Origin of the sequence: Nocardia jiangxiensis NBRC 101359 (genome assembly GCF_000308615.1) — a bacterium.
In the GTDB taxonomy this organism is placed as follows: domain Bacteria; phylum Actinomycetota; class Actinomycetes; order Mycobacteriales; family Mycobacteriaceae; genus Nocardia; species Nocardia jiangxiensis.
Window position 1 is genome coordinate 57,672 of the sequence record NZ_BAGB01000167.1, and the last position, 57,138, is coordinate 114,809.

At 65.4% G+C, this 57,138-nt stretch carries 53 protein-coding genes and 3 pseudogenes (1 of these 56 cut by a window edge); 30 read left to right on the forward strand and 26 right to left on the reverse strand.

What is annotated here, in order from left to right:
• The 6 genes from ON40_RS41160 to ON40_RS41185 all read right to left on the reverse strand — a co-directional run.
• On the reverse strand, window positions 1-330 hold the 5' end (the start) of the coding sequence (locus ON40_RS41160; RefSeq protein ID WP_040831131.1) for a CaiB/BaiF CoA transferase family protein. Its footprint begins 900 nt before the window's first position; 330 of the gene's 1,230 nt are visible here — the first part of the coding sequence; the start codon lies at window positions 328-330; its stop codon lies beyond the left edge, outside the window.
• Window positions 331-363: 33 nt separating this feature from the next.
• On the reverse strand, window positions 364-2,010 hold the full coding sequence (locus ON40_RS41165) for a thiolase C-terminal domain-containing protein (protein WP_040831042.1): 1,647 nt from the start codon (window positions 2,008-2,010) through the stop codon (window positions 364-366).
• 58 nt (window positions 2,011-2,068) lie between these two features.
• Window positions 2,069-2,305, reverse strand: a complete 237-nt coding sequence (locus ON40_RS41170) for a hypothetical protein (protein ID WP_040831045.1) — start codon at window positions 2,303-2,305, stop codon at window positions 2,069-2,071.
• A gap of 14 nt (window positions 2,306-2,319) precedes the next feature.
• Window positions 2,320-3,510 (reverse strand): amidohydrolase family protein, encoded by a 1,191-nt coding sequence (locus ON40_RS41175; RefSeq protein WP_040831047.1) that lies wholly within the window; start codon window positions 3,508-3,510, stop codon window positions 2,320-2,322.
• A 164-nt stretch (window positions 3,511-3,674) separates the two neighbouring features.
• A complete protein-coding gene (locus tag ON40_RS41180) occupies window positions 3,675-4,490 on the reverse strand; it encodes a FadR/GntR family transcriptional regulator (RefSeq protein ID WP_169541996.1) in 816 nt (271 codons plus the stop codon).
• A gap of 160 nt (window positions 4,491-4,650) precedes the next feature.
• Entirely contained in the window at window positions 4,651-5,547 is an 897-nt protein-coding gene (locus tag ON40_RS41185; RefSeq protein ID WP_040831048.1) for a LysR family transcriptional regulator, read from the reverse strand.
• A gap of 383 nt (window positions 5,548-5,930) precedes the next feature.
• Between ON40_RS41185 and ON40_RS41190 the strand changes: the two genes are divergently transcribed.
• The 14 genes from ON40_RS41190 (at window position 5,931) to ON40_RS48925 (ending at window position 21,191) form a co-directional block, all read left to right on the forward strand.
• On the forward strand, window positions 5,931-7,589 hold the full coding sequence (locus ON40_RS41190) for an alpha-keto acid decarboxylase family protein (protein ID WP_040831050.1): 1,659 nt from the start codon (window positions 5,931-5,933) through the stop codon (window positions 7,587-7,589).
• 91 nt (window positions 7,590-7,680) lie between these two features.
• The gene (locus ON40_RS41195; protein WP_245568217.1) at window positions 7,681-9,105 is read left to right on the forward strand and encodes an aldehyde dehydrogenase family protein; all 1,425 of its coding nucleotides are present in this window, start codon (window positions 7,681-7,683) and stop codon (window positions 9,103-9,105) included.
• 64 nt (window positions 9,106-9,169) lie between these two features.
• Window positions 9,170-9,946: an enoyl-CoA hydratase/isomerase family protein gene (locus ON40_RS41200; RefSeq protein WP_040831052.1), complete on the forward strand. Its 777-nt coding sequence runs from the start codon at window positions 9,170-9,172 to the stop codon at window positions 9,944-9,946.
• 35 nt (window positions 9,947-9,981) lie between these two features.
• The gene (locus tag ON40_RS41205) at window positions 9,982-12,099 is read left to right on the forward strand and encodes an acetate--CoA ligase family protein (RefSeq protein WP_169541997.1); all 2,118 of its coding nucleotides are present in this window, start codon (window positions 9,982-9,984) and stop codon (window positions 12,097-12,099) included.
• Window positions 12,099-13,220 carry a hydroxymethylglutaryl-CoA lyase-like TIM-barrel protein gene (locus ON40_RS41210; protein WP_040831055.1) on the forward strand — a complete coding sequence of 374 codons (1,122 nt, stop codon included), beginning with the start codon at window positions 12,099-12,101 and terminating at the stop codon, window positions 13,218-13,220. Before ON40_RS41205 ends, ON40_RS41210 begins: the two co-directional genes overlap by 1 nt.
• Before the next feature lie 5 nt (window positions 13,221-13,225).
• Entirely contained in the window at window positions 13,226-13,975 is a 750-nt protein-coding gene (locus tag ON40_RS41215; RefSeq protein ID WP_040831057.1) for a glucose 1-dehydrogenase, read from the forward strand.
• 102 nt (window positions 13,976-14,077) lie between these two features.
• Window positions 14,078-14,704, forward strand: coding sequence for a TetR/AcrR family transcriptional regulator (locus ON40_RS41220; RefSeq protein ID WP_040831059.1), 627 nt, complete (start codon window positions 14,078-14,080; stop codon window positions 14,702-14,704).
• A 221-nt stretch (window positions 14,705-14,925) separates the two neighbouring features.
• Entirely contained in the window at window positions 14,926-16,260 is a 1,335-nt protein-coding gene (locus tag ON40_RS41225) for an aromatic ring-hydroxylating oxygenase subunit alpha (protein WP_040831061.1), read from the forward strand.
• Window positions 16,261-16,275: 15 nt separating this feature from the next.
• Window positions 16,276-16,614 (forward strand): 2Fe-2S iron-sulfur cluster-binding protein, encoded by a 339-nt coding sequence (locus ON40_RS41230; RefSeq protein WP_218008961.1) that lies wholly within the window; start codon window positions 16,276-16,278, stop codon window positions 16,612-16,614.
• Entirely contained in the window at window positions 16,607-18,283 is a 1,677-nt protein-coding gene (locus ON40_RS41235; protein WP_083896325.1) for an FAD-binding protein, read from the forward strand. Before ON40_RS41230 ends, ON40_RS41235 begins: the two co-directional genes overlap by 8 nt.
• Complete coding sequence (locus ON40_RS41240) at window positions 18,280-19,269, forward strand: thiamine pyrophosphate-dependent dehydrogenase E1 component subunit alpha (RefSeq protein WP_040831063.1); 990 nt, start codon at window positions 18,280-18,282, stop codon at window positions 19,267-19,269. The genes ON40_RS41235 and ON40_RS41240 overlap by 4 nt, the downstream gene beginning before the upstream one ends.
• Entirely contained in the window at window positions 19,266-20,276 is a 1,011-nt protein-coding gene (locus ON40_RS41245; protein WP_051194395.1) for an alpha-ketoacid dehydrogenase subunit beta, read from the forward strand. Before ON40_RS41240 ends, ON40_RS41245 begins: the two co-directional genes overlap by 4 nt.
• A gap of 56 nt (window positions 20,277-20,332) precedes the next feature.
• Window positions 20,333-20,560: a biotin/lipoyl-containing protein gene (locus tag ON40_RS41250; RefSeq protein WP_040831138.1), complete on the forward strand. Its 228-nt coding sequence runs from the start codon at window positions 20,333-20,335 to the stop codon at window positions 20,558-20,560.
• Between the two features lie 37 nt (window positions 20,561-20,597).
• On the forward strand, window positions 20,598-21,191 hold the full coding sequence (locus ON40_RS48925; RefSeq protein WP_157186764.1) for a cupin domain-containing protein: 594 nt from the start codon (window positions 20,598-20,600) through the stop codon (window positions 21,189-21,191).
• Window positions 21,192-21,280: 89 nt separating this feature from the next.
• Here the strand turns inward: ON40_RS48925 and ON40_RS41260 are convergent, their stop codons facing one another.
• The 5 genes from ON40_RS41260 to ON40_RS41280 form a co-directional block, all read right to left on the reverse strand.
• The gene (locus ON40_RS41260; RefSeq protein ID WP_040831065.1) at window positions 21,281-22,096 is read right to left on the reverse strand and encodes an SDR family oxidoreductase; all 816 of its coding nucleotides are present in this window, start codon (window positions 22,094-22,096) and stop codon (window positions 21,281-21,283) included.
• An 80-nt stretch (window positions 22,097-22,176) separates the two neighbouring features.
• Entirely contained in the window at window positions 22,177-23,037 is an 861-nt protein-coding gene (locus ON40_RS41265) for an NAD-dependent epimerase/dehydratase family protein (protein ID WP_040831067.1), read from the reverse strand.
• A gap of 194 nt (window positions 23,038-23,231) precedes the next feature.
• The gene (locus ON40_RS41270) at window positions 23,232-24,152 is read right to left on the reverse strand and encodes an LLM class F420-dependent oxidoreductase (RefSeq protein ID WP_040831069.1); all 921 of its coding nucleotides are present in this window, start codon (window positions 24,150-24,152) and stop codon (window positions 23,232-23,234) included.
• 13 nt (window positions 24,153-24,165) lie between these two features.
• Window positions 24,166-26,433, reverse strand: coding sequence for a CaiB/BaiF CoA-transferase family protein (locus ON40_RS41275; protein ID WP_051194397.1), 2,268 nt, complete (start codon window positions 26,431-26,433; stop codon window positions 24,166-24,168).
• Between the two features lie 32 nt (window positions 26,434-26,465).
• Complete coding sequence (locus tag ON40_RS41280; protein ID WP_040831071.1) at window positions 26,466-27,839, reverse strand: phosphotransferase family protein; 1,374 nt, start codon at window positions 27,837-27,839, stop codon at window positions 26,466-26,468.
• A gap of 193 nt (window positions 27,840-28,032) precedes the next feature.
• Between ON40_RS41280 and ON40_RS41285 the strand changes: the two genes are divergently transcribed.
• From ON40_RS41285 to ON40_RS41295, 3 genes are all read left to right on the forward strand, one after another.
• Entirely contained in the window at window positions 28,033-29,106 is a 1,074-nt protein-coding gene (locus ON40_RS41285; RefSeq protein ID WP_051194398.1) for a DUF7064 domain-containing protein, read from the forward strand.
• Window positions 29,107-29,170: 64 nt separating this feature from the next.
• Complete coding sequence (locus ON40_RS41290) at window positions 29,171-29,554, forward strand: hypothetical protein (RefSeq protein WP_051194399.1); 384 nt, start codon at window positions 29,171-29,173, stop codon at window positions 29,552-29,554.
• A gap of 196 nt (window positions 29,555-29,750) precedes the next feature.
• Window positions 29,751-30,665: an NAD-dependent epimerase/dehydratase family protein gene (locus ON40_RS41295; RefSeq protein ID WP_245568218.1), complete on the forward strand. Its 915-nt coding sequence runs from the start codon at window positions 29,751-29,753 to the stop codon at window positions 30,663-30,665.
• 192 nt (window positions 30,666-30,857) lie between these two features.
• Here the strand turns inward: ON40_RS41295 and ON40_RS41300 are convergent, their stop codons facing one another.
• Window positions 30,858-31,871, reverse strand: a complete 1,014-nt coding sequence (locus ON40_RS41300) for an alpha/beta hydrolase (RefSeq protein ID WP_051194401.1) — start codon at window positions 31,869-31,871, stop codon at window positions 30,858-30,860.
• 120 nt (window positions 31,872-31,991) lie between these two features.
• A complete protein-coding gene (locus ON40_RS41305) occupies window positions 31,992-32,885 on the reverse strand; it encodes a TauD/TfdA family dioxygenase (RefSeq protein WP_157186766.1) in 894 nt (297 codons plus the stop codon).
• A 257-nt stretch (window positions 32,886-33,142) separates the two neighbouring features.
• Here ON40_RS41305 and ON40_RS41310 point away from each other — a divergent pair, with 257 nt between their 5' ends.
• Entirely contained in the window at window positions 33,143-34,864 is a 1,722-nt protein-coding gene (locus ON40_RS41310; protein WP_040831146.1) for an N-acyl-D-amino-acid deacylase family protein, read from the forward strand.
• Window positions 34,861-36,183, forward strand: a complete 1,323-nt coding sequence (locus ON40_RS41315) for an MmgE/PrpD family protein (RefSeq protein ID WP_083896328.1) — start codon at window positions 34,861-34,863, stop codon at window positions 36,181-36,183. The genes ON40_RS41310 and ON40_RS41315 overlap by 4 nt, the downstream gene beginning before the upstream one ends.
• Here ON40_RS41315 and ON40_RS41320 read toward each other — a convergent pair.
• A complete protein-coding gene (locus ON40_RS41320; RefSeq protein ID WP_051194403.1) occupies window positions 36,180-36,959 on the reverse strand; it encodes a GntR family transcriptional regulator in 780 nt (259 codons plus the stop codon). The two genes, ON40_RS41315 and ON40_RS41320, sit on opposite strands and share 4 nt — an antisense overlap.
• A gap of 360 nt (window positions 36,960-37,319) precedes the next feature.
• On the opposite strand from ON40_RS41320, the gene ON40_RS52825 reads away from it, so the two are divergent.
• Entirely contained in the window at window positions 37,320-37,775 is a 456-nt protein-coding gene (locus ON40_RS52825; RefSeq protein WP_040831073.1) for a lipocalin-like domain-containing protein, read from the forward strand.
• Window positions 37,776-37,911: 136 nt separating this feature from the next.
• Here the strand turns inward: ON40_RS52825 and ON40_RS41330 are convergent, their stop codons facing one another.
• Together ON40_RS41330 and ON40_RS41335 are read right to left on the reverse strand one after the other, a co-directional pair.
• Window positions 37,912-39,432: an aldehyde dehydrogenase gene (locus ON40_RS41330; RefSeq protein ID WP_051194404.1), complete on the reverse strand. Its 1,521-nt coding sequence runs from the start codon at window positions 39,430-39,432 to the stop codon at window positions 37,912-37,914.
• Between the two features lie 38 nt (window positions 39,433-39,470).
• Window positions 39,471-40,874 carry an FAD-binding protein gene (locus ON40_RS41335; protein ID WP_040831074.1) on the reverse strand — a complete coding sequence of 468 codons (1,404 nt, stop codon included), beginning with the start codon at window positions 40,872-40,874 and terminating at the stop codon, window positions 39,471-39,473.
• A 160-nt stretch (window positions 40,875-41,034) separates the two neighbouring features.
• On the opposite strand from ON40_RS41335, the gene ON40_RS41340 reads away from it, so the two are divergent.
• The 6 genes from ON40_RS41340 to ON40_RS41365 all read left to right on the forward strand — a co-directional run bounded on the left by ON40_RS41340 (window position 41,035) and on the right by ON40_RS41365 (window position 46,582).
• Entirely contained in the window at window positions 41,035-41,811 is a 777-nt protein-coding gene (locus tag ON40_RS41340; RefSeq protein WP_040831075.1) for an IclR family transcriptional regulator, read from the forward strand.
• Window positions 41,808-43,013, forward strand: coding sequence for a CaiB/BaiF CoA transferase family protein (locus tag ON40_RS41345; RefSeq protein WP_040831076.1), 1,206 nt, complete (start codon window positions 41,808-41,810; stop codon window positions 43,011-43,013). The genes ON40_RS41340 and ON40_RS41345 overlap by 4 nt, the downstream gene beginning before the upstream one ends.
• Window positions 43,010-43,879 carry a citryl-CoA lyase gene (locus ON40_RS41350; protein ID WP_051194405.1) on the forward strand — a complete coding sequence of 290 codons (870 nt, stop codon included), beginning with the start codon at window positions 43,010-43,012 and terminating at the stop codon, window positions 43,877-43,879. Before ON40_RS41345 ends, ON40_RS41350 begins: the two co-directional genes overlap by 4 nt.
• A gap of 30 nt (window positions 43,880-43,909) precedes the next feature.
• The gene (locus ON40_RS41355; protein WP_051194406.1) at window positions 43,910-44,407 is read left to right on the forward strand and encodes an acyl-CoA thioesterase; all 498 of its coding nucleotides are present in this window, start codon (window positions 43,910-43,912) and stop codon (window positions 44,405-44,407) included.
• A gap of 78 nt (window positions 44,408-44,485) precedes the next feature.
• Complete coding sequence (locus ON40_RS41360) at window positions 44,486-45,670, forward strand: thiolase family protein (protein ID WP_040831077.1); 1,185 nt, start codon at window positions 44,486-44,488, stop codon at window positions 45,668-45,670.
• 162 nt (window positions 45,671-45,832) lie between these two features.
• Complete coding sequence (locus ON40_RS41365; RefSeq protein WP_040831078.1) at window positions 45,833-46,582, forward strand: enoyl-CoA hydratase-related protein; 750 nt, start codon at window positions 45,833-45,835, stop codon at window positions 46,580-46,582.
• A gap of 57 nt (window positions 46,583-46,639) precedes the next feature.
• Here the strand turns inward: ON40_RS41365 and ON40_RS50845 are convergent.
• Window positions 46,640-47,284, reverse strand: a pseudogene (locus ON40_RS50845) (oxidoreductase).
• Between the two features lie 109 nt (window positions 47,285-47,393).
• Here ON40_RS50845 and ON40_RS41380 point away from each other — a divergent pair.
• Both ON40_RS41380 and ON40_RS41385 read left to right on the forward strand, forming a co-directional pair.
• The gene (locus tag ON40_RS41380) at window positions 47,394-48,176 is read left to right on the forward strand and encodes an enoyl-CoA hydratase/isomerase family protein (protein ID WP_085997884.1); all 783 of its coding nucleotides are present in this window, start codon (window positions 47,394-47,396) and stop codon (window positions 48,174-48,176) included.
• 30 nt (window positions 48,177-48,206) lie between these two features.
• Entirely contained in the window at window positions 48,207-49,394 is a 1,188-nt protein-coding gene (locus tag ON40_RS41385; protein ID WP_040831081.1) for an acyl-CoA dehydrogenase family protein, read from the forward strand.
• A 200-nt stretch (window positions 49,395-49,594) separates the two neighbouring features.
• On the opposite strand, the gene ON40_RS41390 is transcribed toward ON40_RS41385, so the two are convergent.
• The 6 genes and pseudogenes from ON40_RS41390 to ON40_RS41410 form a co-directional block, all read right to left on the reverse strand.
• Window positions 49,595-50,011: a carboxymuconolactone decarboxylase family protein gene (locus tag ON40_RS41390; RefSeq protein WP_051194407.1), complete on the reverse strand. Its 417-nt coding sequence runs from the start codon at window positions 50,009-50,011 to the stop codon at window positions 49,595-49,597.
• Window positions 50,012-50,048: 37 nt separating this feature from the next.
• Window positions 50,049-50,852, reverse strand: a complete 804-nt coding sequence (locus tag ON40_RS41395; protein ID WP_040831082.1) for an SDR family NAD(P)-dependent oxidoreductase — start codon at window positions 50,850-50,852, stop codon at window positions 50,049-50,051.
• Between the two features lie 36 nt (window positions 50,853-50,888).
• The gene (locus tag ON40_RS41400) at window positions 50,889-52,100 is read right to left on the reverse strand and encodes a cytochrome P450 (protein WP_040831156.1); all 1,212 of its coding nucleotides are present in this window, start codon (window positions 52,098-52,100) and stop codon (window positions 50,889-50,891) included.
• A gap of 26 nt (window positions 52,101-52,126) precedes the next feature.
• A pseudogene (locus ON40_RS51445) lies at window positions 52,127-52,360 on the reverse strand (oxidoreductase C-terminal domain-containing protein); the annotation flags it as partial.
• Between the two features lie 80 nt (window positions 52,361-52,440).
• Window positions 52,441-52,635: pseudogene (locus ON40_RS56410) on the reverse strand (FAD-dependent oxidoreductase); the annotation flags it as partial.
• Entirely contained in the window at window positions 52,632-52,826 is a 195-nt protein-coding gene (locus ON40_RS41410; RefSeq protein ID WP_040831085.1) for a ferredoxin, read from the reverse strand. The gene ON40_RS41410 and the pseudogene ON40_RS56410, both read right to left, overlap by 4 nt.
• 141 nt (window positions 52,827-52,967) lie before the next feature.
• Here ON40_RS41410 and ON40_RS41415 point away from each other — a divergent pair, with 141 nt between their 5' ends.
• A complete protein-coding gene (locus ON40_RS41415) occupies window positions 52,968-53,618 on the forward strand; it encodes a TetR/AcrR family transcriptional regulator (RefSeq protein ID WP_040831086.1) in 651 nt (216 codons plus the stop codon).
• 120 nt (window positions 53,619-53,738) lie between these two features.
• Here the strand turns inward: ON40_RS41415 and ON40_RS41420 are convergent, their stop codons facing one another.
• From ON40_RS41420 to ON40_RS41430, 3 genes are all read right to left on the reverse strand, one after another.
• Window positions 53,739-54,770, reverse strand: coding sequence for a TIGR03617 family F420-dependent LLM class oxidoreductase (locus tag ON40_RS41420; RefSeq protein ID WP_040831157.1), 1,032 nt, complete (start codon window positions 54,768-54,770; stop codon window positions 53,739-53,741).
• A 73-nt stretch (window positions 54,771-54,843) separates the two neighbouring features.
• Window positions 54,844-55,047, reverse strand: a complete 204-nt coding sequence (locus ON40_RS41425) for a hypothetical protein (protein ID WP_040831088.1) — start codon at window positions 55,045-55,047, stop codon at window positions 54,844-54,846.
• Window positions 55,048-55,081: 34 nt separating this feature from the next.
• The gene (locus ON40_RS41430) at window positions 55,082-56,236 is read right to left on the reverse strand and encodes an amidohydrolase family protein (RefSeq protein ID WP_040831090.1); all 1,155 of its coding nucleotides are present in this window, start codon (window positions 56,234-56,236) and stop codon (window positions 55,082-55,084) included.
• 216 nt (window positions 56,237-56,452) lie between these two features.
• Between ON40_RS41430 and ON40_RS41435 the strand changes: the two genes are divergently transcribed.
• Entirely contained in the window at window positions 56,453-57,079 is a 627-nt protein-coding gene (locus ON40_RS41435) for a TetR/AcrR family transcriptional regulator (RefSeq protein ID WP_063713208.1), read from the forward strand.
• The last annotated feature ends 59 nt before the right edge of the window (window positions 57,080-57,138 follow it).

The window sequence follows — 57,138 nt, forward strand, 5'->3', positions numbered from 1 at the left end:
GCGGCGAGCCTTGGGCAGGAAGTTGGTCAGGAACACGTCACTGCGCCGAACCAGTTCCTCCAGTACCGGCCGGGCCTCGGGCTTGTCGAGCGCGAGGCCGATACTGCGCTTGCTTCGATTGGGGCCCTCCATGATCGGCGCGAACGAGGAGCCTTCTCTGCCGGCGTCGAGGCCCAGGACGCGGACCAGGCCGCGCTGGGCGTCGCCGGTCTCGGCGTGTTCGACCTTGATGACATCGGCGCCCCAGTCGGCCAGGACCGCGCCCGCGGCCGGGACGAAGGTGAACTGGGCGACCTCGAGAATTCGGACGCCTTCCATCGGACGGTGCATCATGTGCTCCTTGTAGAACTGTGAATCGTGGAATCAACTGTTGTGCAACAGGATTGCACCGGATGGGACGCCACCGCCCGCGGTGACGACCGCGACCCGCGCATCGGTGACCTGGCGCCCGTGGGCTTGCCCGCGCAGTTGCAGCACCGCTTCCCGGAAGAATCCGTAGCCGTGCGTGCGTCCGGCGGAGAGCTGGCCGCCGTGCGGGTTGAGCGGCAGCCGACCGCCCAGCGCGATGGCACTGCCGTCCCCGATGAACTCGCGTGCACCGCCGAACTCGCAGAAGCCCAGGCCCTCGAGCCAGGACAGGGCGTTGAAGGTGAAGCCGTCGTAGAGCAGTGCCACATCGACGTTCTCGGGCCGCAGATCGGTGCGGCTCCACAGGTGCGCGGCGGGTCCCAGCGACTGGGGCATATGGGTGAGGGTGCCCTGGTCCCAGGACAGCGTCTCCATGATCTGGGTGCCGACGGCCTCGACGAATACCGGGGGTGCGGCGAGGTCGGCCGCGGTGTCGGCTGCGGAGACGATCACCGCGACCGCGCCGTCCACGGGAACATCGCAGTCATAGAGCCCGAAGGGACTGGACACCATGCGCGCCGACAGGTAGTCGTCCAGGGTTATCGGATCCCGGTATACCGCTTCGGGATTGAGCCAGGCATGGGTGCGGGCATTGACCGCGATCCGCCCGAGGACCTCGCGGTCGCCGCCGTATCGGTGGAAGTAGTGCGAGGCCTGGCAGGCGATCCAGTTGGCGGCCGACATCGCCCCGAACGGCAGCCGCCACTCCATCATTCCCGTAGCCCGGCCCGGCCCGTCGTGCCAGCGTCCCGCACGCTGCAGCGCTTGATGGCTGGATTCCCATACCGTCCGGAAACACAGCACGTGCCGGCACAGCCCGGAGGCCACCGCGAGCATCGCTGCGATGATCGAGCCGTTCTGACCGGGCAGGTCTCCGCCGCCATTGACCCAGGTGGGGCGAATGCGCAAGGCTTCCTCGATCGGCATGATGCCGCCCTCGGACATGCCACCCGGCGCACCGCCGGGATAGGTGGACAATCCGTCGATATCGTCGATGGTGAGCCCGGCGTCGGCTACGGCCTCCAGGCAGGCGTCGACGGTCAGCGAGATCGGATCGACCATCAGTCGGCGCCCGATCCGAGACTGCCCTACGCCGGTGATCGCGACCTTGTCCTCGAACTTGTGGGCCGAGGCCATCGGGCGCAGTCTGGATCGATAATTCTCCGGTTCGGGTACCGGCCCGTCGTCCGCCGCCTCCGGGTCGGGTTCGAACAGTGGCAGCCACACATCCTCGGCCGCCTGCTCGAAGCGGACCCGTACCCGCATGCCCACCCGCACCTCGGCGGGATCGCAGCCGACGATGTTGGTCGTCAACCGGACTGCCGAATCTTCCTGTAGCGCAACGATTGCCACCACATACGGCGGTGGCAGCGTGGGCAGCCACTGCTGGCTGTTCACGGTGAACCCGACTACCGTCGCGTGGCCGGACACCGGTTCCATGCCAACGTCACGACCATGGCAGTGCGGGCAGATCGCGCGCTGAGGGTGCGTCCAGCGGGCGCACGTGTGGCAGTGCGCGATCCGCAGCACGCCCTGGGCGCCCGATGCCCAGAACTCGGCGCTGGCCAAGCTGGGTTGGGGGAGTGGACGTCTGGTTGTCACGGGTGGTGCTCCTGTGCGAAGAGGTGGGCCGATCGGGCGGGCGGCGTGGGGACGGCGGTCAGAGATCGCGGGAATGTCGCAGCCGGTCGCGGGCGGCCACCATGGCATCGAGTCGGCGCTGCAGGTCGGCGCGGGATGCGATGGCGTCGGCAGGAGTTTCACCGCGGTCGATCCGTACGAGGCGGTCGCGTTCGGCGGCGATCTCGCCGTCGAGAAGTGACCGCGCCAGATCCTTGGTCAGCAGGTCCTGGTCCACCCAGTCGTCCTGGGGGAGCTGTTCGATCGGCTCTTGCATACTGATGCCTCGGTTCAGGCGCGCGGGAAGTCGAACAGCTTGCGAGCGTTGAGCTCGACCATCTTGTGTACCTCGTCGTCGGGCACGTCGATCATCATGTCGTGCACGACCTTTCGGCTGTTGGGCCAGTTGGAGTCCGAGTGCGGGTAATCGCACTCCCAGGTGATGTTGTCGATGCCGACCTTGTCCCGGTGTTCGACACCGAACTGATCGTCGATGAAGCAACCGAAGATGTGCTCGGTGAACAGTTCCGACGGCCGGACAGTCTGGTTGATGTTCTGGTAGTAGCGATGCTTCTCCCAGGTCAGATCCATCCGTTCGAGCATGTAGGGGACCCAGCCGATACCGCCTTCCGACAAGGCGAACTTCAGGCCGGGGTGCTTGTGGAACACCGGGGAGAACAGCAGATCGGCGCAGGCGGACATGGAGTTGGTGCCGAACAGCGAAATCATCACGGCCATGGGGGCTTCCGCCGCCGTGACCGGCGCCTTACCGGAGGTGCCGAAGTGTACGCACAGCGGCTGTCCGGTCTCCACCGCCGCGGCGAACACCGGATCCCAGTGATCGGTGTGAAAAGACGGCAACCCCAACGGAACCGGGTTCTCGGGAAAGGAAATAGCCTTGGCGCCTTTGGCGGCCGCGCGATAGATCTCGCGAACCGATGCCTCGACCGACCACAGCGGCAGGATCACCATCGGAATCAAGCGATCCGGTGCGGTGGGGCACCATTCGTCCAGGATGTAGTCGTTCCAGGCCTGCACCGACAGCAGTGCCAGCTCCCGATCCTCCCCCTCGAGGAAGACCGTACCGGCGAAGCGAGGGAACGACGGGAAAGACAGCGCCGCCTGCACGCCGTCGATGTCCATATCCGCGACCCGCGCGACGGGGTCGTAGCAGCCGGGCAGCATATCGGAGTAGCGCGTGGGGTCGACGCCGTACTCTTCCGGCTTCTTCCCGGCGACGGCGTTGAGGCCGATGTAGGGGTAGATGCGTCCCTCGTACTCCCAGACCTGAGCGAGTCTGGTGCCCACGTTGCCGATCGCCTTGTTGCCGTCACCGACGTGGATCGCCCGGGGGAGTTCCTTCTCGACGATGCGCGGTCCCCGCTCGTGGAACTTCGTCGGCAGTCGGTCGGTCCAGAGCTTGGGATGCTCGATCAGATGGTCGTCGGTGGAGATCAGTTGCATGTGATCTTGAAGCGGCATGGAAACGCTCCTACTGTCAGAACAGTTGAACTTATTTATCTATGTTGGCGATGAGGATAGCATGCGAGTGTTGTCTACGTCACGGTGTAGTGCGGTGAGAGTTTTGCCGGAATTGTCGATCGGCAGTGAAATGCCTGGCCAACAGGTGGCGAGTGCGGTGAGAGTCAGCCGAACAAGGTGATGGGCTGGTCCGAATCCTGATCATCGGAGATGAGATCTGCGGACCGGGTCAGATGGGCTCGCCAGTGCCGTTCGGCGCCTTCGCCATTGCGGGCTCGGACCAGAGTCAGGAGCGTCTCGTAGTCCTCGACTGTCAGCGGTATGAAGGTGTTGGGAGGCGGCGTGGCGGTGCGAGTCCGGCTGCGTTCGATGCCGACCTGTCGATGAAAGGCGAGCACGTCCCGCAGTGCCATCGCCTGTGCTCCCAAAGTCTTGTTGCCGCAATGCAATGCGATGAGGTCGTGAAATTCGGCGGTCCGAGTCACCCACCGCTCGAACTCGGCCGGGGACTCGATGCCGTGTTCCACCATCGCTCGCTGGATATCGACGCACGACTGCAGCGCCGCGAGGCCTTCGGCGGTGCATCGCTGCGCGAGCAGCCGGGCGCAGATCGGCTCGAACTCGGCACGAGCCTCGAGTATGTCGACCAGGGTGGTTCCCCGGGTCTGCAGGTAGAGCCCGATCTGACGCGACGCGACGCTGAGATCGGGCAATCGAGCCTGCGGTCCGCCGCGGGAGCCGGGCAGGACCTGAATCAGTCCTTCGTTCTCGAGGATGCGGAAGGCTTCGCGCAGGGTCGGCCTGGACACTGCGAAGTCCACCATCAGGACCTTTTCGGAGGGGAGCATCTCGCCGGGGGCGATGTCCCCACGGACGATCCGGCCACGTAGTTGCTGTGCGATCACATCGGCGACCTTGGGTGCCCGCACCGAGTCGGCAATTCGGCCGGTGCGCCTGGTTTCCTGCTCGTCGCCCTTCACCACGGCAACTCTAGTCAGTGTGAGCGCCGTGACCGCCGGACGCGGGGCAGTTCAGGCGTGGTATCAGCCCGCGAACGGTTCTCGGCGAAGGCCACCATGGACGACGTACGCGAGTTCGGTTGCACCGCAGGGACTCTCCTTGCGGCGCTCCCGGGCCGTTCTATGGCTGCGCGCGAAGGCCTTTGAGTGCCAACTCGGTGAACGCGGTGGCGGCTGGTGACACCCCTACGCGTCTGTGCAGCAAGACGATAGGGGATTGTCGCCGGGGAGTCAGCGTGCGGACCGTCACCATCTGCTCGACATTGCCGGGCAGACCACCTCGTAGGGTGAACATGGCTCCGACGCCACCGCGGACCAATTCGACGCTGGTCTCGTGATGGCCGCTCTCGGCGGCCACAACCACATCTATGCCACTTTCGGTGAACATGGCGTCCAAGGCGATCCGTGCACGCGCACCTGCCGGCGGCAGTATCAGCGGAAGCTGCGTCGCTTCCGCCAGTGTGATGGGTTCCGTGGTTTTGCCCTGTGGCGAGGTTTGTGGAACAAGCACCACGCTGTCCTCGACGGCCACGGGATGCTGTACGAGATTGTTGGCATACTCCGGTGTGTCGCTCATTCGTGCGAACCCAATGTCGCACGCTCCGGAGGACACCATCGAATGCATGGCTTCCTCGTCGCTGGGCGCCTTGATTCGCAGCACGACGCTCGGATACTCGGCGCGAAAAGCTGACATGATATTCGCCGCTTCGGTGGTGAACGATCGCATCCCCGCGATGGTCAGTGTTCCCGTGAGAACACCGTGCAGGGCGTCCACGGTGGCGCGAGTGTTCTCCACGGCGCCGAGTACCTGGCGAGCGGACTTGATCAAGACCTCGCCGGCACCGGTCAATGCGACTCCACGCGAGGAACGCTGAAAGAGTTCGGTCCGGAATTCGACCTCGAGCTGTCCGATTATCTGCGACAGTCGCGGCTGGGAAAGCTGAAGCGCTTGGGCTGCCCGGGTGAAGGACCCGCGCTCGGCCACTTCTACGAAGCAGGTCAGATCCTGGATCTCCATGTTCCCGCCGTTCCGATGGTTCCCGGTGCTATCGGCTTCACCGATGTGCAGTAGAAGATACACCGATGACTTGTTTGGAGAAACCCTGATATATGGGGAACAACCTTCGAAGGTATAAGAAAAAGCAATACCTATCAGGTGGTTGACTTATATAACGAACTCGTGGTGTGATCGTTTCATCGGCAGGTGGCTCCACTACTCGGATGGATGTGTGGGGCGTCCGGCACCGTGTTTCCGGTCGTCGGCTCCGACCTCGATCTCGATGGCCCGCACGGAGGTGAGCTTCTCGTCCGCAGGCAGGTCATCGCCTTCGACGCACTCCGACCATTCAGCACAGAACGTCTCGGACCGCACTGTCCGCCGAGACGACAGGAGAAGTTCTCATGTCCAATGACTTCCTCGTCGGCCACTACCTTCTGCAGCGCCTGCGTGAATTGGGGATCAGCGAAGTCTTCGGTGTGCCAGGGGACTACGTACTCGAATTCATCGACCAGATCTCGCACGACCCCGACATGTCCTGGGTCGGCAACTGCAACGAGCTCAACGCCGCGTACGCCGCCGACGGGTACGCACGGGTGAAGGGTGCCGCCGCGTTCGTGGTGACATCGGGCGTCGGTGACCTGGGCGCGGCCGGTGGGGTCGGTGGATCGTACGCGGAAAACGTTCCCACCGTTCTTATCTCGGGGCTCCCCGGATCGGGAAACAGGTGGACGGGTCGGCCTGCGATGCACCACAGTCTCGGAGATGGCGACTTCAGCCGGTTTCAGCGCATGTTCTCCGAGATCACCGTGGCGCAGACGGTCCTGTCGGCCGACAACGCGGCGGCGGAGATCGATCGAGTGCTACGCGAGGCGTGGGTGCGGAAACGGCCGGTCTTCCTTGCCCTTCCCGATGATGTGGCCGTGGCCCCCGTGGCGAGACCGGACCGCGAGCTGGATTTGTCCCCGCCCGCCTGCGATCCGGTCGAGCTGTCGGAGTGGGCAGACAAGGTCGGCAGCGCACTGCACGCGGCCGAATCGCCGGTCGTCCTCGTGGACAGTGGTGTCCGTCAACACGGATTCACCGCGGAGGTGGGTGAGTGGCTCTCGCGTACGGGTCTGCCGTGGGCGACGACCTGGGCGGCGAACTTCGACCTCGACAAGCGGATACCGGGTTATCTAGGAACCTATTTCGGTTCTGCCGCCAAGGTTCCCGCGGTCGCGCAGGTCGACAATGCCGACGTGCTGATCCGGATCGGGCTTCGCCTGGACGAATTCAGTGGCGGCAAGGCCAACCCGGACTATCGCGGACCCGAGGTGATCGACATCGACCCGGTTAGGTCGGTGTTGCATACGGGTAGTTATTCCGCACTCCCGATGAGCGCCATGGTCACCGCGTTGGGCGAACAGCGCCTCGGTCGTCCGCGCCGGAGACACTCCGCGCCCACTCGCCGTGCGGTTCGGTCGTTCGATGTCGAGCCCGGCCGGACGTTGGTGCAGGACCGGCTCTGGAACCGGCTCGGTCTGTGCCTCCGAGAAGGGGACACGGTCGTCGTCGATACCGGCACCGGCAATGTCGGTATCCGTTCCGCGCCGATACCCGACGGTGTCACGGTGCTGACCCAGAATGCCTGGGCGTCGATCGGCTGGTCCGTGCCTGCGTTGCTCGGCGCTCAGCACGCAAATCCGACCGGTCGTCACATCCTGGTAGTCGGCGACGGGGCGCTCGCGCTCACCGTGCAAGAGATCTCCACGATGCTGACCTCCGGGCACGCACCGTTGATCGTCGTCTTGAACAACGGCGGATACCTCGTCGAGGATTTCGCGGGCGGTCGGAAGATGGCGTGCAACGACATCTGGGTGTGGCACTACGACCGTATTCCGCAGGTTTTCGACGGCCTCGGCAAGCACAAACCGCTGGGTCTGCGGGTGCGCACCGAGGACGACCTCGAGCGGGCGCTGTCGGAGGCGGAGCAGGCATACATCGATGGCCGGTTGGCTCTTCTGGAGATCGTGCTCGATCGCGACGACGCGCCCCGGCAGATGCGTGGCTTCGCCAAGTAGAGCGCCGTGTGCGCCGCTGGCGAATCGGATGATCGCGCAATTACTTCCCACCCTTCTTGCCCGCAACGGTATTGCTACAGGAGAAATCTCGGTGATCGACAACAACCACACCGGACCGAAGCATCATGGCCACTGGATCGGCGGTGCGGAAGTCGAGACCGGTGGCGAGCGAATAGTCTCCACTCGCCCCGGGACACAGGACGTGGTCTGCACGATCGCGGCCGGGAACGAGGCCATAGTGGACCGGGCGGTCGAGGACGCTCGGACGGCATGGCCGCAGTGGCGTGACCGCAGTCCGGCAGAGCGTGGCCGGATTCTCGCCGACGTCGCAGTGGCGCTGCGGGAATCGATCGACCTCCTTGCCGGGTACGAAGCGGCCGAAACCGGAAAACCCAGCGCCCACACGCCCCGTGAGGTGCAGGCGGCGATCTCCTATTTCGACTTCTACGCGGGTCTGGTCCACCTCCCGTCCGGTGAGTTGTTCGATCTCGGGGCGTCCGTGCACAGCTACGTGCGCCGGGAACCCTATGGGGTCGTCGCGATCATCACGCCCTGGAATGCGCCACTCGGCCAGGCGACTCGCGGTGTAGCGCCCGCCCTTGCCGCCGGCAACACCGTCGTGATCAAACCATCCGAGTTCACGTCGGCCAGCACGCTCGAGATGGCCCGCATCATGGTCGAGGCCGGTCTGCCGGCCGGTGTCTGCAACGTGGTGACCGGGACCGGTCAGGATGCCGGACGACCATTGGTCTCACACGAGTTGGTTCGCAAAGTTGCCTTCACCGGTTCGTTGCGGATCGGTCGTGAGATCGGCAGGACGGCCGGGCAACGAATCATCCCCGCGACATTGGAACTCGGTGGCAAGTCACCCAATCTCGTGTTCGCCGATGCCGATATCGACGCGGCCGTCGCGGGGGTGGTCAAGGCTTTCACGACCAACGCGGGACAGCACTGTGCGGGTGGAACGCGACTCTTGGTCGACGCGGATATCCATGACGAATTCGTGGCGAGACTGGTGGCGGCGACCGCCGCGATCACGCCGGGAGTGCACTACGGATCGCAGACGACCGAGGCGCAATTCGCGAAAGTTCGGCGGTACATCCAGACAGCGGAGGATGAGGGCGCCCGTCTCGTCTGCGGTGGTGGATCCACGACCGAGGGGTGGTACGTCGAGCCGACCATTTTCACCGACGTCACCGTCGGGATGAAGATCGCACAGGAAGAGGTGTTCGGGCCGGTACTGGCCGTGTTGAGGTTCGGCGACGAAGCCGAAGCGCTCCGCATCGCGAACGGCACCGAATATGGCCTGGCCGCCGGTGTTTGGACAAAAGACCTGTCGCGAGCACATCGAATCGCGGCACAACTCGAGGCAGGCCAAGTGTATGTCAACGAATGGAATGCCAGCAGGATGGAAGGCCCCTTCGGCGGATACAAGAACAGCGGCATCGGTCGCGAGAAGGGCGTCGAGGCGCTGCATCACTACACCCAGACCAAATTTGTCACGGTGACGATCTGATGTCGGCCCGGCCACCGGTAACCACCACACCGAAACGATCGCCCTGCCGAACAAGGAGCACGTCGTGGACGAGTTGTTGATCCGCACCGAAGGGCATATCCGGGTGCTGACGCTCAACCGGCCAGAGCGCAAGAACGCCCTGTCGGCGTCATTGTCGGCGCAACTGTGCGACGCGGCCGTCCAGGCCGCCGACGATCCGGAGGTATGGGTCGTCGTCCTGACCGCGACCGGAGACTCCGCCTTCTGCGCCGGCGGTGATCTGAAGGATATGCGCAGCAACGACCGCAACGGAAGGACACAGCGGACACCCACCGATGGGGCCGCACGAATGCTGTTCGAAGTGGTTTCGGAAATCCCCAAACCGACCATCGCCGGAATCAACGGCGCTGCAGTCGGTGGCGGTTTCGAACTCATGCTGTGCTGTGATCTGCGTGTCGCCTCGAGTGCGGCGAAGTTCGGGCTTCCCGAAGCCAAGCGCGGTATGGGAGCAAACTGGGCGACAGTGGTTCTGCCACGCATCATCCCCGCCGCGCGCGCATATCAACTGCTGTACACGGGGGAGTACATCGACGCCGCCCGTGCACTGGACTGGGGACTGGTCAATGCCGTCGTCGATCCCGCCGTGCTCGACCACGAGACGATGGCTATGGCACGCGCGGTCGCGGCGAATGCTCCGGTCTCCCTGCGCCGGATGAAGGAAACAGTCGTCAAATCCAGCACCCTGCCCATCGCGACCGCCGCACGACTGAACGTCGGACCGAACCCATATACCAGCGAAGACCGTAAGGAAGGCGTCGCCGCCTTCGTCGAACGGCGAGAACCGCAGTGGCGGAACCGCTGATGATCCCGGCAACTCGCGAATACCGAAGGAAGACCATGCCGAACGGTCCCGCTCTCGACCTCGATCCACTGTTCCGTCCGAAAACGATCGCCGTGGTGGGCGCCACCAACGACGAAGCCAAGATCGGGTCGCTCATCATCCCGAATCTGCGTTCCTGCGGGTACTCCGGCGTCATCTACCCGGTCAATCCCTCCGGAAGCGAGGTCGCCGGACTGAAATGCGTTGCCTCGCCAGCGGACCTACCCCCCGATGTCGATGTCGCCTATATTCTGGTGCCGGCCCATCGGGCCGTCGACGCTGCCCGCGGTTGCGCCGACAACGGCGTGAAGTTCGCCATCATCAGTGCGGCAGGATTCGCCGAATCCGGAACGATCGAAGGCGCCGAACGGCAGGAGGCGCTCGCAAAGATCGTCCGTGACACCGGAATGCGGATCATCGGTCCGAACTGCAACGGTATCTACAACGCCAACGATGGTGTCTCCATTGGTTTCAACGCCTCGCACAGTTCGCCGATCCAGTCCGGCCCGCTCGCGCTGATATCGCACAGCGGGGCACTGTTCGATGCCCTGGCACGACGCGCACGATCCGCGGGCCTGGGCCTGTCGAAGTTCGTCTCCGTGGGGAACGAGGCCGATCTGGACCTGCTCGATTACCTCGCGTACCTCATCGACGACCGCGCTACCGAAGTGATCGGATTGGTCGTCGACGCGATACCGGACGGAGACCGTTTCCGTCAGTTGGTCCGTACCGCCCGCCAGGCCGGAAAGCAGATCATCGCACTGAAATTCGGCCAGTCTGCGGTCGGAGCCGTTGCTTCCCAAGCGCATTCGAGCCGACTGGCCGGCGGACCACGCGCCACCGACGCGCTGCTCGACATGTTGGGTGTGGTCCGCGTGACGACAGTGGAGTCGCTGATCTGTGCCGGTGCGATGGTCGTGGCGGCGCCGAAAAGTCTTGGCCGGCACGGTGTGGCCGGAGTGACGATGTCGGGTGCCGCTGGAGCCATACTCGCCGACGGCGCAGAACGCTATGGACTGCGGATGAGCGAATTCACCGATGCGACACGCGCGGTGTTCGCCGAACAGTCCAGGCTCGCCCGGGTCGTCAATCCCGTCGACCTCGGCGCTATCGGCTCCATGACGAACGCCCAGTCGGTCCTCAACGCGCTCTTTCACGATTCGACCGTCTCGGATGTCGTTGTCACTCCGCACAATACGCGCAGTGCCGTGCAGAACGGCAAAACGGCACAGCGATTCGCCCGGTTGGCGCACGCGGCCGGAAAACGCCTGACCGTCATCGTCCCCGGCGGGCTCGACGAGGGCACCGAAGATGTGTACCGCGAAGGGAACGCCGTCCTGGTCCGCGACACCGATTCGACGCTGCAAGCGCTCGCCGCGATCCACCGCGCGCAGCACGGCGGATCGCAGGACCGTGGCGACGACGAGTCCGCGCCGCCCATGCTTGCCCGGCGTTCGGCGCAGAGGCTGAGGGAACCGGCGGCGATGACCGAACCCGAATGTCTCGACCTACTTGCCGCGGTCGGTGTCCCGACCGTGCAATGCCGCACGCTGCATCAGGTCGCCGATATCGCGACGGCCGGACGCGAACTCGGCTGGCCACTGGTCCTCAAGGGAGCCGTACCGGGAGTGACACACAAATCCGAACTCGGACTGGTCGAGTTGGGTGTCGCCGATGAGACCACCGGCGCACAGGCATTCCACCGGCTGAGTCAGCGCATGGCGTCGGCCGGTGGCGGAGAGATCATCGCCGAGCAGACGATCAGCGGCAGGTTCGAGGCCATCGCGGGAATTTCCACGGACCCCATTCTCGGCCAGTTCGTGCTCCTCGGTATCGGCGGGATCTTCACCGAAGATCTCGACAACGTGGTTCTCATCCCGGCCGACGCGGGCCGGGACCATACCCGCGCGCGCGTCCTCGGCTCCGCTGTCGGCCAGGTGCTCGACAGTGCCCGATGGGCGCTGTCGCCGACCGAGGCGGTTCTCGACATCATCTATCGCCTGCAAACTCTCGCGCGGTCGAGTAAGGGCGCGATCCGCGCACTGGACATCAACCCACTCGTGATCGGTGACGGTACAGCGACCGCCGTCGACGCGGTGATCACCCGCGGGACCGACCTCGAGCGGACGGCGTGATGACCCGAAACTCCGGCGGGTATCCCGCAGTCCACCTGAACGAGGAAGTGATGCGGGAAGGGATGCAGATCGAATCCGCCGACATCTCGGTCGCGGACAAGGTCGCGTTGCTCGACCTGCTGTCCCGGACCGGCCTGAAGTCGATTGTGGTGGGGTCGTTCGTCAGTCCCCGCTACACACCACAAATGGCACAGATCGACGAGATAGTGCAGCGATTCACTCCGGTCGACGGAGTCCGGTACACGGGGCTGGCACTCAACGAGAAAGGACGGCAGCGGGCGGCCGAATTCACTCCGCCGCTGTCGCCTCGGGGCGGGGTGCCGACCCTCAACTGCCATATGTGCGACACGTTCGCACGGCGCAATACCAACTCCTCGCAGGCCGACGAAATAGCCCGGTGGCCAAGAATAGTCGCGGCCGCCACCGCGTCGAATGCACCCGAAGCGGGCATCGCGCTCGGGGCGGTGTGGGGATCGAATTTCACTGGCCCGGTCGCCCTGACCGACAGCATGGCCATGCTTCGCCGACAGTATCGGATGTGGTGCGAGGCCGGGATCGCCGTCACGAGCATCGCTTTGCAAGACCCGATGAGTTGGTGCATGCCCCACCTGGTGGAGCAGCAACTCGAAGCTGTGCTTTCCGAGTGGCCCGGTATCACGAGGGTGCACCTGCATCTGCACAATGCGCGCGGTATGGCCCTGCCCTCGATCTATGCGGCATTGCGAACACTGGATGCCACCCACACGCTCTCCCTCGACACGACCGCCGGCGGTATCGGCGGCTGCCCCTACTGCGGGAACGGCCGCGCCACCGGTATGGCGGCCACAGAAGATGTCGTGTCGATGCTGGAGGCGATGGGGATCGACACCGGAGTCGATCTCGATCGGCTGATCGAGGTGGTGTGGAAACTCGAACGCATCCTGGGCCGCCCCACGCCCGGATGCGTCGCACATGCGGGACCGCGACCCGGACCGGACGAACTCTACGATCCCAATCTTCCGTTCGTCGAAACACATGACGAGGCCAGGCATTTCCGTCTCGGGCCGTCTGTAGTCGAGCATCAGCTGCGTCCGTGGAAGCAACCGATCCCGCACCCCAGCAAATCAAGAAGTAAGGATTGAGAACAATGGAATCGCCATTCGAGGGAAAACGAGTTCTCGTCACAGGCGGCGCGGCCGGATTCGGCGAAGCGATCGTTCGCCGATTCGCAGGCTCTGGAGCATCGGTAGCCATCGCCGACATCGACGAGAAACGTGCCGAAAACCTTTCTGCCGGAATCGACCGCAGCATTGCCGTTGCCGTCGACGTCAGTGTGCCGGCCCAGGTGCAATCGATGATCGATAGCACGGTCACCGCGTTCGGCGGCATCGATGTACTCGTGAACAATGCGGGAGTCCCGCATCGCAAGGCGCTGGCGCTCGATCTCGAGATCGACGAGTTCGATCTGCAATTCGCCATCAACGTTCGAAGCGTCTTCTTGGCGACGAAATACGCAGTTCCGCATATGCCGGACGGATCCGTCATCGTCAACACCGCATCGATCGGCGCCAAGCGGCCCCGGCCCACGGCCACGATATACAACGCCACCAAAGGAGCGGTCATAACCCTGACGCGTGGCCTGGCCACCGAGCTCAGTCCCCGAATCCGAGTCAACGCGGTCGCGCCGGTGGCTTCTCCCACCGGCTTCATGAAGACCGCGACAGGTCTCGACGCGCTACCCCCGGAGATTATCGCCGCCACGACGAAGGGCATTCCGATGGGTCGCTTGGCGGAACCGGCCGACGTTGCGTCAGCCGTGCACTTCCTCGCGTCGCAGGACGCCTCATTTCTCACCGGGGTATGCCTGGATGTCGACGGCGGCCGAAGCATCCAATAGCGCATCATCACTCGCGGGACATCGACCCACGACTGGATCGGTACGCCCCGGCAGGATCTGCTGGTCATGAGAGGATGACGACTGCACGGGACGGAGGAACAGATGAGCGCGCCGTCTTACTTGGGCCGCCCGATGGGGGCGGACGGAGAGCAGACTCGTCGGCGTATCAAGGCTGCCGTGATGAAGCACGTCGCGGAGGTCGGCTATGCCAACGCCACGATGAAGGCGATCGCGCGGGAGGCCCAGCTCACCAGCGCCGCCATCTACCACTACTTCCCCTCCAAGGAATCGCTGGTCGTGGCGACGCTGGAGTCGGTGCAGGACGAAATAGTGGGGCGTCTGCAGGACGCGGCGGGGCGTGCGACGACGTTGGTCGGCCGCCTCACCGCCATCCTCGAGGAGGCGCTCGCATGCGTCGAGGACTACCCGACGGTGACGAGATTCGAGGCGAGCATCTCGTTCGAAACCAGTCGACATCCCGACCTGTCCGCACTGCGTACCAACCGCCGCGACGCGGAGGAAGAGCTGTACACCCAGCTGATCAGCAGTGCAATCGCCGCCGGTGAGCTTGCTCCCGACGTCGATTCGCAGTCTCTCGTCGATGTCATCTTGTCGATTTCGTCGGGGTTGACCTACCTGTCCGCGACGTCGATTCCCGAACGGCACCGTCGCGCGGTTCGCGCTGTCGAAGCGATACTTGCCTCCGGACTGCCAGTAGTCGGGAAGTAACCGCGCGTTCGTGCGCGAACCCGTTGCTGGACTCGAGATTTCACATGCCGAACGCCGCGGCCCGTGCCTGATCCGATGCGGTACGAGCCCGCCTTCCAAACATAGTTGACTTGGTTGACCTATTGACAGAACGAGTTCTACGCCACAAACTAACTCATCGATCAGTTAGTGATGCAGAACACGTTCCACCGATCTGATGTCGGCCATGTTTGGAGGCACCGATGACGACTCTCGAAGAACCCGTGCAGGCACCCGCTGCGGCGTTTCGCCATGCGATCACCGACCCGACGCGGGTCCCTGTCGAGCGGTACTTCTCCCCGGAGTTCGCCGAGCTGGAGAAGAACAAGCTGTGGACCCGGGTCTGGCAGATGGCGTGCCGCCTGGAAGAGATTCCTCGGGTGGGCGACTTCACCGAGTATCGGATCAACGATCAGTCGATCCTCGTCGTCCGTGAGAGCGAAGAGTCGATCAAGGCCTACTTCAACGCCTGCAGGCATCGCGCCACTTCGCTCGGTGACGGCACCGGTACGTTTCACGGCGGCCAGATCGTCTGTCCCTATCACGGCTGGCGGTGGAACCTCGACGGCAGCAACTCCTACGTGTACGCCGAGCGCGGGTTCACCCCGGCATGCCTGGACCCGGACGCACTGAGGCTGCGGGAGTGCCAGGTGGGCACCATGTTCGGGATGGTGTTCATCAACATGGACCCCGACGCGGAACCGCTCGAGGTGGCAATGGACGGAATCCGGCAGAAGTTCGACCTGATCGGGTTCGACCGGATGAAGGTGCGCTGGTGGCGGCACCTGGTGTTGCCGGGCAACTGGAAGATGGCGCAGGAAGCGTTCATGGAGGCCTACCACGTGATGCAGGCGCACCCTTCGCTGAGCATGGGCGCCGCGGACGAGGACTACGACGTCGATGCGCTCGGCGGCGACTTCGAATGCTTCGGCAACGGCCACGGGCACGCGCTGCTGAGTAGCAGCGGGGGCACTCCGGTCGCGGGAATGTCGTTGGCGGACTACTTCATTCAGTTCAACAACGCCTTGTACGTCGGAACCGATGCCTACACCACCGACCGGGAGATGTTCATCCAGCAAGGTCTGCTCGAAAAGGACATCGACGAGAACGATTTCCCGATGGCGTTCTTCCAAGCGCTGTACGAATACGCGCAGGGCGCCGGCATCCCCCTGCCGCCACCGACCACCGAGACCAGTGGATACGGGCACATCTTCCCCAACATCACCGTGCTGCCGGCCTACGGGAACTCCATCATCTACCGCGTGCGGCCCAACGGCGACGATCCCGAATCGTGTCTGTTCGAGGTGTGGGCGGTACAGATCCCCACCGCCGAGGAGGCCGACGTCGATCGCCCGGAACTCGAGGGGCCGATTCCGGTCGAGGAGTGGCCGCAGATCTTCAAAGAGGACTTCCTCAACATCGAACGCCAACAACGCGGAATCCACACCCAAGGGCTTTCGGATCTGATCATGTCCGAGAAGTACGAAGCGATGATCGTCAACAGCCACAAGACCATCGATGAATATCTCGCCCGGTAATCGAACGTGGTGCAGGTGCGGGTGGAACCCGCCGGAATCGATCTCGACGTCCCACCCGGGCAGACGGTATTCGAGGCCGCTCTCGCCGCGGGCGTGAAGTGGCCGACCATCTGCTTCGGTCAGGCCCGGTGCACGGCATGCGCGCTGACGATCGTCGACGGCCACCACAACGCCGGGCCCGTCGAGTCCGAAGAGCGAGATGTGCTGCGGCAGATGGCCGGTCGCCGCCGGCGATCCGCGATGCGGGACACCCGCATCGCCTGCCGGATGACGGTGCTCGGTCCTGTGACCGTGGACAAGCGCGGCGCGAAGAGACAGACCGATCCTGAGTGGAACGGTGATCGAAATGAATGACAGCACAGGCGGATTCGAGGAAGATGTGACAGCGCAAACTCGTGCGGCCGGAAACGGCGACACCACCTACGACGTGATCGTCGTCGGCTTCGGCGGGGCCGGAGCCTGCGCCGCGATCGCCGCCGCGGATGCCGGGGCGTCGGTGCTCGTCCTCGACCGGTCCTACGGTGGCGGATCCACCTACCACTCCGGCGGCGTGGTCTATGCCGGCGGCGGCACCAGCGCCCAGCACGAGGCAGGCGTCTCGGACAGCCCCGACAATATGTACGCGTACCTGCGCAAAGAGACCGGTGATGCGGTTGCCGAAGAGACTCTGCGCCGGTTCGTCAACACCAGTCCGGCGATGATCGAGTGGTTGCAGGCGCAGGGGCTCGAGTTCGAGGGCAGTGTCTGTCCGTACAAAACCTCGTATCCCACCAACCGGCACTATCTCTACTACTCCGGCAACGAACTGGCCGCGGGATACTCCGACGTCGCCGAGCCGGCGCCACGAGGCCACCGCACACGTGCGAAGAATTTCTCGGGTGCGACCTTCTACGGGCGACTGCGGGAGTCGGCCCTGCGCAGGGGCGTGACCTTCCGCCCCCTCGCCGAGGTGTCGAGCCTCATCGTGGACGGCGATGTGGTCGCCGGTGTCGAGTTCCGTGCGCCCGCGTCGAATCGTATGCCCGGCAAGAGGTTCGAGTTGTTCGTCAAGTTATCGGAGAAGATGCAGATCTGGCACGGGCCGACAGGGGCGCGACTGAACCGGATCGTCGAACGCGAGGTGCGCAAGCGCTCCACCACACACCGGGCACACGCCCGATCCGGCGTCATCCTCTCGACCGGAGGACACGGCTTCAACCGAGCGCTGGTGGACCGGCATGCACCGGCCTGGTCGGCGATCGAGGCACTGGGCACCGTCGGCGACGACGGTGCGGCCCTTCGGCTCGGTGCGGTGGTCGATGCCCGCACGGCCAAGCTGGGGGCGATGTCGGGATGGCGGTTCATCGCGCCGCCGTCGGGCTTCATGGAGGGCATCGTCGTCGACGGCGACGGTGTTCGATTCGTGAACGAGCAGCTCTACGGAGCGACGATGACGACACCCATGGTGGAGGAACACGGCGCGCGGGCCTTCCTGATCGTCGATTCGGCGACCTGGCGCCGGGCTCGCGGTCAACTGCGTAGCCAGACGGCCTTCTTCCACGCGCCTCAGATGGCCTACCTCTTCGGTCCGACCGGGCACGTGAAGGCCGGTACGCTCGCCGAGCTGGCCACCAAGATCGGGATCTCGCCGAAGAGCCTGACAGAGACTGCCGCACAACACAATTCGGATATCGAGCAGCGCCGTGCCGATGCGTTCGGCAAGAAGGACGAATTCCGGCATCGGCTCGGCGACGGGCCGTTCTACGCCATCGATCTCTCACCCGGCGTTTCCCCCGCCTATCCGATGAAATTCATCACCCTCGGTGGCCTGGTCGTCGACGAGACGACCGGCCAAGTCGTGCGCAACGACGGCGGGCTGATTCGAGGGCTCTATGCGGCCGGGCGCTCCGCGGTCGGTCTGTGTAGCACCAGTTACGTCTCCGGTCTGTCGCTCGCGGACGCGGTGTTCTCCGGTCGCCGCGCCGGAGAACATGCGGCCGGGGCGTCGGCACCGGCCATCATCGAAACCCAGGAGAGGCCATGACCCCGACCACAGCAGTACTCGACTCCGATACCCAGATCGCGTTGTACCGGACGGCGACCCGGATCAAGCTCTTCGACGAGAAATATCTGTCGTTGATGAAAAGTGGCGCCATCGGCGGCATGTACTACTCGCCGCGTGGCCAGGAATTCACCGCTGTGTCGGTCGCGGCCCATCTGCGCCCGGACGACTACGTCGTCACCATCTACCGCGGCCTGCACGACCAGATCGCGAAAGGTGTTCCGCTACGCGAATTGTGGGCGGAATTTCTCGGCAAGGCGACAGGCACCTGTGGCGGGAAGGGCGGGCCGATGCACGTCACCTCCCCGGAGCACGGTCTGATGGTCACCACCGGTGTGGTCGGTTCGGGTATGCCGATTGCCAACGGGATCGCCCTGTCGGCCGCGATGCGCGGAACCGACCAGGTCACCGTCGTCAATTTCGGTGACGGCGCATCCAATATCGGCGCCTTCCACGAGTCGATGAACCTGGCCTCGGTATGGAATCTGCCGGTGGTGTTCGTCTGCCAGAACAACCTCTACGCCGAGTACACGCCCCTTGCCCAGGGCACCTCCGTGGAACGGATCGCCGACCGCGCCGCCGCGTACTCGATGCCCGGGGTCACCGTCGACGGCAATGACCCGATCGCGATGTACCGGGTGGCCGGGGACGCCGTCGAGCGAGCACGCCGAGGTGACGGCCCCACCCTCGTCGAGGCGCTGACCTACCGGTTCAACGGTCACGTGATCGGCGACCAGCAGGGCTACATCCCCAAGGCGGAATTGTCGGCAGCCATCGCCGCCGATCCGGTGCCGCGCTATCGGGAACAGCTGATCGCGCAAGGCATCGCCACCGCTACGCAACTCGACGCTATCGACGCCGAGGCGGCCGCCGAAATCGCCGACGCTGCCCAGTTCGCACTCGACGCACCCTGGCCGGACCCCTCCACACTGACCACCGATGTGTATGCCGAGGAGGCGATCGCATGACCATCCAGGATGAGCGAACCACCGTCGCGACGAAGAATCTGCTCTTCGTCCAAGCGATCAACGAGGCGCTGCACACCGCGATGGAATTGGACGACAGCGTGTTCGCCCTCGGTGAGGACATCATGGACCCCGGCGGTGGCGGTTTCGGCGTGCACAAGGGCCTGGAAACCAAGTACGGTTCCGCACGCGTGCGCTCCACCCCGATCTCCGAGCAGGCGATCATGGGTGCCGCGATCGGTTCGGCGATCGCCGGTATGCGTCCGGTCGCCGAGATCATGCTGATGAACTTCGTGCACGTCTGCGCGGACCAGCTGATCAACCACGCCGCGAAGCTGCGCTACATGTCCGGCGGGCGTACCCCTGTGCCCCTGACCGTGCGCACTGCTACCGGCACGGGCGGCGGATTCGGCGCCCAGCACTCCGACATGCTCGAGGCGCCGCTGGTCCATGCGTCCGGCCTCAAGGTCATCGTGCCCAGCAACCCGGCCGATGCCAAGGGACTGCTTCTCTCGGCGATCTTCGATGACGACCCGTGTGTCTTCGTCGAGATGACCGGCCTGTACTTCGCCTCGAAAGGTGAAGTGCCCGAGGGGGATTACCGTATTCCGCTCGGGCAGGCAGCGATCGCCCGGCCGGGCACTGATGTCACGATCCTGACCTACGGCAGGCAGGTTCTCGACAGCCTCACCGCGGCGCAGACCCTGGCCGACGAGGGAATCGACGTGGAGGTGGTCGATCTGCGAACCATCCAGCCCCTCGATCTGCCCACCATCCTGGCCTCGGTAGTCAAGACCAAGCGCGCGGTGGTCGTCCATGAAGCCGTGCGGCGCGCCGGTTTCGGCGCAGAACTGGCCGCCACCATTCAGGAAGAGCTCTTCGGGGAGCTCGCCGGACCGGTGCTGCGCGTCACCGCGCCGAATACTCCGGTGCCCTATGCCGGAACGCTCGAACAGGCATTTCTTCCAGGCCCGGACAAGATCGCCGCGGCCGTCCGGGCGCTCGCCTAGCCGGGCATCCGATATCCCACAACGAATCGCATATTCCAGACACAAGGACAGTGACCGTGGAAATCAAGATCCCACAGCTCGGCGTGACCATGACGGAAGGGGAGATCACCGAGTGGCTGGTGGAGAACGGGGCATCGGTCACCGAGGGCGAACCGATCTACAACCTCGCCACCGACAAGACCGAAGCCGAAATCGAAGCACCGAGTGCGGGAACCATCGAAATCTTCGGCGAGATCGACACGACCTACCAGGTCGGGACCGTCGTCGGAATCATCCGGCAGTAGCAGCGCCGCACTCGTGGCCGCAGAAGAGGAGAAGCACATGTCCGAGCTTCGTGAATCGGTAGGCGGTGATGACGCCGCCCCCAGACCTGCAACGACGCGGCAGGGGACCCGGGCAGAGTTCCGGATATTCACTGGCGAACCAGTGGTCGATCTGCTCGAGATCATGGATTTTCCGGGCTATCCCGAAGAGGTCGTGAATTCGATCCCGCCCGACGAATTCGCCCTCATGGCAGGTGGAGCCCTCACGGAAGTGATGTTCTGCCATGATGATCCGGACGGGTACAGCCTGGCAAAGGTCTCGTTGGCGCCGGAGGTGATTCTGCCGGCGCACACCCATAATGTGGATTGTCTCTATTACGTGGTTGCCGGATGGCTTCAGCTCGGTCGTCGGCGCTTGGATCCGGGTGCGGGTTTCTATGTGCCCCGGGGGGCGCGGTACGGCTACCGCGCCGGTCCCGAAGGCGTGGCTGTCCTGGAATTCCGGCATGCCACGAAATTCGATATCGACGTCTCCGACACACGCTCGTCCACTTGGAGCGAATTGCGCCAGGCCGCACATAAATACAACGGCTGGCCCGGCTTCGCGGAGGAAGCCGGCTATCGGAGCCCGAGCATCGAAACGAATCAGTAGACCGATCAACTGCCGGACTCCGCCGAGGCGGCCGCGGCCTGTGCCGCGGCCGCTCGCCCCGATCGGCCGGTCAGGGTTCGCGAGACCGATCAGCCTTGGGCTGCGATGGAGGTCCGTTCCCATTCCTTCCACGTCGCCAGACGTTGGGCGTAGACGCCCTCGATCAGTTTCAGTGGCATCGTGCCGAAAAACACCCGCAGGGGTGGTTTCTCGGCGTCGACGATCTGCAGCAGCGCCGGCCCGGCAGCCTCGGGATCTCCCGAGAGGGCACGTCCCGAGCCAGCTGCCATCTGGGCGCGTAGGCCCTCGTAGGCCTCGATCGGCGCCGCGTGCGCCGCAGAGGACCCCGCCCAATCGGTGGCGTACCCGCCTGGTTCCACCAGGGTGACCTTGATGCCGAAGGGAGCGATCTCCTGTGCGAGCGCTTCCGACATACCCTCGAGCGCCCACTTCGACGCGTGATAACCGCCGAGCCTCGGGAAGGCTGCCACTCCGCCGATCGTGGAGATCTGCACGATGTGGCCCGATTTCTGTCGCCGCAGCTGTGGGAGTGCGGCCTGTGTGACCCACAGCGCGCCGAAGAAATTCGTCTCCATCTGGGCGCGAATATCGTCCTCGGACAATTCCTCCACTGCGCCGAACAGCCCGTAGCCCGCATTGTTCACCACAACATCCAGCTGCCCGAACGCGTCGACTGCCGTCGCGACCACGTCCGCCGCCGCGGACTTGTCCGTGACGTCCAGCGTGAGGGGCACCAGCGCGTTGCCGTACTCGGCCTTCAGATCGTGCAACGTCTCGACATCGCGTGCCGTGGCGACCACGCGGTCGCCACGCCCCAGTGCCGCCAGGGCGAACTGTCGTCCGAATCCACGCGACGCTCCGGTGATCAGCCAAACCTTGCTCATGAATACCTCCCTATCTTGGTGTCATTGGGCCGGAAGGGGCACTCGTCTCGATGACGCGGCTTCCACGTGGCCTCTGCGTTTTACCGAGTCGTGTTGCGCCAGCCGAATGTCGGCTGGTAGCCGAGTTCTCGGCGTGCCTTGTCGATACACAGCAGCGTTTCGTTGCCGGTGAATTCGCGGTTGGTGGGTACGCCGGGGAACTGCTCGGCGACGAGTTCGGCGGTCGGCCGTTCCATGACCGTGTCGGCGTTCGCGATGACGTACATCCGATAGCCGGGAATCGCATGTTCGAGGGCCTTGCGCACGGCCTGGGCGCCGTCACGAGTGTCGATGTAGGCCCACAGGTTCCAGCGTCGCCGGGCCGCGTCGGCCTGGTGTTCGCCGAACCGCGCGTAGTCGGTGTCGTCCAGCACGTTCGACAGCCGCAGCGCGGTCAGCGACATGTCCGGGTTCCATCGGGCTATTTCGGCGGCCATCGTCTCTTCGAGGTGCTTGGCGAGCGAATACGACGATTCCGGTCTGGCGGAGTAGTTCTCGTCGACGGGCAGATAGGGCGGCGGGGTGGTGAACGGGATGCCGAGCAACGTCTCACTCGACGCCCACACCACCGTGTTCACCCCGGCGCGGACCGCGGATGTGAACAGATTGTGGGTCGTCATGAGGTTGTTCTCGAATATCGCCGAGTTGGTGGCCAGCCCCGGTCCTGGTACGGCCGCCAGATGGACCAGAGCGTCGACCCGGCGGAATCTGCTGTCGACCGCGGCCAGGACCTCCGTCGCCTGGCCGAGGTCGCGGAGATCGGCGACCACCGAGGCGACCTCGCGGTCGGGGTGCGGCACCTTGTCCACGACAACCGGCTTCCACCCGTGCGTGCGCAGCTCGTCGACCACTGCTCGGCCGAGTTTCCCGCTGCCGCCGGTGACGACTACTCGTCTCGCCATTGTCTGCTCCTCATTTCAAGGTCGAATCGCTGAGAGCGGGCTCGCGGGTGCGGGTCAGGCGTCCTGTCCGAAAGGGTATACGACATCTAGCAATAAGAAAACGAGGTAAACATAGTTAGAGTTGATGGTTGTATTCGAATGGGTGCACGTTCCGCATGTCGGCGCATGCGGGGCAGGTGAGACCCGGCGATCGTTCAGCGAAACCGGGAGATCACCGCGTCTCCGTAGCGGTGCAGCGCGTCGATCGCCTCGTCGACGGTCGTGGCGGGCGTGTCGAGCACGAACCAGCCGACACCGGCCTGGTCGAACTCGTGCAATCGGTCATGGTGCTGGTCGAGCGAGGTGCGGTGGAGCAGCACCTGACTGTCCCGTCCCTCGATCTGCACTTCGACCGCGTCACGCGGCCTGCCCGCGGCCTCGGTGAGGTCGCGCAGTCGCCCGATCGCTCGTGTCAGCGCGGCCACGGTCGGGATCGCAGTCGTGCGGACCGTCCTGGCCATCTCCCGATCTATCAACAAGGGGGCCCAGCCCTGCCCGACCGTGGCCGCGCGTTCGATGGCCCGCCGGGCGTTCCCGGCGATCCACACCGGAACGCCGCCGTCTTGAACCGGGAACGGCAGTGCGGTCTGTGCCAGGCTGGTGAAGTGTCGGCCCTCGTAGCGATAGCCCCGCTGCGTCCAGGCGCCGCGCATCACCTCGATCGCTTCGTCGAACAGCTCGTTCCGCTCATCGAAATCTGCTCCGACGGCGGCGAACTCCGACTTCAGGTACCCGGCGCCTGCGGCCAGGACAGCCCTTCCCTGCGACAGCCGGTCCAGCGTGGCCATCGCCTTCGCCACCAGGAACGGGTTCCGGTAGGGCAGCACCATCGCGTACGTCATCAGCTTGATGCGGTCGGTGACGGCCGCGCAGAACCCGAGCGCGGTAGTGAGGTCGAAGCCGTCGTGGCCGCCCGACCGGATCCACTTGTCCGACGGGATGGGATGGTCGGTGACGGCGAGGGCGTCGAAGCCCGACTCTTCCGCAGCACGCGCGAATCGGGTCATCGCTTGTGGCCCTAGGAATTCCGGGGTGTACCCGCGGACCGTGAGCGGGTATTGGACGGTGAATTTCACCTGCTTGTCCTGTCTATCCGTGTTCCCAGAACGCCGGCACCGAAGGCCCACCAGCGACGCCCGCCGCGTACATGCGGTCGATCGCGGCCTCGTCGAAGCCGAGTTGCGCCAGAATCTCCCGGGTGTGCTGGCCGATCACCGGCGCGGCACGATCGAACCGGAGCGCGAAGTCACCGAACATCCAGTAGCTTCCGGGCTGGATCATGTGCCCGAAATGGTGGTGCTCGTAGCCGACGACCAGCTGCGCGTCGACGTTGTCCTGGTTATCGAAGAACTCGAACTGATGCGCCTCGCGGACGAACTCGGCCCGAATCCCTGTGGCGTCGAGGGCAGCGAGAAGCTCGTCGGACTTGCGTACCGCCAGGGCCGCTTCGATGTCCGCGATGTGGGTGACGCCGGCCAGCTCGAGCAGTGCGGCGAGAAGCTCGTCGGACTCGGCGACCACGGCGATCCACCCGTCGTCGGTCGCGTAAATGCGGTTGCCCGGCCCGGTTCCGGTTTGGGTGGCGTCGAAACGTGGATACGGTGCGATCGAGTCGTCGGCGAGCCGGATCAAGGTTTCCGACTGGGTCACGGTCGTTGTGCGCAGCAGTGAGCAGTTCGTCGTGCCCGAGACGCCGGTGTCGGCGCGATGGTAAACGGCGAGCAGGGTGCCGACGAGCGACAGCAGCGCCGTCTGGATGTCGAGTACCCCGAACCGGGAGAACTGCGGTAGTCCTCCGGTGCCGCCGTTCTCGATGTTCCAGCCGCCGAGTGCCTGGAAGATCGAGTCGAAGCCGGGACTGTCGGCGCGCGGACCCTTACTGCCGTAGCTGGCGACATGGGCGTAGATGATCTCCGGGTTGATCGCACGCAATCCGGCCTCGTCGACGCCGAGCTTCGCGGCGGCGCGGGGATGCTGATTGTGGTGAACCACGTCGGCCCACTCGACCAGACGTCGCAGCACGTCCCGGCCTTCCTCGGTCCGGATGTCGACCGCGAGGGATCGCTTGTTGCGCGAACACGCTTCCCAGAAGATCGGCTTCCAACGCACTCGATCGCCCTCGACCGGTTCGATCTTGACGACATCGGCACCGAGGTCGGCGAGCAGCATCGGTGCCATGGGTCCGGCGAGGAACGAGCCCAGATCCAGCACCTTCAAACCCGCGAGGGGCAGCCGAGGCAGGTCGGTGACGGTGGTACTCACCGCACGCGGAATCAGGGTGCCGAACACCTCGTCGGTGTGCTGGCCGAGCGTCGGCGCGGGGGCGCGCACAGCGCCGACGGGTTCTGTGACGAACGGCAAGCCGGCCTGGATGCTCGGTCCCCATTGCGGGTCGTCGACTTCCGTGATGTAGCCGTTGACGACGACGTTTACGTCGCGTAGTACTTCGCCGAGCGCCAGACATGGTTCGACCGCCAGGTCGGCAGCTCTGAATGCCGGCAACCATTCTGCACTCGAGCGCAACGAAATCACGCGTCGCAGAGCGTCGTTGGTGACTCCCGTCAGGTCCTCGACTCCGCCGCTCTCGGCCATGACTTCGTGGACCAGCGGGATGGCCGCGATGTTGATGCGTTCGGCCGGATTCATCAGCTGCAACCAGACCCCGTCGGCGCACTCGTACTCGGCGAGCTGGGGCGGACATTCGTATTTGTCGCTGATCAGCTCGGGGATCGGTCGTTCGGCCTGGTTCCACGACAGTGACGCGGTGGCCAGCATGCCTTGCAGCAGCGAGGTGTGCACCGATCCACCGCGCCCGGTCGCACGCCGGACGATCAGCCGGGTGATGATTCCGGAGGCCAGCAGTGATGCCGCGGCCCAGCTCGGCAGCGGGAACCGCAGGGGGATCGGGCCTTCGCGATTGCCCCAGGTCTCACCCATCAGTCCGGACCGCGCCTGGACCAGCAGGTCGTCGGCGGGTCGGTCGTTGTCGGGGTGGTTCGGTGGGTAGCCGAGCACCGACGCGACGATCAGCGAGGGGAACCTCTCGGTCGCGGACCGGTCGTCGAGTCCGTAGCGCGCCGCGATCCTCGGCGGAAAGTCGTGCACCACAACATCTGCACTCGTGAGCAGCCTGCCGAGGCGGCTGCGGCCATCGGTGGTATCGACGTTCAGGACGACGCTGCGCTTGCTGCGGTTCAACGTCGCGAACGCGGCCCGGGCGCGGACGGGGTCGCCGGAGTAGGACTCCACCTTGACGACGTCGGCGCCGTTCTCGGCCAGCATCCGGGTGGCCATGGGGCCGGCGAGGCCGGTGGTCAGGTCGACGATGCGGATCCCGTGGAGAATCTGGTCGGTCATGTCATCTGCTCCCTGTGACTCGGGTCCGGTGCTCAGTCGATCGGGTCGAAGTGCCGGTCTGCGAGCACTCCCATCGCCGGTCGAAGGGTTTGGGTCAGCCCGGCGATCTGGCGGGAGAAGATCCGCAGCACGTCGGTGACGAGGAGTTCTCCGGCGAGGTGCCGGTCCACCAGAACCTCGGTGCCCGCGGCGACCGACGCGGGCCGCTCGCCGAGGATGCCCTCGAGGTCGGCGAGGTTGCGGGCCTCGATCGCGCCGTCGAAGCGGTCGGCCTCGCGCAGGTGCTTGAGGATGCGTGCGAGTCCCTTGCTGCGCTGGATGACGAACGGGTCCTCGCTGCGGGGCACGATGATCTGCCGGATCTGGGCGAGCGCGGCGTCGAACAGCCACTCCCGGTCGGTGCCTGCGACGTCGACGTCGGCGACGGGCTCGATATCGACGCCGAGCACGTCGGCGAGGGCCTCGATCAGCAGCCGCCGGTGGAGTAGCCCGAAGGCCAGTGAGTTTCCGACCTCTGCGAGCAGGTCCCGGTGCGTGGCGTTGCCGTGACCGAGGATCACGATGCGCAGCTCGGCGAGTACCCGGTAATAGCGGACCCGGCCGGGGTCGATGGGCCGCCCGGCGGCCGCGGAATAGTCGGCGAAGCGGTCCGTCATGCTCGTGAACGGGTCCTGGGTGGCACGGGTGGTGACCCAGGCCAGGTCGTCGTGCGGGTCGCCGAGATGGCCGAGCTCGAGGTCGAGGACCGCGGTGACCTTGCCGTTCTCGTAGAGGAAGTTGCCGGGACCGGTGTCGCCCTGGACGATGACGACGGGTCCCGACACGTCGGGCACATTGCCGCGGACCCAGCCGAGAGCGAGGTCGATCAGCGGGTCCCGGCCCCCGGCGTCACGGTAGATCCGCTCCCAGGTGTCGATCTCACGGTGGACGAGGTCGCGCAGGTCGGCGTCCGGGTCCTGGTCGTCGACCCGTAGCCGATGGGGGTCGATCGCGTGCATGCGCGCGAGGATGCGCATGAAGTCCGAGGCGACGGAGATCCGCTCGGCCTCATCGGTCATCTTGGCGAAGAACGCCTCGCCTGGGACGCGGCGAGACAGGATGGCTTGCGCGGTCGGATGCACCCCGAGTGTCTCGGGGATCGGAACCCCGGAGTCGGCGAGGGCACGGAAGAACGCGGCCTCGCGATGCAGGGTGAAACCGTCGCCGCGCTGCTCGGGATCCAGGGCGTCGTAGCGCAGGAACAGCGGAAGTAGTTCTCCGGCGGGTGTTTTCACATCCACGATCCAGGCCTCGCGGCGTCCGCCACCGGGTCGACGGTCGGCGAGGACAACGCTTCCCCCGGTGACCTCGCTGATCCAGTTCGTCAGGGCATCGGGGAGGACGACCGGGTTTCTGTTTGCCGTCATTGTCATGACCGTGTCTCGTTTCAGGTCTTGTCCGGCCTGGTTTCGGAAGGCTGAGCCGGGCGCGGCGGATGGCATCGGAGTGTGTACCTATGACAAGATTCACTTGTATCACCTAGTTGGAGTTGAATAACGATTTTGAGCGGATTCGCGGTGCGGCCCGTTGATCGCCGCGGACCGGAACAGGAGTAGTCCCATGACGTCGATGACCGTCACCGATCAGAACGCCGCGTTCCTGCCCGAGGACGACACCTATCACCGCCTCGGTGACGACCCGTACGAGACCGAGACGACCTGGTGGTCGCTCAATGTCCCCGAACGGGGGATCGGCTCCTGGCTACATGCGGCCTACCTGCCGAACCAGGGGACGGTGACCTGGCGCGTCTTCGTGTGGGATCCGCGAGGTGCCGATCCCGGCCGATTGGCGTACTACAAGAACTCGGGCCCGCTACCCATGGCCGACAATGCCGACCTCCGCGACATCGTGTTTCCCGCAGGTGGGTTCAGCGTCAAGACGTTGACGCCGACGATGGACTACCACGTCGGCTACGCCGATCCGGAACGCAACTTCTCGATCGAGTTCGAGCACCGCAGCGTGCACGCCCCGCAGCGGTTCACTCCCGGCGAGCCGCCGGCGCTGTACAGCCCGCACTTCGATCAGCTCGGGCACATCACCGGGGAACTCGTTCTCGACGGCGAGAAGATCGCGATCGACTGCCATTCGGTGCGTGACCGGACCTGGGGTCCTCGTGGCGGGCATCATGATTCGAGCCGCAAGAAGGAGTATGTCGCCGGGGCATATCAGGTGCGCGAGCCCGGCGGTCCGGCCTGGCGTCAAGTGGAGCGGCAGCGCGGGCGGGGGCGGGTCCAGTACATCTTCGGGCACACCGACGACCGGACCGGCTTCCTGAGCTTCGTGCGGCCGCAGGACGGCAACGCCGGGGGCTGGTCGCCGCTGAACGTCGGATGGCTGCTCCGCGATGGTGAGTTCCAGCGTCTCGACAAGACCAAGTCCGTGATGCGCAATTACCGCGATCCGAGGACGGGGTGGAGCGCGCACATGCAGGTCGAACTCGTCGATGTGACCGGGCGTGCGATGCAGGCCGAGGGCTTCACCGTCAGTCACATGTGCGAGAACGGCACGGGTTCGAACGCGCTGATGCGCTGGGAGTTCGACGGCAAGATCGGCTGGGGTGAAGATCAGGACGTGTGGAAGCCCGACCACTGGGCGGCACTGATCTCCGCTCTGCGTGACACCGGACGCCACTGAGCCGTGGGTGGCGCGATGTGGCGGAAGTCAATGGCCGACTATGCCTCGAATACAGTCGGCTGACATGAGCGCAGACAAGATCGATGAATCCGGTGTCGGCGACATCAATCCCTGGGGCGGTCCCGATCGGCCGAGTCCGGCGCTTGCTGCCGCGTACGAGCGAATGACGGAGTCGCTGAGAAACTTTCAGAACATCGTATCCGCGGCGCGGCCGACAGCGGCGGTGGCGGACGAGATCTCCGGGATCCTCGATACCGCTGCCGGAGCGCTCGCCGAGTTCGCGGTCGACGAGTCCGCTCAGATCGCTGGCCGGCAGACCAGGTATCCGGGCAGGTCGCAGGCCATGTCCCCGGTCTTGCGTTACAAGTCGCAGTCCATGGAGGAGGTGACCGGGTCGGTCGAGTTCGGCCGGTTCTACCTCGCAACGCTAACTTGGTATAGACACTGAGGACGGCAACTGTCCGAACCCCGCCGGTGACGCGAATGATCCACGAGGCCGGGATCTCGCCCGGCGGGACTGTGCGTCCCTGTCCCGATGTGGCTCTCGAATCGGACGACATCGCAAGGCATTTCGCGGCGACCGGCCGGCAAGATTCGCGAGGCCGAATGCGCACAACGGCATTCGGCGGATGAAAGGTGATCCAGTGACCCCGGAACGTACTGCGAAAGTGCTGGTCTTCGGTGCTGGAGGATATCTGGGATCGGCGATTGTCCGGCGCTTTGTGGCGGCCGGCCATCAGGTGACCGGCCTGGTGCGCCGCGAGGACGCTGCCGACCAACTGCGTTCTGTCGGTGCCGAACCCGTGCTCGGTGACCTCGGCGACATCGAGGCGGTACTGCCTCTGCTCGACGCTGCGGACACGGTCGTCTTCGCTGCGCAGCTGATGATGGAGGCCGAGCGGACGACGGTGTCGGCCATGATCGATCGCCTCGCCGGAACCGGTAAGACCTTCGTGTTCACATCGGGGACCGGGGTGTTGTCACAGCGCACCGACGGCGAATGGAGCGAGGACACGTTTGCCGAAGACGACGACTTCGTGCCGTCGAAGTACATCGGCCGACGCAAGGACACCGAGGATCTGGTGCGCGCCGCATCCGCTACGGGCCTGCGCGCCATGGTGATTCGGCCCGCGATGATCTGGGGCCACGGTGGTTGTCCGATGCTGTCGGCCTTCCATGCGTCGGCGGAGAAGACCGGAACCGTCTGCTACGTGGGGCGCGGTCTCAACCTGTACTCGGGTGTCCACGTCGACGACGTTGCCGAGCTGTATGCACTCGCGGTCGAGAAGGGGACGCCGGGTGCGCTCTATCACGCCGTATCCGGTGAGACGAACTTCCGCACCCTCGCCGAAGCGGTGGCGCGTAGCCGAGGAGTGCAGTCCCGCAGTGTCGACTTCGCCGAAGCGATCACCATCTGGGACAAGTTCACCGCACTGGTGGCGCTCAGTGTGTGCAGTCGGTCGCGCGCTCCACGTTCGCGGTCCGAACTGGGTTGGGCGCCGCATCCGGACCGGCTCGACATCATGGAGGACGTCGCTCATCCTGCCTATCGGTCGTAGGCCCGGCAGGTCCGCGGAGCCTGCGGATATTCCTCGGCGACACAACGGAGATCGACCGTCGGCACGGCTTGTTCGGTGGCGATGAGGCCGACAGCGTTTGTTGCGGCCGGGCCGATCCCACCTGCGGCGGTCGGCGACGGGTACCCGGCCGAGTTTCCCGCTGCCGCAGGTGACGACCACTCGTCGGGCTGTCTACGCCTCGGTTCGTGGTGGTCTGCGGGGCGAGGGTGACGACTGAGGGATCCATGCCGCGATGCGGTCCCACAGTATAGTGCGGTTGCCCGCGAAATTGTGGCAGTGTGCGGATCCCTCGACGAGATGCAGGGTCACATCAGGGGAGAGGCGGTAGTTGGCCGGCTCGGCATGCGGGTCCGGTGACATATCGAGCACCGCCCCGAGTCCGATGAACACCGGCACATCGATCGCCTTGGCGAACTTGGCGACGTAGCCGGGTGTGGTGACTTCGGATGCGGCGCGGACCGGGACCACGGACTCGACGGCATCGTCGGCCGCGATGACGTCGTCGGGGACGTCGGGGGCGTGGAAGATCGCACGCAGGTGTGCGCGCGGGACGAGGCATGAGTTGGCCTGGGGCACAACGCGGTTGAGCTCACGGAAGATGCGCTCACTCTCGGCGATGCGGTCTTCGAGGGCGGCGGCGTCATTGGATTCGTCGTAGACGTTGGTGATATCGACGCCATAGCCGAGCAGGACGAGCGCGGCGTAGGGACGCTGCTGCGCCTGCACGATCGTGGTGAGGCAGGCCCCCATGGAGTGGCCGACGCCGATCAGCGGGATATCGAGTGGGGGCAGGCCAGCGCTGAGCGTGCCGGCGGCCACTCGTTGCTTGACCTGGTGTGCGACGGCGGCGTCCCCACGGGCGAGAAGTGACAGACCGACAGGCCCCGCGTCTGTCGGGTCACTGCTTTCTCCGACGCCCAGATGATCCAGGGCCAGGACGGCGAACCCGCGCCCGGCGAGGTGTTCGGCGAAACTGTATCCCCGCCTGCCGGGCACCTCGAGGTGCCAATAATGCCAGTCATAGGTGCCGCCGGCGAGGCAGACCAGGACGGCGGATGTGCGCTCGGGGTGCTCGGGCAGGAAGAGGCGGGCGGTCTGGGCGAGCGATGCCCCCGATCCGACGGCGCCGGTGACGTCGAACGTGATCGCGGTGGGTGCGGTGAGATGGGCGGCGGTCCCGGACATATCGGTTTGTCTCCTTGACGCGCTCGGTAGTGATCTAAACGCAGGAGACAAATCATACTTGGTGAACTATCTTGCGGGGCTGGTTCGAACCCAGGGGTTTTCGGGCTCGCCAAAGGCGGCTCACCCCTTGGGATCGATGCCCTGCCTGCCGGATCGGTTGTGCGTGACGGTCATCGTCTCGACGCGTGGGCGCGGCGGACGACCTTGTAGCCACAACCGGAGCAGGTGGCGGCGCTTGGCCGGGTCTTCGTCGTCTTCGAAGTCCTCGCGGGCATGCAGCACCTCGTAGTTGTTGATGAAGACCGCCTCACCCACTTGCAGTGGTGCGCGGAGGTGGAACTCTGGGCGCCGGCGCAGCTTGTACATGTACTTGAGTGCCGCCTCCTCGTCCTCGGAGACCTCGTAGTCGGCATGGGTCCTGATGTAATGGAGGTTCATGTTGCCGCTCATCAGGGCGCTGACCAGTCCCTCGTGCTCGGCGAAGCCCGGCACGGGGTAGGGGGTGATCGCCTCGTCGCCCTCGGCCTGTTCGCCGTGGCGCCACTGAGGGAAGCCACGTTCGAGGATCGGGACGTATTCGGGGTGTTCGTTCTTGATCGTGTCGTAGAGGGCCAGGGAACTGGCGAAGAAGCTGTCACCGCCTACCTTGGCGCCGTGCATGCACATCAGGCTGAGGATGTCGATGCGGTCACTGTGCAGTGACAGTTCGCCGGTGCTGCCGTACGCTCGTCCTTCGGCGGCGTCCTGGCCTGCGCGGACGTGGCCCATCACCATGCCGTTCCGGCTCTGCGATACCGCATCACCGAAGTAGCTGCCGATGATCCAATACATCAGCTCGGTATCTTCCTCGGGCACGGAACCCCCGACAGGAATACCGGTGACGAAGACCAGCCCCTTGCCCCACCGCAACTCGTGTGCGATCGGGTCGAGGAATTCGCCGAGCACCTCGTCTCGGCAGTCCTGAGCCGTCACCTGATGTATCGGCGTGCCGGCGCTCTTGATCCGCTCGGTCACCTTCGTCAGTGCGGCCAACTCGGACTCTGCCAATGGGTGGGTCAGCTCGGCGCGATCAATATCCTGCGGCATCCACCCGGATCGTTCGACCCCCGTTGGCCACACTCGTTTGGCTGAATCAATAACTGTCACAACATCTCCCAGCTTCGTCGATCGAATTGACATGCTGTACGTAACACCAGACAATAGGGCTCTGCGGCCCGCTGGGCAAGACCGGCGACCGACCCGGCGCTCCCGAGATGGAAAGAGTCGAAATCATGACCGAGGTGGACAGTGCATACGATCTGGTGATTCGTGGCGGCCGGATCGTCGACGGGACGGGTAGCGAACCGTTCGTCGCCGATATCGCCGTGCGACAGGGGCGGATTGCCGCGGTCGGCCCCGACCTGGGGCCGTCCGTCGAGGAGTTCGACGCTACCGGGCTGCTCGTCACTCCGGGGTTCGTGGACATTCACACGCATTACGACGGTCAGGTGACCTGGGAGAATGCGCTGTCGCCTTCGTCGAACCACGGCGTCACCACGATTGTCACCGGAAATTGCGGCGTGGGCTTCGCGCCGTGCCGCGAGCAGGACCATGAGGAGCTGGTCGACCTGATGGCCGGCGTCGAGGACATCCCCGAGGTCGTCATGACCGAAGGTCTGGCCTGGAATTGGGAAACATTTCCGGAGTACCTCGATGTGGTGGACTCGCGCCCGCACGACGCCGACATCGCCGCGATGCTTCCGCACTCGGCCTTGCGCGTGTACGTCATGGGGGATCGGGCGGTTCGTCGCGAGCCCGCGAATGCCGACGACATCGCGCAGATGGCGCGGCTGACCACCGAGGCGTTGGAGGCTGGGGCGATCGGGTTCGGCACCTCACGTGCCATCCAGCAGAAGAGCTTCGCCGGAGTGCCGATCCCGACCGTCGGCGCTGGCGAGGACGAGTTGCGCGGCATCCTGGGCGCCATGGCGGACAAGGGCTCCGGCGTATTCCAGGCACTGTCGGACTTCGATACCTTCCGGGACGTGGCCGGCGAGTTCGGGATGTTTCGACGCCTGGTCAGCGAGACCGGCCGGCCGATGTCCTTCACCCTCAACCAGAAGCACGACGACCCCGACGGGTGGCGCGCCTTGCTGGACATGACCGAGCAGGCCAACCGCGACGGCTTACCGATCAAGGGCCAGGTGCTGGGCCGACCCACGGGCATGCTCATGGGCAACGACGTATCGGTCAGCCCGTTCAGCACCAGTCCCACATATGTCGCGCTGGCCGCCCTCCCCTGGGACGCGCGCATCGGACAGATGCGAACCCCCGCGGTCAAGGACAAGATCCTCGCCGAGTGCGTACCGGCGAAACCGGGGTCGTGGGAGCGCAGATTCGAGTTGACCGACCCGCCGAACTACGAGCCCGACCCCGACCGGAGCATCGCGGCGCGTGCCGAGGCCGAGGGCGTGGAACCAGCAGAGTTGGCCTACCGAATCATGCTCGAGAACAACGGCCGCGGGCTGATCTTCGCCGCTGTGCAGAACTTCGCCGACGGATCTCTGGATGCCGCCTACGAGATGATGGTGCACCCCGACACTGTTCTCGGACTCGGCGACGGTGGGGCGCACTGCGGGCTGATCTGCGATGCGAGCTATCCGACCTCGATGCTCACATTGTGGACCCGCGACCGCACCAGAGGTCCGAAACTGACTGTCCCGCAAGCTGTCCGAGCATTGTCCTCTTCGACGGCCGAGGCGGTCGGTCTCTGCGACCGCGGCCGTATCGCGCCCGGCTACAAGGCTGACCTCAACGTCATCGATTACGACCGGCTGGAGTTGCTGGCACCGCGAGTCGTGCGGGACCTGCCCGCGGGAGGGCGCCGCGTGGTGCAGGAAGCCAGGGGGTATGTCGCCACCTTCGTCAGCGGAGTCGCCACCCGGCGCGACGGCCGGCCGACCGGCGCGCTTCCGGGTCGCGTGGTGCGCGGTTCCCAGGTGCAGCCGGCATGACAAGCCTGGCAACGTCACTGTGGGACCGCTTCGGTTCTCTGACCACTGCGGACATCCCTGAGGGCGTGCAGACCATCGCCCGGCAGTCCATGCTCGACTGGTTCGGATGTGCCCTCGCGGGCAGTGCGGAGGCGGGACCGCGGATCGTCCGGGAGGAGTTCGGCGGAGTCCCCGGGCCGGCGACGGTGATCGGACAGGGCACCACCACGGCCGCCTCACATGCCGCCTTGATCAATGGCGCCGCAGGTCATGCCCTCGACTTCGACGACGGCAACGCCGTGATGCGGGGTCACCCCACCGTACCGGTGATGCCGGCGGTGCTGGCCGTGAGCGAGGAACTCGGCGCGACGGGGTCCGAGTTGCTCGCGGCGTTCGTCGCCGGACAGGAGATTCAGGCTCGGCTCGGCCGGATCATGGGCGGCTCGCAATATCGCAAGGGCTGGCACACGACGGCGAGTATCGGCGTCTTCGGCGCCACCGCCGCCGTCGGTCGGCTCCTGGCGTTCGACAGCGAAAGGTTCGGGATCGCGCTCGGCCTGGCCGCGTCCATGTCGGGCGGGTTGAAGGCGAATTTCGGGACCATGACCAAGCCGTTCCACGCCGGCATGGCTGCCGGGCGAGGCGTGACCGCTGCCCGGCTCGTTGCCCGCGGCTTCACCGCCAATCCCGACGCGGTAGTCGGCAGTCAGGGACTATGCGCCGCAACAGGTTTGCCCGAGGCTCGACTGGACGTGCTCGACGACGGTACCTGGTTCACAACCCGCACTATTTTCAAATACCACGCGGCGTGCCACATGACGCACGCCGCGATCGAGTCGGCGATCCGGTTACGTGCAGCCGTCGGCGATGACCCCATCGAGCGGGTTACCATCGCCGCTCACCCCGACCTGATGAGCGTATGTGGAATACATCGCCCCCGTACCGGACTGGAGGCCAAGTTCAGCCTGACCGCGACGACGACCTTTGCTCTGCTCGGAATCGACACGTCCGACGCTCGCACGTTCGATGACTCCACCGTGGCCCGCACCGATGTCGGCCGTCTCATCGAATTGGTTCGAGTCGACACCGACCCCAGCGTGATGCCCGGCACCTCGACTGTCATCGTCGAGGCCGCAGGACGATCCCACCGGCAATCGTTCGATACCAACGCTCCAGCGACGGACCTGACCGTGCAGGGAGATCGTCTGCTCGCCAAATTCCGCGGTCTGGCCACACCTGTCCTCGGCGCCGATGCGACGGCAAACCTCATCCGGCACGTCCACAATGTGGCGGACCTCGACAGCATCGGCGTTCTCGCCAAGACGCTGCGGGGGAATTAGCAAACGGTTTCGATGGGCGCGAAGGCGGCGTAGTCCTCGACTGCCGAGATCGGCTTGCCCTGCTCACCCCGAGTCGACAGCCGCACCTTGTAGACCGTCGGCGACGCCCACGTCCATTGGAACGCCACCGGCGCATCGCGAAGATCGAACATCGTGCGGGCGAGTTCCAGTACGGGATCACCCACGCTGATCTTCAGCGCGTCCGCCATCAGCGGGTCGGCCACGGCCGCGCCGATCACGTCCTCGGCCCGGCCGACCTCGTGCCCGACCTGCTCGAGCACATGCAGCAGGGTCGCCTTGGCCACGTCGGCCCGTGAGATGAGCTCGCCAATGGACGGGACCACGAAGTTCACCATGTACCGCAAGGGCTGTGAGCCGCGCCGGCGCAGGCGCACGATCTTCAAGGCCCGGGCACCGGGTGCCAGATCGAGCGCCTCGCCGACCTCGGCGGGTGCGACCGCCGGCCCCCACTCCAGTACGTCGACCTTGGTGTTGGCCGCCCCCCGTTCGATCGCACGCAGGTGCTTGCGTATCGGTGATGCAGGTGCCGCCAAGACCTTCGTGCCCTTGCCGGGGTATGGCTCGATCAACCCCTCCGTCTGCAACGTGCGCAGGGCACGACGCACAGTGGCACGTGAGACGTCGTACATCTGCATCAGTGCCGTCTCACCCGGCAGGTATGAACCGGGACTGTAATGCCCCGAGGCAATGGAGCTGCGCAGTACCGCGGAAATGCGATGATGCAGTGGTACGCCGTCGCGGATGAGCTCAGCCATTACCCGACCTTCTCTCGATTAGCCTCGATCTTCCACCAGGGTGATGCGCTGGCCCGATCGGGTTCGACTTTCTTCGCACGTCGGATTATCGCAGTCGGGAGCACCTGTTGCCATTTCCGTGGCACGTCAGGCGCTATTTCCGCGACCGGCCGAGACTGGTGGCTGACCGGGTGCGGCTCGCGTGCGTCGGTTCGCGGCGCCATGATCAGCGACCTTGTCCAGCGCCCTCGCCGAGCGATGGCCGGCGTTCCGAGAACGGTACGTCATACGCCCATGTTGACATATGTACGCACTACCGGACAGCATATGTACGCACTAGCGGACAACAGGACAGGAAGAAGTCCGCGGATCGGAGCAGAAATGACGCGTAGCACCGAGACAGTACGAGAACGACTCATCGGCGGGTGGGAACTCGTCTCGTTCACAGGCAAGACACCGTCCGGCCGGGTTTTCCACCCGATGGGCGAACACGCCGGCGGTTTGCTGCTGTACACCGACAACGGGCTCGTCGGAGTCAACCTCACGGAGGTCGACCGGTCGCGACCCGACCCCGACACGCGAATCGGCTTGCAGGACGACGCGACGCTGGGCCCGCTGGCCCGCACCTACATGGCATACTCGGGCACATTCACCGTCGACGAGACGACCCGCGTAGTCACACACAACTTCGATCTGTGCTTCGACCCCGCGCTCGTCGGGACGCTGCAGGAGCGGCACGTGGCTTTTCCCGATCCACACCATCTCGAGCTGAGCGTCCCCGACTTCGCGCTCGACAACTTCTCTTCCACGGTGTCGCTGCTCTGGCACCGGGTATAACGCGCCGGCCGATCCGGTTCATCGTTCGTGGCGGTCGATGCCCCGAACATGAGAGCCCCTCAGCAGCACCGTAATACACGATAACGAGGTACCTCACTCGACTGCCGCTGCATCGGGTACGGACTTGCGGCAGTCTTCACGCCCGCGGATTGAACGGGTCTGTGATGGTGTTGCCGGTGTCGATCCAGACGGTTTTCACCTCGGTGTATTCGTCGATGGCGTGGAATCCGTTCTCACGCCCGAGCCCGCTTTCCTTGAAGCCGCCGAAGGGGGCCACATAGTTCGTCTTGCGGTAGTTGTTGACCCACACGCTGCCGGCGCGCAGGCGTTTGACCATGCGGTGTGCGCGCGCGACGTCGCGGGTCCAGACACCGGCGGCGAGACCGAAGGAGGTGTCGTTGGCGATGCGGACGGCCTCGTCCTCGTCGGCGAACGCGATGACGACGGCGACGGGCCCGAAGACTTCTTCACGGGCGATGCGCATGTCGTTGGTTACGTGGGTGAAGACGGTGGGCTGTACGAACAGCCCTCGACTCAGCTCGGGGTCGGTGGGGCGGGCACCGCCGGTGGCCAGTCGAGCGCCGTCCTCCTTGGCGACCTCGATGTAGTGCAGAACCTTCTCGAACTGCGATCTCGACGCGATCGTGCCCATCTCGGTGTCCGGATCGAGCGGGTTGCCGAGCCTGATCTGCGCGGTCTTGTCGGCGAACGCCTTGCTGAACTCGTCATAGATGTCCCGGTGAACGAGTACCCGGGACCCGGCCATGCAGGTTTGCCCGGACGCGGCGAAGATGCCTGCGATCACTCCGTTGACCGTATTCGGCAGGTCGGCGTCGGGGAAAACGATGTTGGGGGATTTTCCGCCCAGCTCGAGGGAGACACGGGCGAGTCGTTCCGCGGCGGTCACCGCGATCTTCTTACCGACGGCGGTCGAGCCGGTGAAGGCGATTTTGTCGACATCGGGGTGTGCGGCCAGCGCGGCACCTGTCGGCCCGGCCCCGGTGACCACGTTGATCACCCCGTCCGGGAAGCCTGCCTGCTGGGCGAGACGGGCGAGGACCAGTGTGGAGACCGGGGTGACCTCGGACGGTTTGATCACGAGGGTATTGCCCGCGGCCAGCGCCGGGCACAGCTTCCAGAGCAGTAGTGCGAGCGGGCTGTTCCAGGGGGTGATCGCCGCGACGACGCCGATCGGTTCGCGGACCGTGTAGACCTGCATGTTGGGCACGCTGCTGGCGAGGGTTTCGCCGGTGGGGCTCTCCGCAACCCCGGCGAAGAAGTAGCAGTGGTTGGCCAGCGCCACGGTTTGCCCGGCGACCTCGCGGATCAATTTCCCGTTCTCCAGCACCTGGATTCGGGCGAGTTCGTCGGCGTTGTCCCGGATGAGATCGCCGAATTTCCGCAGCAGGGTGGCCCGCTGGAGCGGACTGGACTGTGACCAGGGGCCGTCGTCGAAGGCGCGCCGGGCAGCGGCCACGGCATCGTCGACGTCGGCGGTGCTAGCGAGGGGGACCTGTGCCCACGCCCGTCCGTCGAACGGGTTGATCGAGTCGAATGTGGCGCGGTCGGCGGCGGTGCGCCACTGGCCGTCGATCAGCATGTCGTATCGCTCGGTGTCACCGGCGGTCGCCGCGACGCTCTCGTCGATGTCGGTCATGGGTTGTCGTCCTTCCGGCACGGGTGTGCTGAGTGAGTTCACGGGTGAGAGGTGGCTGTGGGTGCCGATATTCGGTACGCCGCGGCCCTGCCCGCGACGCGGCCGAACACGAGAGCGCGCAGCACAGAGGTCGCTCCCGGATACTTGTGGTGATAGATCCCGGCGACCTCGCCGACGGCGAACAACCCGGGCACCGGTTCGCCGGAGCGGCCGATGACGCGGGCGTGGATATCGGTCGCCAGTCCGCCGAAGGTGAAGGTGATCGCGCAGGTCACCGGCCATGCCACGAACGGGGGTTCGTCGAGTGGGCGGGCCCAGTTCGACTTCGGTGGCTCGAGCCCCCGCGTCGCAACGCCGTCGAGCGCGGTGACCTCGAGCGGGCCCGGTGTCGCCGCGGCGTTGTACTCGCCGACGGTGTCGGCGAGGACCTCGGGGTCGAGGTCGAGCCGGCGTGCGAGGGCCTCCAGTGTCGGCGCCGATTCCGGTTCCCGATCGGTCAGCACGGCTCGGGCGATGTTGTGGCGCAAGAGTTTCTGGTCGGCGATGAGGTACGCGAACTGGTCGGCATCACGCCAGATGCGGTAGGCGATGGATTCGAAGGTGTTGTCGGGGGTGTCGGATCCTTCGTCGACGAACCGACGGGCGTGGTGGTCGACCAGGATTCCGTAGGGGTACACCATGACGAGGGCTTCGGCTGCGCGGCTGCGCGGGTCCACGGGTTCGCCGTGGAAGCGGTCGAATTGGCCGTCGGTTCGAGCGCCGGCGCGGATACCCATCTCGATCCCCTCGCCCCGATTGGACCGGCCGCCCGGCGCGATGGGGGACAGTTCATGGCCGCGGTCGCCGAGATGACGGTCGAGCATGGCGGCGCTGCCTTCGAATCCGCCCGACGCCAGGACCACGGTCGTGGACAGAAAGCGCCGGACTTTCCCGGCGCCGTCGGTGGCCTCGATCCCGATGACAGCTCCCTCCTCGTTTTGGATCAGGTTCTGTGCCGTCATGTGGTACTCGATGGTGCCCCCCAGTTCCTCCACCCGTCCCGCCAGGGTTTCGACGATGGCCGCGCCGCCTCCCACGGGCATCAGCCGCGGCCCCTTGGACGTCAGGAAGTACGTGGTGTCCGATCTGGTGGCCACTCCGTTGTCGTTGAGCCACCGGATGGTCCGCTGTGCCAGCTTCGCGAGCCGGCCGATGATCGCCTCATCCGTTTTGCCTGCACTGAGTTCGAGCATGCGGGAGACGAAGTCGGGCGCCGGGCAGCCGTCCTCCTCGAGCCGGAAGAACGACCCCGTCCACGCGGTATTTCCGCCACGCTCGCGTTTCGAGGTGCGCTCGAGTACGGTGACGCGCCCCTGCGGCGCGGACTGCAGGAATTGCAGCGCGGTGGCCAGGCCACCCGCACCGCAGCCGACGACAACGAGGTCCAGCTCTTCTGTACTCACGGATTTACTTCTTTCTTCCGCCGTCGTTGCGCGCCACCTGTCGGTACATGGGTTCCGCTAGGCGGGTTGGGTCGTGCGTACCGATAGAAGCACGAACAAAATATAGAGTCAATCCGTTGTGTGGTTTACATAGACCACTAGATGGTTTAACGTCGGTCGCATGGCTGGAACTGACATCGCATCCACGCGAGCCGATGGAAGTGTGCGAAGCATCGCGCGCGCCGTCGACGTGCTGGAGCTGTTCGAGGTCGAACACCCGACTCGCACGTTGCGTGAGCTGGTGGCATTGACGGATCTGCCGAAAACGACCGTCGTGCGGCTGTTGTCGACATTGGAGTCGCTGGGACTGATCGCTGACCGCGGCGAGTCGACCTACGGATTGGGTGCGGGTTTTCTGCGCTGGGTTGCGCTGTCGCAACGCATGTGGGAAATCGGTGACCAGGCCCGTCAGGTCATGTCGCGGCTGGTCGACACGTGCGGCGAAACCGTCAATGTCTACATCCGTCAGGACCTGAACCGAGTTTCGATCGCGCAGGTCGAGGGCACCACCACTGTTCGCAGTGTCGTCCAGGTGGGGGTGCCGTACGAACTCGCTCGCGGGGCGGCCGCGAAGATCCTGCTCACCGGCGCCTCGGACCGGGTGCTGCGAGATTTGGTCGACACTCGGCCCGACCTGCAGCCCGAATCGCTGGGCCGGGAGATCGCCGGCATCCGCGAGGCGGGATATGCGGTGACGCACGGGGAACGAGAACTGGGCGCATCCGCCGTCGCGGCGCCGATCGTCGCATCCGACGGCCGGGTGATCGCGGCGTTGTCGGCCAGCGGGCCGACCTCACGGTTCACCGCCGATCGGGTGGGCCGCTATGTCGACGCGGTGACGGCCGCGGCCGCTGAGATCAGCGCGGTCGGACTCGGCAGTGTGGAGGTCTTCCTGTGAGCGTGGACCTGCTCGACGGTATCCGGGTCCTCGACCTGACCAACGTCCTGGCCGGGCCGTTCGCCGGCTATCAGCTGGCCTTGATGGGCGCCGACGTGATCAAGATCGAGACTCCGGGAACGGGCGATCTGGCGCGCCAGCTCGGTGCCGACCCGCAGCTGAGCAGTGCGGGTCTCGGGGTGTCGTTCCTGGCCCAGAACGCGGAGAAACGTTCGGTCACAGTCGATCTCAAGTCCACCGGCGGCAAGGAGGTGTTCGAGAAACTGGTCGCCGGCGCCGACGTGCTGCTCGAGAATTTCCGCCCGGGTGTCCTCGAACGACTCGGATTCGGGTGGGACCGGCTGCGGGAGATCAATCCCCGGCTCGTCTACTGCGCGGTCTCGGGATTCGGCTCGACCGGGCCCATGCGCACCCGCCCCGCCTACGATCAGGTAATTCAGGGACTGTCCGGCATCATGAGTGTGACCGGAACGCCGGAAACCGCACCGCTGCGTGTCGGATACCCCGTATGTGACAGCTTCGGTGGCCTCGCTGCCGCGTTCGCGATCACCTCTGCGCTGGTGCGGCAGCGGCGAACCGGAGTCGGCGCATTCCTCGACACGTCGATGCTCGATGCCGCGCTGACCTCGATGGGATGGGTCGTCTCGGACCATCTCATCGCCGGGCGTACGCCCGTCCCGATGGCCAACGAGAACATCACCTCGGCACCGTCGGGCACTTTTCGGACCGCTGACGGCGCGCTCAATATCGCGGCGAACAAGCAAGAGCAGTACGAGGCCCTGTGCCGGGTGCTGGAGCGTGCGGAACTGATCGACGATCCGCGTTTCCGTACCCGCGAGGACCGCAAACGCAATCGTGACGTGCTGCGCCGCGAACTCGAAACGTCGTTGAGGGCGAGAACGGCGGCCGAGTGGGACGCGATCCTGCTCGGTGCGGGCGTGCCGGCCGCGCCGGTTGTCTCGGTGCCCGACGCACTGACCTCTGATCAGGTCGTCCACCGTGAGTTGGTCGCCACCATCGGTTCGCCCGCCGCGGCCGGGGGTCCGGTACGCGTGCTCGGGCTGCCGACCCGGGTCGACGGCGAGCGCGTTTCGCCCGCCTCTCCGCCCCCGGCTCTCGGGCAGCATACCGACGAAATATTGACCGAACTGGGGTACGGGCGCGCCGACATCGACCGCCTGCGAGAGGAGAACGCGATATGAGTGCCTCCCGTGAGGACGCGATCGCGCGGACATCGAGCCGCGACGTCACCGATTGGTGGTCGACGGGTGTCTGCGACATCGAGTCCGGAACCATCCGCCTGCGGGGATATCCCATCGAAGAGTTGATCGGCGGTGCCACCTTCCCCGAGATGATCTGGCTGATGGTCCGCGGCGACTTTCCGGAGCCGAGACAGGCCGAATTGCTCGAGCGAGCCCTCGTCGCCGCCGTGGACCACGGTCCGCAAGCGCCGTCGATCGCCGCGGCCCGCATGGCGGCTACCTGTGGAGTCGGGTTGCACGGGGCAATGTCGACCGGCGTCGGCCTGCTCGGTGACGTGCACGGCGGGGCGGGTCAGCAATGCATGGAACTACTCGAGCAGATCCGGATTCGGTCCGCCGACGGCGACCTGGAAACCGTGGTCGCCCGGACAGTGGGTGAATATCGCGCGAGCGGCCGCTACGTTCCCGGCTTCGGCCACCGCTTCCACTCGCGTGACCCGCGGCGTGACCCGCTGTTGTCGGCAGTCCACGAGCAGGTGGAAGCCGGCACCATCGAGGGATATCACCTGCGGATCGCCGAGGAGCTGGAACGACAACTGGCGACCGGGCGGGACAAACCGATCTCGATGAACATCGACGGTGCGACCGCGGTGATCTACGCGGAACTCGGCTTCGATCCCGAATTGGGCAGGGGGTTGTTCATTCTGTCGCGATCGGTGGGGATTCTGGCCCATTCCTGGGAGGAGCGCCGAGGCGGGCGGCGGATCAAGGGGCCGATACCGCCGCCCCTGTTGCCGACCTATACCGGGTCACCTCGACGCCCGGTTCCACAAAGAAGCGGGGCAACTAGTAGTATCACTAGGTGATATACGTTGGCAGATCGGTGAAGAGTAGGCATGACCACGAGCATCAGTAGCGAATGTGGTGATTCGCTGGTGGAAACGACCGGCCGCCCGCACCCGGCCCGGTCCCGCCTCGAGCTGTACCCCGTTGTCCGGATATCGCAGGCTCGCTACGGCGATATGGACGCGAATGCGCATCTGAACAACTTGGCACTGGAATCGCTGCACGAAGACGCACGCGCCGTGTTGAACGAGCGGGTGTTCCCCGGCGTTTTCGATCCGCGTGCGCGGCAGTTGCGGTTGGTCACCTCCCAGAATGTCGTTCACTTTCTCGCCGAGGCGCACTGGCCTGCCGCCATCGAGACCGGCGTCGGTGTCGGCCGGATCGGCCGGACCTCGTTCGTGGCCTCCTCCGCGCTCTTCCGGGACGGAGTGTGTATCAGCGTGTGCGATGCGGTGCTCGTCGCGGTCGGTGACCACGGGCCCGTTGCGATACCGGAGGCCGCCCGAGAGATGTTGTGCGAGTTACGGATCCGGCAAGAGCTGACGTGACAGCGCCCCTGTTGTGGCCCATTGTGTCGAATCCGTAGTGCGCGAATCGAATTCACTGCCGACCGAAAGTCCGAACACATGAAATATGACGACGTCGCCATTCCCGCCGGTCTGCTCTGGTCATCGCCGTTCGTGCGGTGGCAGGGAGCCGTTTCCGACATCTCGAGCGTGGATCTCGCCACCGCTGTGACCACGCGAGCGCTGGCCGACCGCCAGGTGGATCCCGGCATCATCGACGAGGTCGTCCTCGGCATCACGATCCCGCAGCCCGGCTACTTCTTCGGACCACCGACCATCGCGGCGCGCATCGGCATCCCCAACGTGACCGGCCCGATGGTCAGCCAGGCGTGCGCCACCGCGGTGGCCGCCCTGCACTCCGCGGCCGCATCGGTCACCACCGGCAGCGGAACCGACCTGGTGATCACCACCGACCGCACCAGCAACGGGCCCACCGTGGTCTATCCGCAGCCGTCGGCAGCCGGAGGCTCTCCCCAGGTGGAAGACTTCGTCCAATCGAACTTCGCACGTGATCCATGGGCCGGCACATCCATGCTCGCCGCCGCGGAAACCGTTGCGCGCGAACGGCGAATCGGCCGCGAGGAAATCGACGACATCGCAGCGCTGCGCTATGAGCAATATCAACGCGCGCTCGCCGACGACCGTGCATTTCAACGCAATTACATGGTCCCCATCGAACTGACCGTCGGCCGCAGATCCATCAGCATCGTCGAGGACACCGGTGTGCGTCCGGTCGATCGAGCCGCCATCGCGAGCTTGTCACCAGCGGTGACCGATGGTGTACACACCGGCGCATCACAGACCCATCCTGCCGACGGAGCCGCCGGCGCGCTGGTCACCACGACAGCCCGAGCGCGTGAACTCTCCGATGAACCGATAGTGCACGTCCTCTCCACAGGCTTTGCGCACGTTGCTCCCACTCACATGCCCGAGGCACCAGTACCTGCCGCACGGCGAGCCCTGGATGCTGCGGGCCTCACCTTCCACCAGGTCGACGCCATCACCACTCACAATCCCTTCGCGGTCAACGACATGGTCTTCGCACGCGAAACCGGTGTCGATCCGGCCAAGATGAATTCCTATGGCTGCAGCCTGATTTGGGGGCACCCGCAGGCGCCGACCGGGATGCGCGCGATCGCCGAACTCGTCACCGAGTTGACGGCCAGGGGAGGAGGTATCGGCCTGTTCACCGGCTGCGCCGCCGGCGACACCGGCGCGGCCGTCGTCGTGCGTGTCGGCGACTGAGCGTCGCCCCAGCCTGCGACCGGGTGCCGTTCGGTCATCCGCGTCGATGCCATCTGGCAATCTGTGTCGTATGGGCGCCGCGCCCGGCGAGAAGGCGGACCGACCGCTCTCGATACCGGGTCCGGTCGTCCTGGTGGCCCGCAATCGGGAGAGGACAGAACAGTGACTGTTCGAGAAACCGTCCACGGGCGAGTGCTCGTCGTACACCTGGAACGTGCGGCGAAGCGCAACGCCATCGATCGCGAGATGGCCGAGGGAATCAGTGCGGCGCTCGACCGGCTCGACGACGATGATCAGCTGTGGGTCGGTGTCATCACCGGCACCGAATCGGTGTTCTCGGCGGGCACCGACCTGGCCGGTGGGGGTAGCGCCGCGACCGAACGGGGCGGGGAATACGGACTGATTCGGCGGCAACGCACGAAGCCGTTGATCGCGGCCGTCGAGGGTCCCGCGCTCGGCGGGGGCTTCGAGATCGTGCTCGCCTGCGACCTCGTGGTCGCCTCGACCACCGCTCGGTTCGCCCTGCCCGAGACACGGCGCGGCGTGGTGGCGACCTCGGGCGCGTTGTTCCGGGCAGTCCGGGCGCTGCCGCCGCCGATCGCGAAACAACTGCTCATCACCGGGGCCGGATTGTCCGCCGAGCGGGCCCACCACTTCGGGGTGGTGAACACGGTCACCGAGCCCGGCGCCGCGGTGCGCGAGGCGCTGGTGCTCGCGGAGGACATCTGTCTTTCGTCCCCGATCGCGGTCCGTCAGACCCTCGCCGCACTCGCGGACCAGTACGTGTCCGCGGACGAGATCGGCTGGGCGGCAACCGCACACGCGATCGAGGTGGTCACCGGCTCGGAAGATATGCGAGAAGGTGTGCAGGCATTCTTCGAACGCCGCCCGCCGCAATGGACCGGGCGATGATGCCCGAGGTGAGTCGGCCGAAGGTGGCATCCGGATCGCTCGTGTGCCGGCACCCGATCACGGGATGCTGCCCCGATATCGGGCCGAACGGTACGGCCCGGGCCAGCGCAGCTCCGATCTCAGTTCGACCGCGGCCCGGAACGGCCAGTGTGGTTCGCGCAGTAGCTGCCGGCCGAACATCGGGGCGTCGGCCGGGCCATCGACCAAGAGCTGTTCGGCCCGGACAGCTTCGGTGATCAGTCCGACCGCGATCACCGGGATGGAGCTTGCCGCGCGCGCCGCGCGGGCGAACGGGACCTGGGGACAGGAACTCGTTGAGCAGATAGCCGTGCGCGGCATGGATTTCCAGGACCTGGAAGCCTGCCTCGACGGCGCGCCGCGCCGCTGCGGCGTAGGCGGCGACGATATCCGCTATCTCCTCGATGGTCAGCGCGTGCGGTTCCGGGTGATCCGCGACCAGCGCTCGGCATGTTCGTCGCTCCAGATCCCGGCGTCGGGAATGCAGACGCGTCCCTCCGGGAGCACCGCGGTTGCTTCCGACATCACCAGTCCGGCGCGGCCGCGGGCCATGCCGCCCAGGTGCCGGTCGGTCGGAATGCCGTTGTCGGTGGCGGAGTATTGGGCCATGGGCGCGACCCACAGCCGGTTCTTGACCGTGGCCCCGCGCAGGGTCAGCGGTGAGAAGAGCAAGCTTTGTGTCATGGTCGGGTATCTCCTGGCCTCGTCCCCGTCGGCGTGCGCGCCGACTACTGACATTTGAAGGATAACTTAGTAAGCTTTGTTGACGCAGTAGGCGACTACAGGAGGAACGGTGGATCTGAACGGGTTGACAACGGTCATCGCGGAGCTGAAGGAGCACGTCCTGACCATCACGCTCAACCGGCCGGATCGGTTGAACTCCTTCAACGACGCGATGCGCGCGGAGTTCAAGGCACTGTGGCGATTCGCCGACGACGAGGACGACGTGCACGCGATCGTGTTGCGGGCCAACGGTGATCGCGCCTTCTGTACGGGTGTGGACGTGAAGGAGGGGACCTACCTCGCCGACAACCCGTTCAGCAGGCAGGACCCCGGCGTCGATCTCTCGCCCAAGCAGAACGGCTGCTGGAAGCCGCTGATCTGCGCGGTGCACGGCATGGTCGCCGGTGGCGCCCTCTACTGGCTCAACGAGGCCGACATCATCATCGCCAGTGACGACGCACAGTTCTTCGATCCGCACGTCTCCTACGGCATGGTCGCGGCCCTGGAGCCGATCGGGCTCGCGCATCGCATCCCGATCGGCGAGGTACTGCGGATGGTGCTGCTGGGACTCGATGAGCGCATGTCGGCCGAGCGCGCCCAGCAGATCGGCTTCGTCAGCGAGATACTGCCGCGCGAGCAGCTGTGGGATCGTGCGCAGGATCTCGCCGAGCGGATCGCCGCCAAACCGCCGGCCGCGATACAGGGCAGCATCCGGGCGATCTGGGAGTCCCGAAACACCGGCCGCTCGAGCGCCCTCGCCACCGCCATGACGTACACGATCATCGGCAACCCGATCGGGCAGGAGCAGGTCGTGCGGTCCGAGGTGCCCACCCGCAAGTACGAGGTTCGCTGACCGCCGGGTCGCCGCAGAAGGAGTAGCTGGATGGACTACGGAATGAGCCCCGAGCTCGAGCAGTTCCGCCGCGAAGTGCGGGAATTCGTCGAGGCCAATGCGCCGGCGATCCCGCCGAAGGCCGGTGTGCGCAGTGCCGAGAACCGGGCCGAGCACACCTTGATCACCGAGTGGATCGGCAAGCTGTTCGCCGCCGGATACATGGGCGGGGACTGGCCGGAACAGTATGGGGGACAGGGGAGTTCGTACTCGGCCGAACGTGATGTGGTGGTCGGGGAGGAGATCGCGCGAGCCCAAGCGCCGCACTTCGCGGGCGCGGGCAGTCTGGTCTCGCATGCTCTGATCGATTTCGGCACCGAGGAGCAGCGTCAGCGCTACCTGCCGGGCATCCGCGCCGGTAAGGACACCTGGTGCCAATTGTTCAGCGAGCCCAGCTCTGGCAGTGATCTGGCCTCGTTGCGCACCAAGGCGGTGCGGACCGAGGCAGGAGTCTTCCGGGTCACCGGTCAGAAGGTGTGGACCACCAACGGGCACTGGGCCGATTACGGTTACCTGCTGGCCCGCACCGATCCGGACGCGCCCAAGCACAAGGGCATCAGCGCCTTCATCGTCGATATGAACCTGCCCGGTGTCGACGTGCGTCCGCTACGCGAGATGACCGGAACGTCGGACTTCAACGAGGTATTCCTCGACGACGTCGAATTGCCCGCCGACGCTCTGATCGGCGAGTTGAATTCCGGTTGGGCCATTGCCAATTCGAGCCTCGGGCATGAGCGCAGCGGTGTCGCAACGAGCGTTGTGCGGCTACGGCAGAACGTGGATGCGCTCGAGGATCTGGCAAAACGAACCGACCGGGGCGGACGCCCGGCCATCGAGGACGGTGCGGTCCAGGAGCAACTGGGCAAGTTCACCGCGGAGGTCGAGGCCCTCTCGGCGCTGGTCTACGCCAACATCAGCCGATGGTCGCGCGGCACCGAGCGAGTACAGGACGCCCCCATGGCCAAGCTGATGTTCAGCGAACTCGGCGTGGACATTTCGCGATTCGCACTGGAGTTGAGCGGCGAGGCGGGCATCCTGGTCGAGGGTGATCCCGGTGCCGTCGACCACGGCCGGTGGCAGGACGAGTTCCTCTACGCGCGCGCATACACGATCGCCGGCGGAAGTTCGGAGATCATGCGCAACATCATCGCTGAGCGCGGGCTGAAGATGCCGCGATGAGCGCGCTCATCCAACCACCATTTCCGTTCACGACGCCGATATCCGAGGATGAGGGTTTGCAGTTTGGCGAGCTACGGACGTAGTGGTGGCGAAGCGAATGTCGGCGCCGGACACCTCGGTCGAGGACGAGATGTCCGGCGCCGGGCTCGGTCCTTCACCGGGAAATGGAGAAGGTCGGTGCCGATTCGAACGAGTTTGCTCTAGTCGGTGGCTTTCATGTGGCGAAGCGGGTCTTGCGCTGCTGCCTCGTCGAAGTCCAGAACTTCCTGACCGGCGAGCCGGGCGGTCGATGCGGCGGGGTATCCGGCGTAGCCTGCCGCGTGGTAGACGACTTCTTCGAGTTCGTCTCGTGTGATTCCGTTTCGCAGTGCGATCGGGAAGTGCACTTTTATTTCTTCGGTGGCGCGCAGGGCGATGAGGATTCCCAGCGTCACGAGGCTACGGGAACGCCGGTCCAGCCCAGGGCGCGCCCATAGTCCCCCGAAGACATGGTCGAGGCTCAATTCGCCGAGTTCGGCGGCGAATCCGGAGGTCTGGACCTGATCGTTGTCCGCGCCGAGCATTTCCGGGAGCATCTCTTGGAGTACTTCGAGCGCTTTCGCGCGATTGTCGGTCATGCATTACTCCTTGTGGGGTTCGTTTCGCCGAAGGCGGTCAGGGCATTCCTGCGCGCAGGGTGAATCCGCCGTCGACGGGCAGGACGGTTCCGGTGATGAATGCGGAATCGTCGGTGGCGAGGAACAGGGCCGCGTTGGCGACGTCCTGGCTTGTGCCCTGGTGTCCCATGGGGACCAGGGCCGCCCGTTGGGCGGCGACGGTTTCGCGGTCCGCGCCGCTGGCGCGTGCGACCGAGTCGACGCCCATCGGTGTGTCCATCATGCCCGGCGCGATGCAGTTGACCCGTATGCCGTGGGGCGCGTATTCGATGGCGAGACAACGGGTCAGCGAGTGCACAGCGGCCTTGGACGTGCTGTAGGTGATGTTGTCACCGGCGTACAGCAGACCGGCCATCGACGAGATGTTGATGACGGCGCCGGTTCCCCGCTCACGCATATGGGGCAGAACGTATTTGCACGTGAGCCACATGCCCGTGAGATTCACCTCGAAACCCTGACGCCATTTCTCGGCCGAGATCTCCTCCGTGCGTCCGGCCGGGACGATGCCGACGTTGTTGTGCAGCACGTCGACCTGTCCGTATGCCCGCACCGCTGCGTCGAGGATGCCCGCACAGTCCTGCTCGACGGTGATGTCCGCGCGGTGCGAGGCGGCAGATCCGCCTTCTGCGCGAACGAGTTTCGCGGTTTCTTCGGCCGAATCGGCGTCTCGGTCGACGACCAGTACGTTCGCTCCGTGGCGTGCGAAGGTCAATGCCACGGCACGTCCGTTGCCGAGTGTGGCGCCCGGGGTCTGGCCGCCACCGACGACGACCGCGGTTTTCCCTTCGAGTTTGTGACTCATGTGTTCTCCTGGTTTCGTATCATCGCCTGTGTCCGGTCACCAGGTGACCGGTAGTTCCGCGAGGCCGTAGGTCAGCGCGTCGTTGTGGAAGTGCAGCTCGCTTTCGTCGACGGCCAGGCGCAGCTCGGGCAGGCGCTGGAACAGGATGGGCCAGGCGACCTGCATTTCCACCCGGGACAGGTTCTGGCCGAGGCATTGGTGGACGCCGAAGCCGAATCCGATGTGCTGGCGCTGTACCCGAGTGATGTCAAGGGTCTCGGGGTTGTCGAAGACCGCCGGGTCGCGGTTGGCGGTGGGCAGATTGCAGATGATGCCTTCACCGGCGCGGATGAGCGTGCCGCCGATTTCGGTGTCCTGCAAGCAGACCCGGCGCGGCTCGGTCTGCACCATGCTCCAGTAGCGCATCATCTCCTCGACACAGGTGCCGGCGTACTTGTCCGGGTCGGAAAGCAGAATCCGGCGCTGGGCCGGTTCGCGCAGCAGCGCGAGAATGCCCAGGCCGATCATGTTGGCGGTGGTCTCGTGCCCGGCTCCGATCACGAGCATGCCCAGGCGGATGGCGTATTCGAAGTCGAAATCGTGCTTCTCGTCGACGTGCACGTTGACCAGGCGGGAGAGCAGGCTGCTGTCGGGCCGGCTGCGTTTGCGCTGTGCGTGCACCTCCAGGACGTCGTGCATGTCCTGCATGGCGGCGAGCTTCTCTTCTTTGGTGACGCTCAGCTGGACAGTTTTCTTGGAGGCTTCGTGCACGCGGGGACTGTCGGCGGGCGGTACACCGAGCACCTCGCAGATGACGACGGTGGGCACAGCGAGTGCGAAGTGTTCGATCAGGTCGACTGGGCGCTCGAGCGTCTCCAAGTGATCGATGAGCTCATGGGTCAACTCGACGATCCTGGGGCGAAGGGTCTGCGAACGCTTCGCGGTGAAGTCCGGGTTGAGGATTCGCCGGGTCGGCATGTGCTCGGCGCCGTCCTTGCGGAAGAACAGGTCGCCCTCCACGTGGGGCTGGGCGTCGCTGCTGTTCGGGAATCCGGGCATGGTGACATCGGCGCCGAAACGGTCGGGGGCGCTGAGTACTTCGCGGATCTGGTCGTGGCGGGTGATGAGCCAGGGCTGGTCGCCGTTCCAGATCTGCACCCTGCGAGGGGTGCCTTCGTCACGAAACTCGACCGCGCGTTCGGGCGGGGCGAACGGGCATCCGCGGTGCAGTGGGAACTGGGGTGCCGGGGCTTGTTCGGTGGTCGTCAAGGCTGCTCCTAGGGATGGGATGGTGGTCAGGGGGCTGTGATGTGCGCGGTCGCTGCGGTCGCCCATTCGGTGCGGTCGCTGACCAGAGATCGAAGGCCCCGCAGCGGGCGGACCGTGTTGACGCCGATCGCAGCGGTCACCCGACCCTCGCGTGCGCACAGGGCGGTGAACTTGCGGTCCGCAATGGTGCCGTCGACGACACGCATCCGCTCGGTGTCCCGGCTGAACCCGTGGATCTGAATTTCGAGGTCGTACTGGTCGGACCAGACGTAGGGGACGGAGACGGCCGGCTACCGAGTCGCAGCTCGATCCCGAGGTTGTCGTAGATCTCGGCACCCCGCAGAGCGAGCCGGCCGCGGTCCCAGCTGCCCGACAGCAGCTGTTTCGACAAGGGCGGCCGATCGTAGGGCAGATGGGGTTCGGCGCCGACCAATGTGATTCGGCCTTGATAGCCGGATTGGCGAAGACCCTCGACGGTGGCCAGTCCGGTGGTCCACGCGCCGACGATGAGAACCTCGTCTGGTGTCGTGGTCATTCGTGGACCGCGATGGCCGCACCGGGGCACAGATTCGCGGCGTTGCGGGCGTTCTCATGCTCGCCCGGGCCGGGGTCGGCGTCGAGCAGGACGACAACACCGTCCTCGTCGCGCTGGTCGAAGAGTTCCGGGGCGGCCAGTACGCATTGTCCGGCACCGCAGCACTTGTCTTCTTCGATGGTGATCCGCATGGGTTCTCCTGGTGGGTTCGGATGACTCGGGCACCACGTATTTACAGATATAAATTTACACTCGTTTACTTACCCGGCAAGTGCTGGACCACACGCGTGCTTGTTCTGTACGTCACAACTGCGCTGTGCGAACCTGGGACAATGGCTTCATTCGTCGATTCACCCGGTTCGCCCGAAGCTGCCGCTGTCGGCAGGGTGCGCAACGCCCGTGGGACGGGCGCGAAGCTGCGCACGGAGATCCTCGACGCGATGCTGCGGCTGATCGCCGACGAGGAGCGAATGAGCCCCATCCCGCTGTCTCTGCGTGAGGTGGCCAAGGAAGCGAACATCACCGCTCCGGCCATCTACCGCCACTTCCCCGACAAGGAGACGTTGGGGCGCGCGGCCATCCATTCCCTGTTCGAGAAACTGCTGGAGCAAATGGACCGTGCGGCGCAGGACGCGGCCGAGCTGAGGCCCGCTGCGCGGTTCGCGGCGGTCGCCCACGGCTACTGCCGGTTCGCACAGGAGAATCCCGTCGGATTCCGGTTGATCTTCAACGTCCCCCCGGCGGATCTGGCCGATGGCGGCCCCAACGCCACCGATGTGGCCCAGCGATGGCACATGGCGGTGACCTGGCTGGCCGAGGAGGGCATGCGAATGACGCAGACGCCCTGGGAAGGCGCGATGTCTCTCTGGTCGGCCGTACACGGCCGATTGATGCTCGACATGTCGGTGCGCGATATGTGGCCTCAGGGCAACGTGCACCAGTTCATCGATGAACTGACCCGTTCGGTCACGAACGTCACCTAGAGCCATTGTCTCGAACGATTTCCGAGACAATGGCTGGTGCCGACAGCCATGGAACATGGCGATCGGGCGGAACATCATCCTTCGGGCGTGGCCCCGAAGGATGCCGCAAAGATCGGTGGATCAGATTTGGCTGGACCGCAATGCGGCAGCGAACTCCAGTTGCAGGCCGGGCGTCGGGATGCCGATGTTGTTGATCTCGTACCGCGTGACGACGTCGCCGACTCGGTCGAGTAGTGCTTTTGCCGCCCCCTCGGGTGTGCCGACGACCGCGAACAGGTCGAGGATGTCGTCGTCGATCAGCGTTCCCATCTCGGACCATTTATCCGCGCGGTCGCTCTTCGACAGTCGGGTCAGCTCCTCGCCGAGTTCGCCGAGACCATGGACCTCCAGCACCGGGCGGTAGGCCGGCGTCGAACCGTAGAAGGCGATCTGTCGGCGAACCGCGGTCATCGATGTGGACAGTGCCTCCTCGGTGTGTCCCAGGGCTGCGAACGTCGATGCCACGATCTCGGGTGCGGCGGCCGGAGCATCGGGTGCCGCCCGGCCGGTTGCCAGGGCCGGCAGGGTGATCTCACGCAGATATCTGTCCGTCGTAGAGGCGTGCAGCAGTAGGCCGTCCGCGACCGCGCCCGCGGTCTCGGTCATTTTCGCGCCGACGCCCGCGAGCAGAATCTTCGGGTCGGTTTGTTCGGTCGCCGGCGTGAACATCGGTGTCATCAGGGTGTGCGAATAGAACTCGCCCTGGAAGTTCATTTTCTCGCCGGTGGCCCAGGCTGACCAGATGGCGCGCATGGCCGAGACGAATTCGGCCATCCGTGCGGCCGGGGAACTCCACGGCATCGAGAAGCGGCGCTCGATATGGGGTTTGATCTGGCTGCCCAGGCCCAGGGTGAGTCGTCCGCCGCTGTAGTCCTGTAGTGCGCGTCCCTGTACGGCGAGCGTCATCGGAGATCGCGCGAAGGCCACGACGATATTGGTCAGCAGGTCGACGCGCTCGGTGACCCCGGCGGCAATCGTCAAGTGCAGCAATGGATCCGAGACGACCTCGCTGTAGGAGACGCCGTCGAATCCGCTCGACTCGGCGTTCCGGGCCATGGCCGCGACATCGGCGAGGGCGCCGGTGGGGGAGGACAGGGGGAGGTCGACCTTCATGATTCTCCGGTTCGTGAAATGAAGCATCCGCACCGGTCCGGGGGCCGATGCGGATGCGTCGTATTCGGTTGTGCTACTGGGTTTCCGAGGTGTGGGCGCGGGCGAGGGTCAGGCCCTCGTCGCGGGTGGGGGCTTCGACGTCCCAGCGGCCACAGGTGCAGTGGCACAGATACTTTCCGTCGACGGGCAGGATGGACTGGGCATCGCAGTAGCCCGAGGCGGCGGCCATGTCGGCGAAGAACTCGGTCGGCAGGTCGTAGAGAACGCTGTCTTCCATGGGGTGTTCTCGATTCTGTCGGGGACGGCCGCCGTCAGGCCGTCGCTGCGGCCGGGTTGAGGGTGCCCGGGGCAGGCGGCAGCGGGGCGTCGGGGAACAGTTCCCGGAATGCGCCGAAGGTGATCCGGTCGCGGGTGGCCTGATCGACATTGTCGAACAGATGGTGGAGGGTCTTCTGAGTGTGGCCGTAGGTGCCCTCCATGTGCGGGTAGTCGCTGCCCCACATCACGTTGTTGAAGCCCATGGCGGTCATCGCGTGCACGGCCGATTCGTCGTGCTGGAACGACGCGTACACCTGGGAGTAGATGATCTCCTTCGGCGAGCGGTTCAGCTTCGGGCGCACCACCTGGGAATGCTGGCGGTAGCCCTCCTCCATCCGATCGGCGATGAACGGCACCCAGGTCGCACCGCCTTCGGAGACAAGGACTTTCAGGTTCGGGTGCCGGTCCAGCGCTCCGGAGGCGACCAGTTTCATCACCGCACGCTGGCCGCCGAACGTGGTCTCGGTGTAGTTCAGCACCGCGCCGCCGGGTCCCCGGTACATGACACCGGCCGCGCCGCCGCTGGCCATATCGATCGGCTCGGTGCCGATGTGGAACGAGATGACCATGCCGATGTCCTCGGCGAGCGCCCAGAACGGCTCCCACGCGTCGTGGTTGTAGTCCTTCTGCTGCGGGTGCGGGGCGACGGTCAGGAAGACGGCCTTGAAACCCAGTTCGCCGCAACGCTTCAGCTCGGCGCACGCGTCCTCGATGGACAGGGTCGAGACCTGAGCGGTGGGGAGCAGGCGTGGCGAGTAGTCCATGATGACCTCTTTGGCCCAGTCGTTGGACGCCCGGGTCGCCTCCCGCAGCACCTCGGGAGTGCGGAACGACGACGCCCACATGCCCAGCGACGGGAACACCAGCTCCGACCAGATGCCCTCTTCATCGAGGTCCGGCAGGCGCTTGGTCACATCGGCGGAGCCGGGCGCGCGGTGACTTGCGGCGAAGAACTCCTCCTGGGAGATCGTGGGCAGCCGGCGCCGGAAGGCCTGCCCGTCGACGAACACCGTCTCCCACTTGCCGTCGGGGTCCTTCTCCGACCGGGGGACGAGTTCGGCCAGCCGCTTGGGCAGCCGGCTGCGCCACAGATCCTCGGGCTCGAGGAAGTGCGAGTCCGCCGAGTTCGCCCACAGCTTGATTGTCATGTGATGCCTCCTGATCTCTCCACCGTGACGGTGAGAGGAAATGCGCGGCTGATGTGGGACGGATGCGTCCCCGGGTCGGCCACAACGATCCCGGTCGTCGGGAACCGCTCCGTCTGGCCAGAATCAGTTTCTAGAATGGTATTTTAGAATGTAAGGTGATTATCACCACGGAGGGTGGGAGAAGTCAAGGCGCGGATCTCGGGCGACGGAGGATCGATGACGGATACCAAGGGCCGCACCCGCGGCTGGACGAGTTCGCCGGAAACCAAGGACCGGGTACTCGATGCCGCCGCGGAGATCTTCGGCGAACGTGGATTCACCGCGGCGACCATGGCCGATATCGTCGACAAATCCGGAGTCAGTGTCGGCAGCATCTATCACCACTTCGGCGGTAAGGCCGAGGTCTTCCTGGCGATCTGGAGCGATCTGGTCGAGCAGATCGACGGGCGGGTGCGGGAGGCCGTGGAGTCCGCGCGCGCGGATGGTGTCGACAACCCGATGCAGTTGTACGGGGTGAGCACCCGGGCATATCTGGAACTGTTGTGGGAGAACCAGTCCCGGGCCCGGGTGGCGGCCATGGGCGATACGCCACCGGGTTTCGACGCGATCCGCCGGGGTCAGGCGCGCCGGGGTGGCGACCACGACATCGCACTACTCGGCCTGGGGTCCTCGCGCCGGGAGAAGCTGCTCCGTGACTTTCTGCTGGCGATGCGCGCGGAGTCCGCCCGCGTGGTGCTCAAATGCCGCACTCGTGCCGAACTGAACGAGGCGATAGATACCGCGGTCGAGTACCTCGAGTGCCTGGATCCCGCGAAATTCGGGCTGGGCGTGCGGCGGGCGTGAACCGGCACCGGCTCGCCGGCGAGCCGGAACTCGAACCTGCCGCATGGCGGAATGCGTTG

What these genes read in the sequence shown, in the direction of transcription:
- ON40_RS41175 (WP_040831047.1), bottom strand. Translation starts at nt 3,510, where the DNA reads ATGCCGCTTCAAGATCACATGCAACTGATCTCCACCGACGACCATCTG.
- ON40_RS41360 (WP_040831077.1), top strand. Translation starts at nt 44,486, where the DNA reads ATGAAATATGACGACGTCGCCATTCCCGCCGGTCTGCTCTGGTCATCG.
- ON40_RS41205 (WP_169541997.1), top strand. Translation starts at nt 9,982, where the DNA reads ATGCCGAACGGTCCCGCTCTCGACCTCGATCCACTGTTCCGTCCGAAA.
- ON40_RS41260 (WP_040831065.1), bottom strand. Translation starts at nt 22,096, where the DNA reads ATGAGCAAGGTTTGGCTGATCACCGGAGCGTCGCGTGGATTCGGACGA.
- ON40_RS41385 (WP_040831081.1), top strand. Translation starts at nt 48,207, where the DNA reads ATGGACTACGGAATGAGCCCCGAGCTCGAGCAGTTCCGCCGCGAAGTG.
- ON40_RS41430 (WP_040831090.1), bottom strand. Translation starts at nt 56,236, where the DNA reads ATGACAATCAAGCTGTGGGCGAACTCGGCGGACTCGCACTTCCTCGAG.
- ON40_RS41390 (WP_051194407.1), bottom strand. Translation starts at nt 50,011, where the DNA reads ATGACCGACAATCGCGCGAAAGCGCTCGAAGTACTCCAAGAGATGCTC.
- ON40_RS41300 (WP_051194401.1), bottom strand. Translation starts at nt 31,871, where the DNA reads ATGTCCGGGACCGCCGCCCATCTCACCGCACCCACCGCGATCACGTTC.
- ON40_RS41235 (WP_083896325.1), top strand. Translation starts at nt 16,607, where the DNA reads ATGAATGACAGCACAGGCGGATTCGAGGAAGATGTGACAGCGCAAACT.
- ON40_RS41315 (WP_083896328.1), top strand. Translation starts at nt 34,861, where the DNA reads ATGACAAGCCTGGCAACGTCACTGTGGGACCGCTTCGGTTCTCTGACC.
- ON40_RS41420 (WP_040831157.1), bottom strand. Translation starts at nt 54,770, where the DNA reads ATGAAGGTCGACCTCCCCCTGTCCTCCCCCACCGGCGCCCTCGCCGAT.
- ON40_RS41245 (WP_051194395.1), top strand. Translation starts at nt 19,266, where the DNA reads ATGACCATCCAGGATGAGCGAACCACCGTCGCGACGAAGAATCTGCTC.
- ON40_RS41280 (WP_040831071.1), bottom strand. Translation starts at nt 27,839, where the DNA reads ATGACGGCAAACAGAAACCCGGTCGTCCTCCCCGATGCCCTGACGAAC.
- ON40_RS41355 (WP_051194406.1), top strand. Translation starts at nt 43,910, where the DNA reads ATGACCACGAGCATCAGTAGCGAATGTGGTGATTCGCTGGTGGAAACG.
- ON40_RS41190 (WP_040831050.1), top strand. Translation starts at nt 5,931, where the DNA reads ATGTCCAATGACTTCCTCGTCGGCCACTACCTTCTGCAGCGCCTGCGT.
- ON40_RS41410 (WP_040831085.1), bottom strand. Translation starts at nt 52,826, where the DNA reads ATGCGGATCACCATCGAAGAAGACAAGTGCTGCGGTGCCGGACAATGC.
- ON40_RS41225 (WP_040831061.1), top strand. Translation starts at nt 14,926, where the DNA reads ATGACGACTCTCGAAGAACCCGTGCAGGCACCCGCTGCGGCGTTTCGC.
- ON40_RS41170 (WP_040831045.1), bottom strand. Translation starts at nt 2,305, where the DNA reads ATGCAAGAGCCGATCGAACAGCTCCCCCAGGACGACTGGGTGGACCAG.
- ON40_RS41415 (WP_040831086.1), top strand. Translation starts at nt 52,968, where the DNA reads ATGGCTTCATTCGTCGATTCACCCGGTTCGCCCGAAGCTGCCGCTGTC.
- ON40_RS41290 (WP_051194399.1), top strand. Translation starts at nt 29,171, where the DNA reads ATGAGCGCAGACAAGATCGATGAATCCGGTGTCGGCGACATCAATCCC.
- ON40_RS41320 (WP_051194403.1), bottom strand. Translation starts at nt 36,959, where the DNA reads ATGGCTGAGCTCATCCGCGACGGCGTACCACTGCATCATCGCATTTCC.
- ON40_RS41265 (WP_040831067.1), bottom strand. Translation starts at nt 23,037, where the DNA reads ATGGCGAGACGAGTAGTCGTCACCGGCGGCAGCGGGAAACTCGGCCGA.
- ON40_RS41275 (WP_051194397.1), bottom strand. Translation starts at nt 26,433, where the DNA reads ATGACCGACCAGATTCTCCACGGGATCCGCATCGTCGACCTGACCACC.
- ON40_RS41350 (WP_051194405.1), top strand. Translation starts at nt 43,010, where the DNA reads ATGAGTGCCTCCCGTGAGGACGCGATCGCGCGGACATCGAGCCGCGAC.
- ON40_RS41395 (WP_040831082.1), bottom strand. Translation starts at nt 50,852, where the DNA reads ATGAGTCACAAACTCGAAGGGAAAACCGCGGTCGTCGTCGGTGGCGGC.
- ON40_RS41330 (WP_051194404.1), bottom strand. Translation starts at nt 39,432, where the DNA reads ATGACCGACATCGACGAGAGCGTCGCGGCGACCGCCGGTGACACCGAG.
- ON40_RS41340 (WP_040831075.1), top strand. Translation starts at nt 41,035, where the DNA reads ATGGCTGGAACTGACATCGCATCCACGCGAGCCGATGGAAGTGTGCGA.
- ON40_RS41240 (WP_040831063.1), top strand. Translation starts at nt 18,280, where the DNA reads ATGACCCCGACCACAGCAGTACTCGACTCCGATACCCAGATCGCGTTG.
- ON40_RS41215 (WP_040831057.1), top strand. Translation starts at nt 13,226, where the DNA reads ATGGAATCGCCATTCGAGGGAAAACGAGTTCTCGTCACAGGCGGCGCG.
- ON40_RS41185 (WP_040831048.1), bottom strand. Translation starts at nt 5,547, where the DNA reads ATGGAGATCCAGGATCTGACCTGCTTCGTAGAAGTGGCCGAGCGCGGG.
- ON40_RS41310 (WP_040831146.1), top strand. Translation starts at nt 33,143, where the DNA reads ATGACCGAGGTGGACAGTGCATACGATCTGGTGATTCGTGGCGGCCGG.
- ON40_RS52825 (WP_040831073.1), top strand. Translation starts at nt 37,320, where the DNA reads ATGACGCGTAGCACCGAGACAGTACGAGAACGACTCATCGGCGGGTGG.
- ON40_RS41285 (WP_051194398.1), top strand. Translation starts at nt 28,033, where the DNA reads ATGACGTCGATGACCGTCACCGATCAGAACGCCGCGTTCCTGCCCGAG.
- ON40_RS48925 (WP_157186764.1), top strand. Translation starts at nt 20,598, where the DNA reads ATGTCCGAGCTTCGTGAATCGGTAGGCGGTGATGACGCCGCCCCCAGA.
- ON40_RS41220 (WP_040831059.1), top strand. Translation starts at nt 14,078, where the DNA reads ATGAGCGCGCCGTCTTACTTGGGCCGCCCGATGGGGGCGGACGGAGAG.
- ON40_RS41435 (WP_063713208.1), top strand. Translation starts at nt 56,453, where the DNA reads ATGACGGATACCAAGGGCCGCACCCGCGGCTGGACGAGTTCGCCGGAA.
- ON40_RS41425 (WP_040831088.1), bottom strand. Translation starts at nt 55,047, where the DNA reads ATGGAAGACAGCGTTCTCTACGACCTGCCGACCGAGTTCTTCGCCGAC.
- ON40_RS41210 (WP_040831055.1), top strand. Translation starts at nt 12,099, where the DNA reads ATGACCCGAAACTCCGGCGGGTATCCCGCAGTCCACCTGAACGAGGAA.